Annotated in this window: 43 protein-coding genes, 1 tRNA gene and 3 pseudogenes; 18 read left to right on the forward strand and 29 right to left on the reverse strand. The window is 64.7% G+C overall.

Translation table 11 applies throughout. The features are described from left to right. The 3 genes and pseudogenes from AC5P99_RS20030 to AC5P99_RS20040 form a co-directional block, all read left to right on the forward strand. A pseudogene (locus AC5P99_RS20030) lies at positions 1-134 on the forward strand (IS3 family transposase); the annotation flags it as partial. A 639-nt stretch (positions 135-773) separates the two neighbouring features. Beyond that, positions 774-1,643, forward strand: coding sequence for a hypothetical protein (locus AC5P99_RS20035; RefSeq protein WP_495213488.1), 870 nt, complete (start codon positions 774-776; stop codon positions 1,641-1,643). 8 nt (positions 1,644-1,651) lie between these two features. Further along, a complete protein-coding gene (locus AC5P99_RS20040; RefSeq protein WP_149501081.1) occupies positions 1,652-1,978 on the forward strand; it encodes a hypothetical protein in 327 nt (108 codons plus the stop codon). A 285-nt stretch (positions 1,979-2,263) separates the two neighbouring features. Here AC5P99_RS20040 and AC5P99_RS20045 read toward each other — a convergent pair whose 3' ends face one another. Both AC5P99_RS20045 and AC5P99_RS20050 read right to left on the reverse strand, forming a co-directional pair. Then, on the reverse strand, positions 2,264-3,415 hold the full coding sequence (locus AC5P99_RS20045) for a DUF3800 domain-containing protein (protein WP_495213489.1): 1,152 nt from the start codon (positions 3,413-3,415) through the stop codon (positions 2,264-2,266). A gap of 832 nt (positions 3,416-4,247) precedes the next feature. After that, complete coding sequence (locus AC5P99_RS20050) at positions 4,248-4,535, reverse strand: hypothetical protein (RefSeq protein ID WP_050557885.1); 288 nt, start codon at positions 4,533-4,535, stop codon at positions 4,248-4,250. A 359-nt stretch (positions 4,536-4,894) separates the two neighbouring features. Between AC5P99_RS20050 and AC5P99_RS20055 the strand changes: the two genes are divergently transcribed. After that, positions 4,895-5,668, forward strand: coding sequence for a hypothetical protein (locus AC5P99_RS20055; RefSeq protein ID WP_155647121.1), 774 nt, complete (start codon positions 4,895-4,897; stop codon positions 5,666-5,668). A gap of 184 nt (positions 5,669-5,852) precedes the next feature. On the opposite strand, the gene AC5P99_RS20060 is transcribed toward AC5P99_RS20055, so the two are convergent. Together AC5P99_RS20060 and AC5P99_RS20065 are read right to left on the reverse strand one after the other, a co-directional pair. After that, positions 5,853-7,043: a beta-barrel domain-containing protein gene (locus AC5P99_RS20060; RefSeq protein ID WP_005414746.1), complete on the reverse strand. Its 1,191-nt coding sequence runs from the start codon at positions 7,041-7,043 to the stop codon at positions 5,853-5,855. After that, positions 7,036-7,377 (reverse strand): ATP-binding cassette domain-containing protein, encoded by a 342-nt coding sequence (locus tag AC5P99_RS20065; RefSeq protein WP_495213490.1) that lies wholly within the window; start codon positions 7,375-7,377, stop codon positions 7,036-7,038. Before AC5P99_RS20065 ends, AC5P99_RS20060 begins: the two co-directional genes overlap by 8 nt. 2 nt (positions 7,378-7,379) lie before the next feature. Between AC5P99_RS20065 and AC5P99_RS20070 the strand changes: the two are divergent. After that, positions 7,380-7,889, forward strand: a pseudogene (locus AC5P99_RS20070) (magnesium chelatase subunit ChlI family protein); the annotation flags it as partial. A 195-nt stretch (positions 7,890-8,084) separates the two neighbouring features. Here AC5P99_RS20070 and AC5P99_RS20075 read toward each other — a convergent pair. Then, positions 8,085-8,471 (reverse strand): hypothetical protein, encoded by a 387-nt coding sequence (locus tag AC5P99_RS20075; RefSeq protein ID WP_049396582.1) that lies wholly within the window; start codon positions 8,469-8,471, stop codon positions 8,085-8,087. Positions 8,472-8,592: 121 nt separating this feature from the next. Beyond that, positions 8,593-10,911 carry a TonB-dependent receptor gene (locus AC5P99_RS20080; RefSeq protein WP_088431818.1) on the reverse strand — a complete coding sequence of 773 codons (2,319 nt, stop codon included), beginning with the start codon at positions 10,909-10,911 and terminating at the stop codon, positions 8,593-8,595. A 300-nt stretch (positions 10,912-11,211) separates the two neighbouring features. On the opposite strand from AC5P99_RS20080, the gene AC5P99_RS20085 reads away from it, so the two are divergent. Next, positions 11,212-11,745 (forward strand): hypothetical protein, encoded by a 534-nt coding sequence (locus AC5P99_RS20085; RefSeq protein ID WP_133050235.1) that lies wholly within the window; start codon positions 11,212-11,214, stop codon positions 11,743-11,745. 15 nt (positions 11,746-11,760) lie between these two features. Here AC5P99_RS20085 and yidA read toward each other — a convergent pair whose 3' ends face one another. Continuing rightward, on the reverse strand, positions 11,761-12,594 hold the full coding sequence (gene yidA / locus AC5P99_RS20090) for a sugar-phosphatase (RefSeq protein WP_495213491.1): 834 nt from the start codon (positions 12,592-12,594) through the stop codon (positions 11,761-11,763). A gap of 149 nt (positions 12,595-12,743) precedes the next feature. On the opposite strand from yidA, the gene AC5P99_RS20095 reads away from it, so the two are divergent. After that, positions 12,744-13,394: an exopolysaccharide biosynthesis protein gene (locus AC5P99_RS20095; protein WP_495213492.1), complete on the forward strand. Its 651-nt coding sequence runs from the start codon at positions 12,744-12,746 to the stop codon at positions 13,392-13,394. Between the two features lie 147 nt (positions 13,395-13,541). Here the strand turns inward: AC5P99_RS20095 and AC5P99_RS20100 are convergent, their stop codons facing one another. The 3 genes from AC5P99_RS20100 to AC5P99_RS20110 all read right to left on the reverse strand — a co-directional run bounded on the left by AC5P99_RS20100 (position 13,542) and on the right by AC5P99_RS20110 (position 15,804). After that, entirely contained in the window at positions 13,542-14,852 is a 1,311-nt protein-coding gene (locus AC5P99_RS20100; protein WP_495213493.1) for a PQQ-dependent sugar dehydrogenase, read from the reverse strand. Further along, positions 14,845-15,285 (reverse strand): DUF2231 domain-containing protein, encoded by a 441-nt coding sequence (locus AC5P99_RS20105; protein WP_495213494.1) that lies wholly within the window; start codon positions 15,283-15,285, stop codon positions 14,845-14,847. The genes AC5P99_RS20100 and AC5P99_RS20105 overlap by 8 nt, the downstream gene beginning before the upstream one ends. 108 nt (positions 15,286-15,393) lie before the next feature. After that, positions 15,394-15,804 (reverse strand): hypothetical protein, encoded by a 411-nt coding sequence (locus AC5P99_RS20110; protein ID WP_495213495.1) that lies wholly within the window; start codon positions 15,802-15,804, stop codon positions 15,394-15,396. Positions 15,805-16,053: 249 nt separating this feature from the next. Here AC5P99_RS20110 and AC5P99_RS20115 point away from each other — a divergent pair, with 249 nt between their 5' ends. Together AC5P99_RS20115 and AC5P99_RS20120 are read left to right on the forward strand one after the other, a co-directional pair. Beyond that, complete coding sequence (locus tag AC5P99_RS20115) at positions 16,054-17,820, forward strand: S8 family serine peptidase (RefSeq protein WP_005411470.1); 1,767 nt, start codon at positions 16,054-16,056, stop codon at positions 17,818-17,820. Next, a complete protein-coding gene (locus AC5P99_RS20120) occupies positions 17,820-18,398 on the forward strand; it encodes a DNA breaking-rejoining protein (RefSeq protein ID WP_088431824.1) in 579 nt (192 codons plus the stop codon). The genes AC5P99_RS20115 and AC5P99_RS20120 overlap by 1 nt, the downstream gene beginning before the upstream one ends. Before the next feature lie 108 nt (positions 18,399-18,506). Here the strand turns inward: AC5P99_RS20120 and AC5P99_RS20125 are convergent, their stop codons facing one another. From AC5P99_RS20125 to cyoA, 5 genes are read right to left on the reverse strand one after another with little or no spacing between them, the layout of a single operon-like run. Beyond that, complete coding sequence (locus tag AC5P99_RS20125) at positions 18,507-19,187, reverse strand: SCO family protein (RefSeq protein WP_111687794.1); 681 nt, start codon at positions 19,185-19,187, stop codon at positions 18,507-18,509. An 11-nt stretch (positions 19,188-19,198) separates the two neighbouring features. Beyond that, the gene (cyoD, locus tag AC5P99_RS20130) at positions 19,199-19,531 is read right to left on the reverse strand and encodes a cytochrome o ubiquinol oxidase subunit IV (protein ID WP_005411473.1); all 333 of its coding nucleotides are present in this window, start codon (positions 19,529-19,531) and stop codon (positions 19,199-19,201) included. Position 19,532: 1 nt separating this feature from the next. Beyond that, complete coding sequence (cyoC, locus tag AC5P99_RS20135; RefSeq protein ID WP_012481498.1) at positions 19,533-20,168, reverse strand: cytochrome o ubiquinol oxidase subunit III; 636 nt, start codon at positions 20,166-20,168, stop codon at positions 19,533-19,535. Then, complete coding sequence (gene cyoB / locus AC5P99_RS20140; protein WP_495213496.1) at positions 20,165-22,141, reverse strand: cytochrome o ubiquinol oxidase subunit I; 1,977 nt, start codon at positions 22,139-22,141, stop codon at positions 20,165-20,167. Before cyoB ends, cyoC begins: the two co-directional genes overlap by 4 nt. Positions 22,142-22,146: 5 nt before the next feature. After that, positions 22,147-23,052: a ubiquinol oxidase subunit II gene (gene cyoA / locus AC5P99_RS20145; RefSeq protein ID WP_010482114.1), complete on the reverse strand. Its 906-nt coding sequence runs from the start codon at positions 23,050-23,052 to the stop codon at positions 22,147-22,149. A gap of 183 nt (positions 23,053-23,235) precedes the next feature. Between cyoA and AC5P99_RS20150 the strand changes: the two genes are divergently transcribed. From AC5P99_RS20150 to AC5P99_RS20165, 4 genes are read left to right on the forward strand one after another with little or no spacing between them, the layout of a single operon-like run. Beyond that, positions 23,236-24,651: an aminotransferase-like domain-containing protein gene (locus tag AC5P99_RS20150; protein WP_108270663.1), complete on the forward strand. Its 1,416-nt coding sequence runs from the start codon at positions 23,236-23,238 to the stop codon at positions 24,649-24,651. Positions 24,652-24,706: 55 nt separating this feature from the next. Beyond that, the gene (locus tag AC5P99_RS20155) at positions 24,707-24,985 is read left to right on the forward strand and encodes a hypothetical protein (protein ID WP_005414763.1); all 279 of its coding nucleotides are present in this window, start codon (positions 24,707-24,709) and stop codon (positions 24,983-24,985) included. Then, positions 24,985-25,584 (forward strand): DUF6436 domain-containing protein, encoded by a 600-nt coding sequence (locus AC5P99_RS20160; protein ID WP_088436439.1) that lies wholly within the window; start codon positions 24,985-24,987, stop codon positions 25,582-25,584. The genes AC5P99_RS20155 and AC5P99_RS20160 overlap by 1 nt, the downstream gene beginning before the upstream one ends. A gap of 9 nt (positions 25,585-25,593) precedes the next feature. After that, positions 25,594-27,108 carry an aminotransferase-like domain-containing protein gene (locus tag AC5P99_RS20165; protein WP_024957990.1) on the forward strand — a complete coding sequence of 505 codons (1,515 nt, stop codon included), beginning with the start codon at positions 25,594-25,596 and terminating at the stop codon, positions 27,106-27,108. A gap of 207 nt (positions 27,109-27,315) precedes the next feature. Here AC5P99_RS20165 and AC5P99_RS20170 read toward each other — a convergent pair whose 3' ends face one another. From AC5P99_RS20170 to AC5P99_RS20180, 3 genes are all read right to left on the reverse strand, one after another. Beyond that, entirely contained in the window at positions 27,316-28,617 is a 1,302-nt protein-coding gene (locus AC5P99_RS20170; protein ID WP_329756974.1) for an aminotransferase class V-fold PLP-dependent enzyme, read from the reverse strand. Next, positions 28,617-31,019, reverse strand: a complete 2,403-nt coding sequence (locus AC5P99_RS20175; RefSeq protein ID WP_329756973.1) for a TonB-dependent receptor plug domain-containing protein — start codon at positions 31,017-31,019, stop codon at positions 28,617-28,619. The genes AC5P99_RS20170 and AC5P99_RS20175 overlap by 1 nt, the downstream gene beginning before the upstream one ends. Before the next feature lie 218 nt (positions 31,020-31,237). After that, positions 31,238-31,855, reverse strand: a complete 618-nt coding sequence (locus AC5P99_RS20180) for a hypothetical protein (protein ID WP_237398821.1) — start codon at positions 31,853-31,855, stop codon at positions 31,238-31,240. Here AC5P99_RS20180 and AC5P99_RS20185 point away from each other — a divergent pair. From AC5P99_RS20185 to AC5P99_RS20195, 3 genes are read left to right on the forward strand one after another with little or no spacing between them, the layout of a single operon-like run. Then, positions 31,824-32,651 carry an AraC family transcriptional regulator gene (locus AC5P99_RS20185; RefSeq protein ID WP_049417720.1) on the forward strand — a complete coding sequence of 276 codons (828 nt, stop codon included), beginning with the start codon at positions 31,824-31,826 and terminating at the stop codon, positions 32,649-32,651. The genes AC5P99_RS20180 and AC5P99_RS20185 overlap by 32 nt on opposite strands. 13 nt (positions 32,652-32,664) lie before the next feature. Further along, complete coding sequence (locus AC5P99_RS20190; RefSeq protein ID WP_099481411.1) at positions 32,665-33,744, forward strand: alpha/beta hydrolase family protein; 1,080 nt, start codon at positions 32,665-32,667, stop codon at positions 33,742-33,744. A 54-nt stretch (positions 33,745-33,798) separates the two neighbouring features. Then, positions 33,799-34,470, forward strand: a complete 672-nt coding sequence (locus AC5P99_RS20195) for a VOC family protein (protein WP_049451179.1) — start codon at positions 33,799-33,801, stop codon at positions 34,468-34,470. Position 34,471: 1 nt separating this feature from the next. Here the strand turns inward: AC5P99_RS20195 and AC5P99_RS20200 are convergent, their stop codons facing one another. The 3 genes from AC5P99_RS20200 to AC5P99_RS20210 all read right to left on the reverse strand — a co-directional run bounded on the left by AC5P99_RS20200 (position 34,472) and on the right by AC5P99_RS20210 (position 38,218). After that, complete coding sequence (locus AC5P99_RS20200; protein ID WP_495213497.1) at positions 34,472-35,791, reverse strand: TPM domain-containing protein; 1,320 nt, start codon at positions 35,789-35,791, stop codon at positions 34,472-34,474. A 2-nt stretch (positions 35,792-35,793) separates the two neighbouring features. After that, the gene (locus AC5P99_RS20205) at positions 35,794-37,632 is read right to left on the reverse strand and encodes a M3 family metallopeptidase (protein ID WP_164221625.1); all 1,839 of its coding nucleotides are present in this window, start codon (positions 37,630-37,632) and stop codon (positions 35,794-35,796) included. A 73-nt stretch (positions 37,633-37,705) separates the two neighbouring features. Further along, positions 37,706-38,218, reverse strand: coding sequence for a hypothetical protein (locus tag AC5P99_RS20210; protein ID WP_149501366.1), 513 nt, complete (start codon positions 38,216-38,218; stop codon positions 37,706-37,708). Positions 38,219-38,300: 82 nt separating this feature from the next. Between AC5P99_RS20210 and AC5P99_RS20215 the strand changes: the two genes are divergently transcribed. Beyond that, a complete protein-coding gene (locus AC5P99_RS20215) occupies positions 38,301-38,927 on the forward strand; it encodes a YiiX/YebB-like N1pC/P60 family cysteine hydrolase (RefSeq protein WP_012481514.1) in 627 nt (208 codons plus the stop codon). Positions 38,928-38,978: 51 nt separating this feature from the next. Here the strand turns inward: AC5P99_RS20215 and AC5P99_RS20220 are convergent, their stop codons facing one another. From AC5P99_RS20220 to ubiA, 3 genes are all read right to left on the reverse strand, one after another. Beyond that, entirely contained in the window at positions 38,979-39,143 is a 165-nt protein-coding gene (locus tag AC5P99_RS20220) for a hypothetical protein (protein WP_005414774.1), read from the reverse strand. A 273-nt stretch (positions 39,144-39,416) separates the two neighbouring features. Continuing rightward, the gene (locus AC5P99_RS20225; RefSeq protein ID WP_005411492.1) at positions 39,417-40,841 is read right to left on the reverse strand and encodes a short-chain fatty acid transporter; all 1,425 of its coding nucleotides are present in this window, start codon (positions 40,839-40,841) and stop codon (positions 39,417-39,419) included. A 375-nt stretch (positions 40,842-41,216) separates the two neighbouring features. After that, complete coding sequence (gene ubiA, locus AC5P99_RS20230) at positions 41,217-42,110, reverse strand: 4-hydroxybenzoate octaprenyltransferase (protein WP_187757027.1); 894 nt, start codon at positions 42,108-42,110, stop codon at positions 41,217-41,219. A gap of 149 nt (positions 42,111-42,259) precedes the next feature. Between ubiA and AC5P99_RS20235 the strand changes: the two genes are divergently transcribed. Next, positions 42,260-42,336, forward strand: a tRNA-Arg gene (locus AC5P99_RS20235). Positions 42,337-42,418: 82 nt separating this feature from the next. Here AC5P99_RS20235 and AC5P99_RS20240 read toward each other — a convergent pair. The 5 genes and pseudogenes from AC5P99_RS20240 to AC5P99_RS20260 all read right to left on the reverse strand — a co-directional run. Beyond that, the gene (locus tag AC5P99_RS20240) at positions 42,419-42,868 is read right to left on the reverse strand and encodes an adhesin (protein ID WP_088436429.1); all 450 of its coding nucleotides are present in this window, start codon (positions 42,866-42,868) and stop codon (positions 42,419-42,421) included. Next, positions 42,865-43,365: a hypothetical protein gene (locus AC5P99_RS20245; RefSeq protein WP_227832755.1), complete on the reverse strand. Its 501-nt coding sequence runs from the start codon at positions 43,363-43,365 to the stop codon at positions 42,865-42,867. The genes AC5P99_RS20240 and AC5P99_RS20245 overlap by 4 nt, the downstream gene beginning before the upstream one ends. Positions 43,366-44,005: 640 nt before the next feature. Next, on the reverse strand, positions 44,006-44,473 hold the full coding sequence (locus tag AC5P99_RS20250) for a hypothetical protein (RefSeq protein WP_234411817.1): 468 nt from the start codon (positions 44,471-44,473) through the stop codon (positions 44,006-44,008). A 14-nt stretch (positions 44,474-44,487) separates the two neighbouring features. After that, on the reverse strand, positions 44,488-44,658 hold the full coding sequence (locus AC5P99_RS20255) for a hypothetical protein (protein WP_154329644.1): 171 nt from the start codon (positions 44,656-44,658) through the stop codon (positions 44,488-44,490). Between the two features lie 283 nt (positions 44,659-44,941). Further along, positions 44,942-45,499, reverse strand: a pseudogene (locus tag AC5P99_RS20260) (RHS repeat-associated core domain-containing protein); the annotation flags it as partial.

The raw sequence follows: 45,499 nt of genomic DNA on the forward strand, positions 1-45,499 counted from the left end.
CAACGCTCGATGCCGCGAGGGCGGATGTGTTCGAATACATCGAGCGGTTCCACAACCCGAGGATGCGACGAAGGGTCGCCAGGCAAGACCAGAAGTTCTCAGCCCTTTTACAACCGTCCGTGATTTCGGGGTAGAACCCCCGCCATCACCCCAGTGCAAAGTTCCTGGACGCCCTTACTGATCACTCTCAGGACGTGGTCCTAGGTCGCACGGACACTAATGGCCGAGTTTCGTTCTTCTTCGACGCGGGCGACACCGATGTCAGAGTGGAACGGGGCGAACTGAACGACCGCTCGTCGCCAGAGGCACAAGCCGCTGGATCCTCTGCGCCCGCTATCAACCCCGCTTCCTCATCTTTGCCTACTTCTCCGATGCCCCCGCCACAATCGGCCCCCACCCCAGCCATCGTTCCGGCGCCCTGGACCACGGGCGCGCCTGGCCCGGTTGAGATCCGGATACCTTACAACCCTGCTGCCGGTCTGAACATCTCGATCCAAATCAAGATTGAGCCGTCCCCCCCTGCACTGCAGGTCGATGGCTCGACGGTCCCGTTTCAGCTCGCCGGGGGCAGAACGCTGCCCTCGCTCCTTTTTCTGACGCACTCTGCAGCGCTCAGCCGTAATGTTGGCAAGTCATGTGTTGACCAAGTCCTCGCAGATATAGCCCGCAGAGGACATACGGTTCTGGACGTCAGCGGATCCTCTCTGTCGAACCCGGATGCCGCCGCAGCCCGGGCCAGAGAAGCCTTTAACGCCGACCCAGAGCTACAAGGAGTGGTGATCCTGGGCGGCTATGATGTCATTCCCGCGATACCAGTCGATGTTTACCCTACAGGTTATCCGGAAGAAGAGAAGCGCAAAGACCCCGATCACTTCATTGTCTGGACCGACAATTTCTATGGTGACGTTGATGATGATGGTATCCCGGAAAAGCCAGTAAGTCGTATCCCTGACGGGAGGTCGGCCTCGCTACTCATGGCTGCCCTGGCTGCATCCCCTGCGTCTAGGTCCGATCGGGGCCGGCGGCATGGCGTCTACAACCTCAAGCGCCCTTTCGCCAAGGAGGTCTTCAAACTGATCCCGGGCCAGGGGGCCTCTCATGCCTCCTCTCCATACTCAGTTGCAGATCGCTCCCCCTCCACGGGTGACTACCTGTACTTCATGCTCCACGGCCATCACGACGACGCCAGCCGGTTCTGGGGAGAGACCCACCACAGTAGGCCAATCGAGGCCCTTCAGATCAGTGACCTCCAGCTGAACCCTGGGGCGGTGGTCTTCACAGGGTGTTGCTGGGGGGCCTTACCGGTCCAAGAGACCGCAAGAGGCTATTTGGGGGGCCAAATCACCCCTAGAACGGCTAATGATTCCATTGCCCTGGCCTGCCTGAACCAGGGGGCACTTGCGTACGTTGGCTGTACAGGTGTTCACTATTCACCCACACTACCGCCCTATGATGTAGGCGGCGGCACAATTCACAGAAATTTCTGGGACAGTGTCAGCGACGGCTCGCCGCCCTCCAGAGCGCTCTTTGAAGCAAAAAAGGCAATGACCACTCAGATGCTGACTCACGCAGGTGAGATGCGGCTGCAAATCCTGGACATGAAGCACTTCCACCAATTTTGCTTGCTCGGCCTAGGATGGTAGGAGGAACCATGAGCGATATCGATCCCGTTGTGCAAGACATCATTAGAAGCAAGATCCCAAATGCACACATCGTTGATCCCGATGTCATTTCGAGTTCCCAGTCTGCCGGGGCTCGGAAGGCTGCTAAAGCCGAAGCCATGATTGCGAAGTGGAGCTCGCGTCAGTTCATCCAACAGGCCTTCGCTGAACCTGATGGCCTTTCGCAGAGTACGTCGGGTCATGTCATAGACTTTGCGGTGATTGAGGTAGAGGACGACTTTGATGCCGGCTCCAAGCGCCGCCAGACAGTAATCGTCGACAAGACTGCTGGCGAAATCATTGCTGTATCGGGCTGAGGCGCCCTGTCCAATTCGGTAATCAAGAACGGGCCCGATGGGCCCGTTCTTGCATCATAGGGTGTGTAAGTACATCCCCACCGCTCCCGCAGCGACTGCTTCCTTTGACGCAGCCCGGGCCTGTGATCTTTCCCCGCAACTCAAGCCACTGGCTCGGAGGCTATGAATAGCGCGTCCAAAGACGGGAGGCGCCCGCGTGCGGTCGATCGCTCCCTCTGAGCATCCTCGTCTCTTCTGACACCCTTGTCCTGGGCCAACGCCTAATTGGACATGCCGAATACACCATCAATCCAGTTGACCTCGGCTGCGCCTATACGCTAACGCTCGCAATTGCAGCCGCTGAACCGCTGCAGTTGGCAGAACGAATTGTATGCCCGTCCCATGATCTACGTCCTCTCCATCCCATATCTCGATGAACGCGTCCATGGCCATGTCGTGGATATTTCTCTCATCCATATGGTCACGAAGGACTCGACGAACGTGCCCGGCCAGGACGTCAGCGATCATCAATCCGGGCGATTCACAGGACCGCGCAAACGATAAATCTGCCCTCTCAGCAAATGAGTAATCCGCCCCCAAGCGGATGTACTCGCTAGGATCCTTGATGGTCTCAATGGCCGCCTTAGCTAATCGCAGGACCTCGTCATACTGCGCCTGATCGTCATGAACCAAAGTGACGCCGCTTAGCCGGCCACGAAGATTCCGATTGATGCGAGCGTAAAGACTTGTCAGCGATGAGTAGTTTGGCAGGACCCAGTACAAGGAACTACGCTTATCTGCGTCTGGAAGAGGAAGGAACTGCCGGTGACCAGCAGGGCTTCTGGTCATGGCCATTTCAAGGTCATTGATCGTTTCGCTCACACTTCTTGCAATTAGATCGAGCGTCCGACACTCATTACTGTCGCCTCGTGGCTCCTGAGCCCAGCAAAGCAAGGCCTCCAAGGAGACGCGCACTGCCTCAGAAGTGTCCCTCTTACAGGCGTCGATGAACGCGCCCAGTACCGAATCAGGCATGGCCTGGTAGAGGTAGTCCGCAAGGTGATTCCTCAGAAATCGATCTGTCTCGTCCAATCGAGTCTTCGCCGTCACCGGCAAGATGTGGTAGTTGATGATTGAGATGATGAGGTAGTACACCTTGTCCACCGCCTCGACAAAGACGGGGATTCCTCTCTCACGCAGCGCCATCGCGAGATCCCTGGCGACACCCGGCCTCTTACCCAGCGCATCCGATTTGATCTCCGATTGCTGGTGAAGGCGATGCTTCCGCACCACGTCGCCTAACAGTTCCTCGGCCAACTCCGGCAAAATGGGCCCAACTGCTGCGAGGGTGAAATGCGGCTGGCCGTTGAAATTGAACTCCTTGTTAGAGGTGATCAGATCTCCGGTATGACCGCTTTCGTCGATATAGATGAAACGCCCTCTCAGCAGTGCAGCCATCGTCAATCACCACTCTCGTATTTCGATGTGGACATCGCCTTCTTCGCAGACCGGCTAACCGAATACCCCTGCCCCGCCGATACGGGCGCCACTACTGAGCCTTAAGCCTTCAACTCTCGTGAGGCAGCTTGAGGAGGGCGATCCAAACGAATCAAGCCAGACGAGTCCATCGTGTAGACAGGCATGTCTCCAAAAGCATCGAATACATCGCTCAGAGTAACGCTCACTTCACCTATTGCTTGAACGCGAGGTGCGCCGGCCACCCCCGCGATATCGGTCATCTTCTTAACCCAGATATCGCGGATGTCATGTACAAAGATCCCCACGACCTCCGCGCCCCTAACGCGCCATTCGTTGTAGGCACCCACGACGCAGAAAGAACGTTCCAAGGCCTCTTTACTTAGGCGCCAGCCGCTAGACCTATCGCTACCATCCCCTCCTGAAGAGGAGCCGGCATCATCGTCATAGACCGATAGGACAGATTCGACAGTTGGCTTGAATATTACGCCCACGCTTCCACAGAGCTGCATAGCGTGCCCCGGCCACAGGGCTGAGCATGAAAGGCTCCACGCGTCCTTATTCTTGATCGCCTCCTGCAGATCGCTGGGAAAAACGACGTTCCGACCCATGTTTGCGATGTGAGAAAAATGAACTACGACAGCCCCACGTTGCCGAAGTGCTGAATTGAGACACTCGTCAGTCATCTCGGATTCTTGTAACAATTTCTGACTCCTTTCATTGCGATGCCTGCAAGCCCAGGTCATCTCACCCTCAAGAAAACAGCACTGAAGATCAAAGAGGCCTAGGACGCTCCTTAGCGTGCTCCTGCCACCTAAGGATTCCAGCTCTCGGATACCACCGTTCTGCCATCCGCGTCCCTCTGCACAACCGTATTGGTCTTCTGGAAACCCCTTACCGCGATGTGCTCGCGAAGCTCCACGGTCCCGACCACCTTGCCATCGGCGTCCAGGATCTCATAGTCAGTTACGTCGGTTTCGCCCATAAAGCCGATCTCCCGAGAACTCACCAGCCTCACGGTCTGTCCCTGTTCAAGCTTCAACCTATCAAGCATCGCCTCTCCATTGAAGTGAATCGAATTGAACTGTTTGATCAACTCCATCAGCCATTGATCTATGTGCCACTTGTCCCTTGCCGTCCAACACCTGCATCGCCAAACCGCAAGAACAGCGGAATTTTCGAACGATGCCCGCGTCAGCAGCATAGCGCTTATGCCACCTAATCAAAGTGCCTATCGGCAGACCCGGCCATAACTTTAGCGAGGATCTCGCAACTGAGTAGCCCAACCCAGTCGATCGCGCGCGGAGGTTCACACCATAGACTTCGCGCCCTCCAACTCGCCCCATTGCGAAGAACTAGATGTCCACGGCAGAAATCCGATCCAAGCGATTCGCTCGCGCTCTCGTCACGCTACAAATTGGATCCCAGATCCTGAGCGCTGTCCGACGATCAACGAGCTGCATGAAGATTGCTTATAGCTGGCTCTTCCGACAAGCACGGAGAATTGAAGGCCTGCTCAAGTTCAATCCAGTCACTGTGCTACTCCTGTTCCCGTTGGTAGCGACACCGGCACGCTTCGCAAAGTCCCAGCGCAAGGGCTTAGTAGCATCCTTGGTGGCTACCGGCGTACTGCTATGGACAGCGGCAGGCTTCTGGACCTCTGCACTGCAGGAACTTACCGCGAAGTCTCTGCGGATGATGGAGAAAATTCAGCCATCTCAAATGAATGAGATTTCCAAGCAACAGTTCGAACTTATGCTTAGCACGATCATGGGCAAACCCATGGGCTTGGTGATAGCTACGCTAGTTTTCTTGATGGCATGCTGTCGCGCAGCTTGGTACAAGGGCTTCATCGGCCTGTATTACCGGTCTCGACGTCATCGTCCTATCGTCGGACTCCACTACTTCCTCGTCCAATCCGCCTCCAATGCGCTCTACCTAGGGGTACTGGTGTATGCCGCATGCTTCGCTATCAACAACTGGGCATGGCTAGAGGAACCAGTCTATCGAATGGTACGTTCGGGCTATTTTCTGATACCGGTGCTTATCCTTGGGCTCATCCAGAACCGCTATTTTCGCCATAAGGCCAAGGTAGACAAACAACTCTACGGCTCTTGGCTGGCAGAGCTGATATCGACACTTGCTGCCCTGGTCGCACTGGTGCTGGGTGGTTGCGGCCTGATCTGGTTGTTGGGCCTAGGAATGAGGTACTTCGGCACAGCCAGTACAGGATAAGCCTGATCGAGAATGCCGAGAGACAGAATGTCAGGCTGGCAATAGCATTGGCGGTCCGCATCACCTCAGCTTTTCAAGCAGCCCATTCAGCCACCGCATCTTCCCGCTACCGACGTGGGAAGATGCTCAGGCAGCTAAGGCGTTGTAGCAATCAGCTTGAACTGAAAGCAACAAGATCACTGCTTCAGTTCAGCCGCGCCTTGATCAACGGTCGCAGCAGGTAGTTCAGGACGCTGCGTTTGCCGGTCAGGATGTCCACGTCCGCCACCATGCCGGGAATGATCGGTAGGGCCTCCCCGTGCCGCCGCAGCTGGCTACCATCGGTACGGATCAGCACCTGGTAGAACGATTCCTTGCCCCGCGGCGTATCCTCCTCGATGGTATCGGCGCTGATCTGCTCGACAGTGCCGCTGAGTTCGCCGTAGATGGTGTAGTCATAGGCGGTGATCTTGACCTTGGCCGGCATGCCCGGCACCAGGAACGCGACGTCGCGCGGCTTGACGCGGGCTTCCACCAGCAGCCGTTCCTCCACCGGAATCACCTCCATGATCGGCTCGCCGGGAGGAATCACGCCACCGCGGGTATTGATCAGCACCGTGTTGACCCGCCCACGCACGGGCGACAGGATTTCGGTGCGCCGCAGCTGGTCCTGCCGCTGGTGCACGATCGGCTCCAGTGCGGACAGCTCCGCCTTCAGCTTGGAGCGTTCGGTATAGGCTTCCTGGAAATAGGTGTTGCGCAGCTCGCTGAGCTTGCCGGTCAACGTGGCGATTTCCTGGGTCAGCTTCAACTCTTCCATCTGGCTGACGGCGTTGCGCGCGACCAGCGGCCGCACGATGCGCAGCTGGTCGCGTGCGATCGACAGCTGCTGGCCGATGGCTGCCGAACTCTGCTGCAATGTCGCACGGCGCGACTGGTACAGCTCCCGCTCCGAACGTGCCAGCGCGCTCCCGGCCGGAATGTCGTCCGGGAACTCGATGGCACCTTTGCCCAGCACCTCGGCATCCAGCCGCGCGATTGCGGCCCGCAGCACCTGCGACTGGTTGGCCGATTCTTCGTAGTTGGTACGGAAGTGGGTTTCCTCCAGCCGCACCAGCGGCTGGCCCACTTCGACCAGATCCCCCTCCTTCACCAGCAGGCGATCGAGGATGCCGCCTTCCAGGCTCTGGATCTTCTGCATGCGGCTGTACGGCACCACCCTGCCCTCGCCACGGGTCACCTGGTCCAGCTGCGCAAGCGCGGCCCAGCCCACGGCGATGGCCACCGTTGCCAGCAACACCCACAACAGCGGCCGGTACACGGGATGGGTGGACGCCAGCAGTGGATCCGCAAGCTCACGCCGCAGGCGCTGCGAACGCTTCTGTCGCTCAACCATGATGCCCACCTGCGACCGCGGCGATCGGCTGCACCTGGTTGCCCTGCACCTGGTTGCCCTGCACCACCTGCTCCAATGGACCGTCCATGATGATCCTGCCGTTGCGCATCACCACGGCACGCTCGACGAGGGCCAGCATGCTGCGCTTGTGGGTGGTCAGTACCAGCGTGCGCTGGCCGAGCCAACGCTGCAGGAACTGGATGACATGGGTCTCGCTCTGCTGGTCGAAGGCGGCGGTGGGCTCATCCAGCAGCACGACAGGCGGATCCTGCAGGATCTCCCGGGCTAGGCCGATGGCCTGGCGCTGGCCACCGGACAGGCTGCCATTGCCCATGCGTGCAGTACCCCGCGCGGTTCCAACTGGTGGCCGCGATGAATCCCTGCCCGTGCGGCTGGGCCGGTGACCGCAGCAACCGCTGCCTGTGCAGCGACGAGCGGATCAATCGCTACCGCGCGCGGGTGTCTGGCCCGTTGCTGGACCGCATCGATCTGCATATCGGCGTGACGCGGATGGACGCGGTGGAGCTGCGGGAGAGCACGCCGCTGGGTGAGCCCAGTGCTGCGGTACGCGCACGGGTGGAAGCCGCCCACGCCCGGCAGCAGGCGCGTGGCGCGCTCAATGCGCATCTGCCGCCAGCGGCGTTGCGGGCGTGCACGAAGCTGAGCGAGGCCGATCAGGATCTGTTGGAGCAGGCCATCGAGCGTCTGCAGCTTTCGGCACGTGCGATGCACCGGATTCTGCGGGTGGCGCGCACGATTGCTGATCTGGCGGGTTGCGAAGTGATCCAGACAGCGCATCTGGCTGAGGCGATCGGGTATCGGCAGCTGGATCGGGGAAAGCCCTAGAAACACCGTTCCGAGTGGTCGTTGGTAGAGTCGACTGTTAGTCGACTCGCGCGCGAAGCGCGGTCTCCTGGTGGGCCGACGCGAAGAGCAGTCGACTAGCAGTCGACTCTACCAGGAGCGGGTCATGGCGACGGATGGTGCGATGATGCCGGAGCGGGTCATGGCAGCTCGGCACGCCGGGGCCGCCCCCGCGCATCACGCCGCGGAATCCACCCGCCCACGCTTCGCCAGCAACGCCACCCGACGGCTGACCAGCGCGTGCAGCTCCGCCAGCTCCGACGCCCGGTCAGCCGTCATGTTCCCGCCAAACAGCACCCGCGACAACGCCGCCTCGTCGCTGTCCTCCGGGTGCTGCCACCGGTCCCGGTACACCTTCTGGCACACCAGCCAGGCCAGCCGCAGCCCCCCACCGGGCAACGGACGGACCACGCGCTCGTAGACGTGCCAGAACTGGTACTCGGCCTGCAGGTCGATCACAGGCGCCACGGACAGCGCCTTCCGGGGCCGTCCTGGGCCCCGGATGCCGAACAACGGGGTTCGCGGGTTGTACTGAGCCATGCCAACAGGATGACCCAGCAACATTGTGGGAACCTTGCGTCGCTGCCGGAAAATCCCTGTTGATTGCGCAAGGCGGGCTTCCGGGCGGGTTTTGGGGTCAGAGCCCTTTGCCGTGCAAAGGGATCTGACCCCGGCCTTCGTTGCCTCAGAACGCCATCGAGGTACTGAGCATCAGCTGCCGTGGCGCGCTGCGCTGCAGGGTCTGGTAATCCCCCGAGAACGACGAGCCGGCGATGGTGGCGGTGCCGATGTTGTGGCGGTTGAACAGGTTGCTCACGTCCAGCCGCAGCTCCAGGCCGGGCACGGCGCTGTCCGCACCGAAGCGGTAGGCGGCATAGGTATTGACCTGCCAGAACGTCGGCACGCGGATGTCGTTCTCGTAGGTGAAGGGCTGGCGCAGGTACGAGGTGCTGGTGGCACCGAAACGCCAATCGCCGAAATGCGCCGACAGGTCGCTGACCAGCGAGATCTGCGGGTAACCCGGCTGGGCGTTGCCCTTGATCGGGTACACCGTGTCACCCACCACGAAATCACTGTCGTAGTACGAACGGGCCACGGCCACGCCCTGGTAGAACTGCAGGTGGTCGCTCAGATCGGCGGTGATGCCGAGGTCGGCACCGATCACGTGCATCTTCGGCATCAGCCGCACGGTATTGATCTGTGCGAACTGGGTGCCGATGGCCGCCGACAGCAGGCGGTTGCGGATGTCGTTGTAGAACACGTCGCCGGTGATCGTCAGCCGGTCGAAACGATGCGAAGCGCCTACGGTGAGGTTCCAGTTCTTCTCCGGGCGCAGCGTGCCGGCCACGCGGTCGAACTCTTCCTGGTCGGTGATGGTCCATGCCGAGGCGGTGTAGCCGATGTTGCCGCGCTGGGCCACGCGGTAGCCGTTCATGGTGTTGGCCAGGTCGATGAAGGCATCGGTGGATTCGGTCGGGCTCCAGAACAGCGAGACATGCGGCAGGAAGTTGCTTTTCGCGCGCAGCGTGCCGTTCACCGGCCGGTCCTTGGCATCACCGAGGCCGCCACCACTGGTGCGGAAATCCACGGCCTTGAAGCCGACACCCAGCTTCAGCGTGTCGTTCAACACGATGTCGTCCTGCAGGTAGAACTGACGCGAGCGGGTCACCCAACTCGATGCGTTGTCGGTCTTGAACGCGGGGCCGTACACATCAAACGGACCGGTGGCCTTCAGCGGCGGGCCCTCGCCCAGCAGCGGCTGCTGGTACCACTCGGTCTTGGCGGCGGCCTTGCTCTTCTCCTGCCAGAAACCGGCGGTGAAGGTGTGCGCGCCCGCCTCGAACTGCAGGTTGAGCATGCCGCCCAGCCGGTTGAGGCGCGGTGTCTGCACCTGTTCGGAGAATGGCGCGCCGTTGGGCGACGGTACGGTCGGGTCGGTCAGCGTGGCCTGGGTGTGGCTGTTGGCGTTGTACAACTGCACGTTGCCGCTCAGCGCCGGACTGATCTGGAAACGATGGTTGATCGAGGACACGCGGTCGCGGGTGGTCTGGCCGGTGTCGTACGGAATCAGTTCGGACAGCTCACCACAGGTATAGGCGCCGCAGGATTTGTCTGCGTTCTCTGGCGAGGCCACGTAGTACGCCCAAGCGTAGTCAGGGTAGAAGATGTCGGCCTTCCAGCCCAGCTTGCGGATCATGTCGAAGGAGATGTTGTTGTAGCCCCAGACCTTGGCCTTGCTGTCAGAGAGAAACACAGTGAAATCGCCCCAGGCCACATCCTGCTGCAACTTCAGATCGCCGCGCAGAAAGTGTTGGGTGCCGCCACCCTGGTACTTGTCGGCGGACACGCGCTGCAGGTCGACCAGCACTTTCGGGCCATGCTCGCCGAGCTGGCCGCTCTGCCCGGATACAGTGGTGACCAGCGTGTTGTTGCTGCCCACGCCCTGCTTCACGCGCAGGCTGGGCGTGTCCTGCAGCTCGCGCAGGCGGTATTCCAGGCTGCCACCGTTGACGCTGCTGGAGAACACGCTGACCGGTGCGCCACCGGGGCTGACCGTGATCGCGCCGATGCCATCGGGCACGCCCACGTTCACCACGCTGGTGCCGGTCAGCGAGAGGAAGCCGTTGTCGTTCAGCGGCACGCCTTCGAAGGTGATGCCCATTTCGTTCATGCGGAAGCCGCGCACGAACAGGCTGGTGGCCGAGATATCCAGGCCCAGCCCGTCGGTGGCGGTATAGCTCGCGCCCGGCACCTGCTTCAGCATGGCCAGGCCGTTGTTGCCGGTGACCATCGCGTCGAGGTCTTCGGCCTTGATGATGTAGCGGTTGGGGCCGACCACCTGGGTCGGTGCCACGGCCGCACCGCGCGGCGTGGCGATCACCTGCAGGGCGTTGAGCGTGGTGGGCGAGTCGTGCGCGGCATCGTGCGTTTCTGCGGCGTACGCAGGTGCGGCGATGGCAGCAATGATGGCCAGGGCGAGGCGCGTCGTGGGTGGGGTGTTCATGGCAGTAGATCCAGGGTGCAGGGAGAGAGCGGCGCAGGCGCACGCCCAGCGCGTTGCAGCACCGGTGTCGGCGCCCTGGCTGGCGGTGCGATCGCGTTGAGGGAGTGACGGCGTAGTGCGCGCCGGTCAGCAGACGAAGACGATCATCTGCCGTGGGATTCGGTGGGGTGATTTCGACGTGCGGAATTCTTGCATCGCACTGCCGCATCCGCCATTGCACCGTGGTACAGCGCGGCTATACGCAGGTATCGTCCTGTCCGGTATCTTCAGATACCCGATTCCAGATTGGCAGGAGCCTTGATGACCCGCTGGACCACCTGGAAAGCAATAGCCAGCGTTGGCATGATGTTGCTTTCGTGCATGGAAACTGCGCTATCGCACGACAGAGTTGAAGTGCGTTCCCCACAGCGTCTGGATGCCCTGATCGACGCGCTCGTCACCACGCCGTCGCCGATCAGCCCGGCCCAGTTGCATGAGCTGGGCATCATCGCGCCGTTTTCATTTGAGAAGGATGCAGGACCGCGCATCTACCGGTCACAGCCGATGCTGACCGCCGATGGCTTTGCCATCGATAACGTGGAGTATCGCGTTATACGCGGCGAGGACGATGAAATCCGCCTTCTGTTCGTCACGTTCGTGGATACGCCATGCTTCCCACTGGAGCGGTTGGCTAAGCGTTACACCCTGCAGCCATTCATCTATCCACCCAGCCATGGTGCGCCATTGATCGCGCGGAACCACGAGCAGCACCATTCGCTCACCGTAGGAGCGCAGGAGATCATCGTCCGCAGCCAGCGCGATGCTCCGCACTGCGTGCTGGGCCTGAGGCGCTGAGCGCCGCTTGGCGCCTCAACGCAATACGTAGGCCTCAATGGCGTGCGCCACGCCGTCATCAGCATTGCTGCTGGTCTCAAACCGCGCCACCGCCTTCACCGCATCAATGGCATTGCCCATCGCCACGCTGGTACCGGCGTACTGCAGCATGGTCAGATCGTTTTCCTGGTCGCCGATGGCCATCACGTTGGCGCGGTCGATGCCCAGATGCTCGGCCAGCTTCTGCAGGCTCGGGCCCTTGCCTGCGCGGTGGTCGAACACTTCCAGGAAGTACGGCGCGCTCTTCAATACCGCGAAGCGCTCGGTCAGTTTGCTGGGCAGGCGCGCGATGGCGGCATCCAGTACCTCGGGCTCGTCGATCATCATCAGCTTGATGAAGGACATCGACGGGTCCATGTCCTCCACGCGGCGATACGACAGCGGCATCCGCGAGAGATGCGAGTCGGCCACGGTGTAGTAGCTGATGTCCTGGTTGGGCGTGTACATGCGCTGGCTGTCCAGCGCCTGGAAGTGCACGCCCAGGTCGCGGGCGACCTGCTCGCAGAACAGGAAATCGTCGAAGCTGAGCGGATACTCGACCACGGTTTTGCGGGTGCCGATGCGCTGCACCAGGCCGCCATTGCAGGCGATGCAGTAGTCGTCGTTGCCGTTGATGCCGAGCTCGTGCAGGTACGGCGCCAGGCCGGGGACCGGGCGGCCGCTGGTCAGCACGATGTGCACGCCCAGTGCGCGCGCCTGCGCGATGGCCTTCCTGGCGCGGGCGGTGAGCTGGTGCGACGGGTCCAGCAGGGTGCCATCCATGTCGATGGCGACCAGTTCGATGGTCGATTGCCTGCGGCCCATGTCCATTGCGTTCAACTCGTGCGGGGCACGCCAGTTTACCCCCTCATGCCCGGTTCACCTCTTTGCCCACATTGGCCGGGATACTTCAGGAGCCTGTGCGTCCCCCACCGCAGGACGGCCCGTTGACCGCCCTTCCCTGGAGAACCTTGCGACGCATGACCTATCATGCCCCCGAAACCGACGACAGCGCGCCCCTGGCCCAGCAGATCGAGCAGATGATCGACGAGCTGCCCGGCGACCAGGTGCGTGTCGGCACCCTGCTCAGTGCGCTGGGCGATGAAGGCCTGTTGCTGATCGTGATCCTGCTCTCGGCCATCTTCATCATCCCGGTGTCGATTCCGGGGCTGAGTACCGTGTTTGGCGCCTCGATCCTGCTGATCGGCCTGAGCCGGGTGCGCAACCGCCCGCTGTGGGTACCGCAGAAACTGGCGCGCCGCGAGATCGCCACCGACAAGCTGAAGGCCAACCTCGGCCGTGCGCTGAAGTGGGTGCACCGCATGGAGCGGTTGTCGCGGCCGATGCGGCTGGCGGTGATGGTGCGCTCGAAGAAGATGATGCGCCTGAACAACCTGATGCTGGTGTTCGCGACCCTGCTGCTGATGGCCCCGGCTGGGCCGATTCCCTTCAGCAATACGCTGCCGGCGTTGGCACTGATGTCGTTTGCGATTGGCTTCATCCAGCGCGATGGTGCGGCGGTGGCCGCCGGTTATGGTTTCGTGGTGGCCACGGTGGTGTATTTCGGCGTGCTGCTGGGTGGCGTGGGGTTTGCTGCCGAGTCGGTGTTCAGCGGGTTCCGGGCACGCTGAACCCGGTGGCAGAACCGGCAGGGCGGAGTCGACAGGGTAGTGTCGACTGCCCTTCGCTGCTTACCGGGGAAGCACGCGCTGCGCGCTCGAGTCGACTGACAGTCGACTCTACCGGATGTTCTTCGGCCATGGCTCGACGCTACACAGCTACTTGGCCGACACCCGCCACACCACGTCGCCCACGTCGTCGGCCACCAGCAGCGCGCCTTCGGCGTCCATCGCCATGCCCACCGGCGCACCCATCAGCTTCTTCTCGTCCTTCGAGGCGAAGCCGCTGACCACGGTCTGCGGCCGCCCGGTCGGCTTGCCGTCCTTGAACGGTACGTAGACCACTTCGTAGCCGCTCAGTGGCGAGCGGTCCCAGCTGCCGTGCTCGCCGATGAAGGCGCCGCCGTGGTACTGCGCCGGCAATGCCTGGCCGGTGTAGAACAACAGGCCCAGCGGTGCCACGTGCGAGCCGATGGCGTAGTCCGGTGTGATCGCCTTGGCCACCAGGTCCGGCCGCTGCGGCTGCACGCGCTCGTCCACGTGCTGGCCGTAGTAGCTGTAGGGCCAGCCGTAGAAGCCATCCTCCTTCACCGAAGTGAGGTAGTCCGGCACCAGGTCGGCACCGATCTCGTCGCGTTCGTTCGCCACCGCCCACAACGTGCCAGTGCTCGGCTCCCAGTCCAGGCCGGTCGGGTTGCGGATGCCCGACGCAAAGATACGGCTGCCACGGGTGGCTACGTCCACTTCCAGCACCACTGCGCGGCGGTACTCGACGGCCAGACCATTTTCGGTGATGTTGCTGTTGGAGCCCACGCCAACGTACAGCTTGCGGCCATCGCGGCTGGCCAGCAGTTCCTTGGTCCAGTGGTGGTTGATGGTGCTGGGCAGGTCGGTGAACTCGCGGCCCTTGTCGGACATGCGGGTTTCGCCGGGCACGTAGTGGTACTGCATGATGTTGCCGGTGTTGGCCACGTACAGCGTGTCGCCGATCAGCTGGATGCCGAACGGCGAATGCAGGCCTTCGATGTAGACATGCTGGACCCAGGTGTTCGTCCCCGGCGTGCGGCGCAGCAGGGTGACCCGGTTGCCGCCCTTGCCGGCCTTGCCCGAGCGCGCCTTCACCTTGCCGGCGATCCACTGCTTGGGCGTGGTGACCGGTTCTTCGCCGGGGCCGTTGCCTTCCACCACCAGTACATCGCCGTTGGGCAGGGTCAGCAGCCGCCGCGGATGCTGCAGGTTGGCGGCGATGCGCTCGATCTTCAGGCCCTCGGCCACCGTGGGGGTCTGTCCATCAGCCCAGCCAACGCCCTTGGGCACCTGCATCGGCGGCATCAGGAAGTTGGCCGGCTTGGGCAGCGGCGGCTGCGGGCCCGACTGGTCGGCCGGATGGTACTCGGCCTTGCCGGCGCAGGCCGACAGGGCGGCGGCCAATGCCAAGGCGGCGACGGTGGGCAGGATGTGCTTAGCCATGACGACCTCCCTGCAGCACCGGCGGCTGCAGTGACAGCAGGATCAGGCCCAAGGCGATCAGGGCCACGGTCAGCGCCGACAGGATCGTGCCCGGCACTGCAACGGCATACGCATCGCGGCTGTGCACGAAGGCGTTCCAGATGGCCAGCACCACCGCGACCAGGTTGAGGAAGAAGTCGATGCGGTCGATACGGGTGGCCGTGCCGTTGCGGCGCCAGACCGCGAACAGGTTGATCAGGCGCGGAAGGATGGCGATCAGCAGGCCGAAGGTGATCAGCCAGGCGGCGGCCTTTCCCCACATCACCTCGGCGCTGCTGAGGTAGATCGCGTCGAAGATCAGTGCACCGACGAAGAAGCCGAAGGGTATCGGGTTCAACAGGCTGAACAGCGTGGTGCCGAAGCCGCGATGGGCCTGGGCCAGAGGGTTGACCATCATCGTGCTCCGATGCGGAAGGGTGCACGGGCTGTAGTAACACAGCGCGATGTGAGGGCGCGCGATGATACCCGGCGGGGCTGCCACACCCACCGCGCAGGCACCCCGCTACGCGGATTCGTCCTCGCGCACCTCGTGGAAGGGCAGCATCGTCTCGAAGCCGAATTCGTGTTCCATGCTGGTGCGGACCAGGCCGCCGATGGCGTAGCGGCTGGTGTTGGCATGCACGTCTATGCCACCGAGCCGCCACTCGGTGCGCAGATGCAGCGTCTCTGCGCGGCGCATGACGATCCGTTCCTCCTGCAGCAGCGCGCGTCGGTGCCTCTTCATCAACAGCCGCAGCGGTTTCACCGTGGTGATGCCGAATGCGGCCAGCTCGGGCAGCAACTCGACGATATCGGCATCGTCGCCATAGTCGTGGCTGCGCGTATGCACGGACAGCACCACCTTGCGGATGGCGGCAACCGAGAGCGGGGTCTGGTCTGCGCGCGCACGTGCACGCTGGCGTCCATTCTTCATGCGTGTCTTCATCTGCATGTGATTACCACGTTTCCGGCCCTCGAAGCAGACGCGCGAAGATGGCGTGAAGGCATTCGAATGCCCTGTCATAACCTGACGTACTAAGCGTTTGTGACGCAATTGGCACATTCGCAGATTGTTTGTGTGAAGAGGTAGGGGGTTGTTCGTTGTGTCGCGTTTGGCTCGTTGCGATGGGGCAGTTCCGCCCCGCCGTCCTGCCATGCCGATTCACAACAGAAGGATTCGTGTATGAAGCGACACACGCAACGCTCCGCGCCACCGCGCTCTGCGCGCCTGGCCCTCGCCACTGCCCTGGTGCTGGGCAGCCTGGCCGCCACCGCCCAGGCCCAACAGGCTGATCCGCTGGCGGGTATCCAGTGGCACCTGCTCAACACCGGTCAGACGGTCCCGGCCGACACACTGCCGGTGGCCGGCAACGATCTGAACGTGGATGGCCTGTTCCGCAATGGCATCCGTGGCCAGGGCGTCACCATCGCCATCGTCGACGATGGCCTGCAGATCGCGCATCCGGACCTGGCGGCCAACGTGGCCGCGGTGGCCGGCAAGAACTTCACCAATGGCTCGAACAACCCCACCCCGACCAACCCGGATGTCGACAACCACGGCACCATGGTCGGTGGCATCGCCGGTGCGGTGGGCGCCAACAACCTGGGCGTGCGCGGTGTGGCCCCGGCGGCGACGCTGAAAGGCTTCAACCCGATTTCGCGCTCAGCCCTGGGCAACCAGCAGAGCAACATCGAGTACGCCTGGTGGGACGGCGCGGAGTCTGCCGACGTGCAGGTGTTCAACAACAGCTGGGGCGCCGGCCCGGGCAATCCGAACCTGCCGTTGGCGTACAGCGAGAACACGATTCGTTCGTACGAGCAGGCGCTGTCGGGGACGCGCGGTGGCCGCGGCGGCATCTACGTGAAGTCGGCCGGCAACAACTTCAACAATGCCTCGATCAGCCAGACCCAGGATGTCTGCACCACCGACACCAAGAACCGCAACACCGGCTGCGTGCCGGCTGGCCGCGACCCGCGCAACAACCTGTTCAACGTCATCACCGTAGGCGCGGTGCGCGCCGATGGCGTGCGCTCGTCGTATTCCTCCACCGGCTCGGCGCTGTGGGTGTCGGCCTTTGGCGGCGAGTACGGCCTGCAGGCGCAGTACGCCCCGGGCCTGGTGGCACGCGCCTACGACCCGGCCATCGTCACCACCGACGTGACCGGGTGCGCGCAGGGCAGCAACAAGAACACCAACCGCCAGAACACGCTGGACAGCAACCTGTCGGCCATCGACAGCACCTGCAACTACACCGCCAAGATGAACGGCACGTCCGCGTCGGCACCGATGGTGTCGGGCGTGGCCGCACTGGTGCTGGAAGCCAATCCGAACCTGTCCTATCGCGATGTGAAGTACATCCTGGCCACCACCGCCACCCGCAACCACCCGAACCAGCCGGCGGTGACACTGGCCGACGGGCGCACGCTGGTGCCGGGCTGGACGGTGAATGCTGCCGGCCGTGCCTACAGCAACTGGTATGGCTTCGGCGTAGTCAACGCTGCACGTGCAGTGCAGGTCGCCGAGAACTTCCAGTCGCTCGGTGCGCTGGTCGACAGCGGCTGGCGCAACACCACGCGTACCGTGGCCATCGGCAACACCTCGGCTGCCGCCGCACGCCTGACCTTCCAGTTGGCCAACGGCGCGCGCAACATCGAAAGCGTGCAGCTGGGCTTCCGGGTCAACCACCGCAACACGCGCCAGCTGCAGTTCGTGCTGGTGTCGCCCAGCGGCACCCGCAGCGTGGTGCAACCGGCGTTCACCGCGATCGGTTCGGGCACGGGTGGCGCGCAGAGCAACTTCACCAGCTGGGACCTGCTGTCCAGCAATGCCTTCCTGGATGAAAATGCCAGCGGCACCTGGACGCTGGAAGTGACCGACATGGGGCAGGCCGCGACCGCAGCTTCGCGCGGCAACCTCGAATTCTTCAAGATCCGCGTTCTGGGGCACTGATGATGAAGACCACCATTCTGTTGAGCACGCTCGCCTTCGCGGCGATGACCTCCCCTGCCTGGGCACAGAGCTCGGGGCAGACCCCTCCAGCCAGGACCCTGTCGACCGTGGATGCGCAGGAACTGAAGGCGTCCGCTACCGGCCGCTCGTTCGATGTGGGCGGCACGCGCTTCCAGCTGTCTCCCTCGACCACCGTGAAGCAGGCCAGCGGCGGCCAGTTCACGATCACCCCGCAGGCGGCGGCGACCACCAGCGCGCGTACTAAGCGTTCGCTGGATGGCGCAGCGGCCGCGCCTGCTGATGCCGGTGCCGGCAAGTTCGCGGCGGCGGTCTCCCGCGACGGAGCGCCGGTGGTGGCGACCTCGCGGGTCAAGGTGTTCTTCACCGATGCGGCATCGGCCCAGCGCGCGGCTACGGCCACCGGCGGCACCGTGGTGAAGGTGTCGAAAGCTTCGGGCCAGGCCATCGTGGAGTATCCGTCGGTGAACGCGGCACTGGATGCGACCACCAGGCTGCTGTCCACCGCCGGTATCCGCGCCACCGAGCCGGACGTGGTGCAGTGGGAAGAGACCAAGTAAGGCGTTGAGTGGTGCCCCCGGCCGGTTGGCTCTCCTGGCCGGCCGGGGGATTGGTGTGGGGGGGGGCGTGCCGACCAACGGTCGGCACCCACCGCGGTAGAGGTGGCGTCAGCGGGCGGCGAGTGTGTCGCTGTGCTTGCGGCTGCAGCTGGCCAGTGCGTCGTTGCCGGCGGCGGGATGAGCGGGCTCCAGCAGCAGGCGCTGCACGTCGGAAAACAGCTTGTCCACCGGCATGCCATAGGGCGCGAACAGGCGCAGTCGACCCTGGCGGTCGAACACGTAGCCACCGGCAATGTGGCTCATCGTGTAGGTATCCGGTACCTGGCCGGGTTCCTTTTCGTAGAACGCCTTGAAGTCGCTGGCCATCGCCGCCAGCTGCGCTTCGTTGCCGACCAGTGCGATTGCCTTGGGGTCGAACGCTTCCACGTAGGTCCGCGCAACCTCCGGGGTGTCGCGGGCCGGGTCAACGCTGACGAACACCACCTGCAGCTGGTCGGCATCCTTGCCCATCAGGTGCTTGACCTGGCTCAGCTCGACCATGGTGGTCGGGCACACGTCCGGGCAACTGGTGAAACCGAAGAACAGATAGGTCACCTGCCCCTGCAGGTCCTTCGGGCCGCGCACGGTGCCGTGGCTGTCGGGCATCGACCACTGCTGGCCGAGCTCTTCGCAGGCGATGTCCTTGGAGTAGAAGTCCATGCGCGACTGCGCACTGCAGCCGGCCAGCAGGCCGAGCAGCAGGCCTGCGGCCAGCCGCAGGCCACGTTGGGGGAACGCAATGCCTTTCACGGTTCGCAGGCTCAGTTGATCATCATGTGGTAGTGCATGCTCCAGATGATCCAGACCGACAACGCGACGATGATGAACAGGATCACCAGGGTGAACACGAAGCTGGCCAGGTTCCAGCCACCTTCGGACTTGCGGTCCATGTGCAGGAAATAGACCAGCTGCACCAGGATCTGCGCCACCGCGAAGCCAACCAGCAGGAACAGCGTGAGCGGCCGCGACAGCACGGGGTTCATCACCAGTGCGAACGGCACCACGGTCAGCAGCGCGCACAGCACGAAGCCGATCAGGTAGGACTTGGTGGAGCCGTGCGCATTGCCGGCGCGCGAAGTTTCGACGTGGGCCATGTCAGAAGGCTCCAATCAGATAGACGAAGGTGAAGACGCAGATCCACACCAGGTCCAGGAAGTGCCAGAACAGGCTCAGGCACGACACACGGGTGATGTTGGTCGGGGTCAGGCCACGGCGGTAGACCTGGTGCATGACCACCGCCATCCAGATCAGGCCGCTGGCCACGTGCAGGCCGTGGGTGGCGACCAGCGCGAAGAACGCCGACAGGTAGGCACTGGTGCTGGGGCCTGCGCCTTCGTGGATCAGGTGCGAGAACTCGTAGATCTCCATGCCGATGAACGAGGCACCGAGCACGAAGGTCACGCCCAGCCAGCGCAGCACCGCCGAGGTGTCGTGGCGATGCATCGCCAGTACGGCCTGGCCGTAGGTGATGCTGGAGACCAGCAGCAGGAAGGTCTCGGCCATCACGAACGGCAGCGAGAACAGCTCCTTGCCGGTGGGGCCGCCGGCGTAGGCGGTGCTGAGCACCGCGTACGAGGCGAACAGCGAACCGAACAGCACCAGGTCGGACATGAGGTAGACCCACATGCCGAACACCTTCATGCCGCCCTGTTCGTGGCCGTGGTCGTGCTCGTGGTGGTCCTCGCGCGCCTGCGTGTCGCTGGCCAGTTCGGGGCGGGTCAACAGGTTCATGCGCGTACCTCCTTCAGCTTGGCAAGGTTGGCCGCTTCGGTGCGCGCCACCTCTTCGGAACTGACGTAGTAGTCCACGTCCTCGTCGTAGGACCGGACGATCAGGGTGACGATCATCGCGATGAAGCTGGCCGCGGCCATCCACCAGATGTGCCAGACCAGGGCGAAGCACAGCACCAGGATCCAGATGTTGAGGATCAGCGGCACGCCGGTGTTCTTCGGCATGTGGATCGGTGCGTACTTCTTCGGCGGCGGCGGCAGGCCGCGCTTCTTCGCTTCGTGGAAAGCGTCCAGCTCATCGGCCTTGGGCACCACGGCGAAGTTGTAGAACGGCGGCGGCGACGGCGTAGCCCATTCCAGCGTGCGTGCGTTCCACGGGTCGCCGGTCAGGTCCAGGTTGCGCTTGCGATCGCGCACGCTCACGTAGATCTGCACCAGCATCAGGATGATGCCCGCGAACACGAACAGCGCGCCGATGAAGGCGGCGATCAGGTACGGCATCCACGCCGGGTTGTCGTACTGGTTCATGCGGCGGGTCATGCCCATGAAACCCAGCATGTACAGCGGCATGAAGGCCAGGTAGAAGCCGATCACCCAGCAGGCGAACGACCACTTGCCCAGGCGCTCGTTGAGGGTGAAGCCGAACACCTTCGGGAACCAGTAGGCGAAGCCGGCCAGGTAGCCGAACAGCGCGCCGCCGATGATGGTGTTGTGGAAGTGCGCGACCAGGAACAGGCTGTTGTGCAGCAGGAAGTCCGCGCCCGGAATGGCCAGCAGCACGCCGGTCATGCCACCGATGGTGAAGGTGACCAGGAAGGCGATGGTCCACAGCATCGGCACGCTGAACTCGACGCGGCCGCCGTACATGGTGAACAGCCAGGTGAAGATCTTCACGCCGGTGGGGATGGCGATGATCATCGTCATGATGCCGAAGAAGGCATTGACGCTGGCACCGGAGCCCATGGTGAAGAAGTGGTGCAGCCAGACGATGAACGACAGGATGCCGATCGCCAGCGTGGCACCGACCATCGACTTGTAGCCGAACAGCTTCTTGCGCGCGAACGTGGCGGTCACTTCGGAGAAGATGCCGAACGCCGGCAGCACCAGGATGTACACCTCCGGATGGCCCCAGGCCCACACCAGGTTCACGTACATCATCGGGTTGCCACCCAATGTGTTGGTGTAGAAGTTGAAGTCCAGGTAGCGGTCCAGGGTGAGCGCACCCAGCGCCACGGTCAGGATCGGGAAGGCGGCGATGATGATCACGCTGGTGACCAGCACGGTCCAGGTGAACACCGGCATCTTCATCAGGGTCATGCCCGGCGCACGCATGCGCAGGATGGTGATGAACAGGTTGACGCCGGTCAGCAATGTGCCGATGCCCGAAGCCTGCAACGCCCAGATGTAGTAGTCGACACCGACCCCTGGACTGAACTCGATGCCCGACAGCGGCGGATAGGCGACCCAACCGGTCATGGCGAATTCGCCAACGCCCAGCGAGATCATCATCAGAGCAGCGCCGACCACGAAGATCCAGAAGCTGAAGGCGTTGAGGAACGGGAACGCCATGTCGCGCGCACCGATCTGCAGCGGCACGATGATGTTCATCAGGCCGACCACGAACGGGGTGGCCACGAAGAAGATCATGATCACGCCGTGCGCGGTGAAGATCTGGTCGTAGTGCTCCGGTGGCAGGAAGCCGTCACTGCCCGGCCCGGCCGCCGCCAGCTGCGCGCGCATCATCAGCGCATCGGCAAAGCCACGCACCAGCATGACCAGCGCCACCACCACGTACATGATGCCGATCTTCTTGTGGTCCACGGTGGTGAACCAGTCACGCCAGAGCGGACCCCACAGCTTGAAGTACGTCACCGCGCCGAGCAGCGCGAGGCCGCCCAGCACCATGGCCGCCAATGTGACCACGACGATCGGCTCGTGCAGTGGCACGGCCTCCCACGTCAATCTACCCAACATGTTCGTTACTCCTGGGAAACCTGGGCACCGCCGGCAGCGCCCGCCGGGGTAGCAGCAGCGGTGTTCTCACCGACGCCGATGAACTGGTCGATGACCTTCTTGAACAGCAGCGGTTCAACACTGGAGAAGTGCTGCACCGGTGCGTTCTTCGACGGCGCGGCCAGCGCCTTGAACTGCGTGAAGCTGAGCGCGTCGGGCGCGCTGCGCACCTCGGCCACCCAGCGCTCGAAGTCTTCGTTGCTGCTGGCAGTGGCGATGAACTTCATGTTCGAGAAGCCATGCCCGCTGTAGTTGCCGGACATGCCACGGAACTGGCCGGGCTCGTTGGCGATCAGGTGCAGCTGCGTGCGCATGCCGGCCATCGCGTAGATCTGCCCACCCAGCTGCGGGATGAAGAAGGTATTCATCGTCGAGTTGGAGGTGATGTTGAACGCCAGCGGGCGGTTGGCCGGGAAGTTGAGCTGGTTGACCGTGGCGATGCCCAGGTCCGGGTACACGAACACCCACTTCCAGTCGGTGGCGATCACGTCCACGTGCAGCGGCTCACCGGCCACGTCCAGCGGCTTGTACGGGTCCAGCTCGTGGGTCGACTTCCACACGATCACCGCCAGCACCGCGATGATGATCAGCGGCACGCCCCAGACCACGATCTCCACCTTGGTGGAGTGCGACCAGTCCGGCGTGTATTTCGCTTTGGTGTTACCAGCGCGGTAGCGCCAGGCGAATACGAAGGTCAGCACGATGGCCGGTATCACCACGATCAGCATCAGGCCGATGCAGATCAGGATCAGGTCGCGCTGGGCGAGCCCGACCATGCCCTTCGAATCCAGCAGCACCCAGTCACAGCCCGACAGGCCGACGCAGGCCAGGGCGACCAGCGCCAGGCGGATGCGGTTCCAGCAGATATTCATTGGAGGTCAACCCTGTTGAAGAAGCGCGCTTGACCGGCTCGCCTGCGCGCAGCGCCCGGGCGTGGAGCGGCTACACTGTGGGTACGAGGTCGCCTACAAGCAGGCGAACCACTCCAATCAAGCCCATACAAGATACATCATTGTATGGACTTGTGCATCTGCACGTATGGAAAAAACTGACCGATGACGCCACCTGCCGCCGGCCGCCGCCTGAAACACCCCAATCGCACCTGGGTTCGCCCCTTCCGCGAGGGCGCCGGCCCGCTGTACCTGCAGATTGCCCAGCAGGTACGCGAGGCGGTGGATGACGGCGTGCTGCGCCCGGGCGACCGGCTGCCGCCGCAGCGCGACCTGGCCCAGCAGGTGGGCGTGGACCTGACCACCGTCACCCGTGCCTTCGCTGAGCTGCGCCAGGCCGGCCTGCTCGATGCGCAGGGCGCCGGTGGCACTTTCATCGCGCTGTCGGCCGGCAACCGCAGCACCTCGGTGGACCTGAGCATGAACATCCCGCCGCTGCTGGGCAGCGCGCCGTTCGCACAGGGCATGGAGGCCGGTTTCCAGCACGTGGGCCAGCAGCTGGGCCAGGGCGAGCTGATGAGCTATCACGTCGGCGCCGGCACCCGCGAGGACCGCGCCGCCGCCGTGCAGTGGCTGGCGCCGATGCTGGGCACGGTGGGTGCCGACCAGGTGGTGATCTGTCCCGGCGCGCAGACCGCGCTGTGTGCGCTGATCCTGGCCCGCACCCAGCCGGGCGAGCTGATCGCCGCCGAGCAGCTGACCTACCCGGGCCTGCTGGCCGCCGCGCGCGTGCTGCAGCGGGGCGTGGTGCCGGTGGCGATGGACGCCGAGGGCATGCTGCCGGACGCGCTGGAGGAGGCCTGCCAGCTACGCCGCCCGCGCCTGCTGTACCTGGTGCCGACCATCCAGAACCCGACCACGGCAACGATGTCGGCACAGCGCCGGCAGGCCCTGCTGGCGGTGGCCAAGCGCCACGATCTGACCGTGATCGAAGACGATCCCTACTGGTTGCTGGCCGGTGACGCCGCGCCACCGCTGGCCGCCCACCGCGACGCCGGCTGCCCGGTGTATTACATCTCCACCCTGTCCAAGTGCCTGGCGCCAGGCCTGCGCACCGCCTATCTGTTGGTGCCGGCCGGCGAGCCGATGGAACCGGTGCTGGACGCCCTGCGTGCGATCGCACTGATGCCGACTCAGTCGATGGTGGCGGTGGCGTCGCAGTGGATCCGCAGCGGCCAGGCCCAGGACATGGTGCAGCGCTTCCAGCAGGAACTGCGCGAGCGCCAGGCGATTGCCGCGCAGTACCTGCCGTCCCGTGCCCAGGCGCATCCGGCCGGCCTGCATGTGTGGCTGCCGCTGCCGCCACGGCTGGACCAGTACCGGTTGATCCAGGCCGCACAGGAACAGGGCCTGGGCATCGCCAGCTCGGATGCCTTCAGCGTGGAAGAGCCGCCGCCGGGCAACGCGATCCGCCTGTCGCTGGGCGGCGCGGTCGACCAGGGCGCGCTGGCCGGGGCGCTGGCCAAGCTGAACGAGATTCTGTCCGAAGCCCCCGAGGCCCGGCACAACGCCATCGTCTGAACCGGGTGCATGGCACTTTATCCATACAAGATGATATTTTGTATGCAATGTATGGATGAAGGGACGTGCATCGATGCGCGCCGAGAAACTGAAGTTCCACCTGGTGATGGCCGGCTGCGGTGGCTTTGTGGTGTTGATGCTGGCCGCGCTGGCCTGGGTCTGCCTGCAGCCGCAGACCGTGGACGTGCAGGCCGCCGAACGCCACGCCATCGAGCAGTGCGTGCAGCGCAGCGAGGATCCGTCGCGTAGCGAGATCCAGCGCCGCGCGCAGGCCGATTCCTGCCGCGAGATGCGCAAGCAGTACGTGCACAAGTTCGGCCGGGAAGATTCCTGATGGGCGCAGCCGCGCCGCGTCGCCGCTGGCTGCTGCCGACGATGATCGCCCTCGCCTGCCTGTTCATGGCCGGCGTCGCCGCTGCGCTGTGGCAGTACTTCGGCTACAGCGCGCAGTCCACATTCACCGAACAGGCCATCGTCTTCGACGACTCGCAACTGCGCTTGCCGGCCAATCTGGCCGGTGATACCGGCCGCATCCGCGTGGTGCATTTCTGGGACCCGGCCTGCGGCGTGTGCAACCGCGAGACCGGTGCGCACCTGAGCTACCTGATCAGCATGTACCGCCGCGCCGGCATCGACTTCTATGCGATCCGCCGCCCGGGTACGCAGGGCGAGCTGCCCGAGCCGCTGCGCAACAAGGTGATCAACCTGCCGACCATTGATGGCATCGAACACATCCCGGCCAGCCCCGCCGTAGCCATCTGGGATCGCCAGGGCCACCTCGCCTATGCGGGGCCGTACAGCATCGGCATGGTCTGCAACTCGGCCAACAGCTTTGTCGAACCGCTGCTGGACAGACTGGTGCGCGGCGAAACCGTGCGCCCGAAAGGACTGCTTGCCGTGGGCTGCTACTGCCCCTGGCAGGCCAAGCGCTGAGGACGCGCAATGACATCACTGACGCTGGCCGGTGCGGCCGCCGCAAACAACAACGGCGGTCACCTGTCCGAACCGACCGATGGTTATGGACAGGCTCCCGCCGTTGGAAGCAACGATACGCCCCGACATGCTCCGTACATGCCGCGACCGGATGTCGCAGCGCGCGAATGGGTGCAGGACGTGCTCGCGCACAACGGGCCGATCTACCTGCGCATCGTCAATTCGCTGGAACGCACGGTGCGTCGTGGCGGCCTCGCACCCGGACAGCGCCTGCCCTCGCAGCGCGCGTTGGCGCAGCAGCTCGGCATCGACCTGACCACGGTCACCCGCGCCTTCGATGAAGCACGCAAGCGCGGCCTGATCGAGGCGCGCGGGCCACAAGGCAGTTTCATCGCACCGCCCAAGGCCGGCTTCGACCAGGTCGTGGACCTGAGCATGAACGTGCCGCCGGTGCCCGACGCCGATGCGCTGGCTGAGACGCTGCGCCGTGGCGCCGCCGCCGTGCTTGCACGCAGCAACGCGCCCAACCTGATGACCTATCACCTGGGCGGTGGCAACCCGACCGACCGCCACGCAGCGGCGCGCTGGCTGCAACCGATGCTGGGAAAGGTGGACGACGCCTGCCTTTTGCTGACCGAAGGCGCCCAGGTGGCGCTGGCCGCGATCCTGGTCAGCCAGGGCCGCGACGATGATGCGATCCTCTGCGATGCGCTGGTCTATCCGGGCCTGCTGCAGGCCGCCGCCGCACTGGGCCGGCGGCTACTGCCGGTGGACAGCGACGAACACGGCATGTGCCCCGATGCGCTGGCCCGGCTGGCACGCGAAAGCGGCGCGCGGTTGGTCTATCTCAATCCGACCTGCCAGAACCCGACCGCGCTGACCCTGCCGCTGCAGCGGCGCGAAGCGCTGGCACGCGTGCTGGAGCGCGAAGGCCTGCTGGCGATCGAAGACGATCCTTACTGGCACCTCGCCGAGGATGCACCTACACCACTGGCGGCACTGGCACCGCGTCATGTGTTCTACGTGGCGACGCTGTCGAAGGTGATCAGCCCCGGCCTGCGCACTGCGTTCGTGCAGTGCCCAAGCGCTGCGCACGCCGAGGCGATGACGGCTGCATTGCGGGCGACGCGGCTGATGGGTCATCCGCTGGTCTCGGCGTTGGCCAGCCAGCTGCTGCTGGATGGTTCGGCGCAGTCACTGCTGGCCCAGGTGCGCACCGAGGCACGCGAGCGCATGCGCATGGCGCGCTACCTGCTGGCACCGTCGCTGCTGCAGCGCGCGGAAGGCCTGCACGCCTGGTGCCGGGTGCCGGCGCCGTGGACCGACGCCACGCTGGTGCGTACCGCACAGCTGCAGGGGCTGGCGATTGCGCCATCTTCGGCGTTCTGTCCGCCAGGGGTTTCGCACCAGAGCGGCGTGCGTTTGTCGCTGGGGCTGGCGGCGGACCGCCGACAGCTGGAGAGTGCGCTGCGACGGATTGATCGGTTGTTGTTGTCGGACGCGTTGCCGGCGATCGAGCGGTAGGTGTGGAATGGGATGTGCCGACCAACGGTCGGCACCCACCCGATCGGTAGTGCCGGCCGCTGGCCGGCGGAAGATTCCCCGGCACGGTTGGAATGTGCCAACCAAGGTTGGCACCCACTCGATCGGTAGCGCCGGCCGCTGGCCGGCGGAAGATTCCCCGGCACGGTCGGAATGTGCCAACCAAGGTTGGCACCTACCAAAGCAGGGTCAGGCCAAGGCGGAGAGGGCCTTCACCAGCGCATCCACCTGCTCCGGCCGGGTGAACACCGACGGCGTCACCCGCACGCAGGCGCCGGAGTCCAATCCGTCGCGATGCGTGGTGAACACGCGATGCTCGTCCAGCAGGCGCTTCTGCAGCGCAATGTTGTCAGCCACGCTGGTGCGCCCGCGCAGGCGGAAGCTGGCCAGCGCACTGGCCAGCGCCGGGTCCGGCGAGGACAGCACTTCGATGTGCGCCATCTGCCGTGCCGGCAGCGTCCAGCGCTCACGCAGGTAGCGCAGGCGCGCCTGCTTGTTGGCGGCACCTATGCGCTGGTGCAGGGCGATTGCTTCCGGCAGCGCCAGGTAGGCGGCAAAGTTGACCGTGCCGGTGTGCACGCGGCTGCCCACGCGGCCGTCGTCGGTCTCGCCCATGTACGGGTCGAGGTCGGCCACACGGCCCTTGCGCACGTACATCGCGCCGACGCCGACCGGCGCGCCGATCCATTTGTGCAGATTGATGCCCACGAAGTCAGCCTCCAGGTCCGGCACGGCATAGGCGATCTGACCGAAACCATGGGCAGCATCAACGATCACATCGATACCGCGTGCGCGCGCACGCTCGGCGATCTCCGCCACCGGCAGCACCAGCCCGTGGCGATGGCTGACCTGGGTCAGCAGCACCAGCTTCAGGCGCGGCAACCGCGCGAATGCGTCCTCATACGCCTGCAGGATCTGCGCGTGGTCCGGCACCGCCGGCAGCGCGATACGCTCGACCTGCACGCCGCGACGCTGCTGCAGCCAGCGCATCGCGCCAATCATGCTGTCGTAGTCGATGTCGGCATACAGCACCTGGTCGCCAGGCTGCAGGCGGTTGTAGCCGCCGATCAGCGCCAGCATCGCCTCGGTGGCGCCCCGCGTCAGTGCGATCTCGTCGGCGCCCACGCCCAGCAGTTCGGCCACCTGCCGCTGCACCGCCATGTACTGCGCCGGGAATTCACGGCGACCGTACCAGGCGTTGCCACGGTTCACCTCGGCCGTTTGGCGCTGGTAGCTGGCCAGCGTCTCGCGGCCCATCGCACCCCAATAGCCGTTTTCCAGGTGGTTCACTTCATCGGTGATGTCGAAGTGGCTGGCCACGGCGGCCCAGTAGCCTTCATCGCGGGCCAGCACGTCCGGCGCCACGGTCGTTGCGGGTATCTGCATGGGCGCAGCGTAACGCGCGGCGGCCATGGCAGGCAGTGAAGATAGCGCAGCTGCGGCCGGCAGCAGGGTGCCGGCGCGCAGCAGGTTACGGCGGCGGCTGTCCATCAGAAGGCCAGCCGGTACTGCGCGTACAGGTTGGCACCGTCGGTGTCGTACGGCGCGTTGCGCGAGTAGACCAGGCCACGGCTGGCCTGGAACGTGGCCTCATCCGGGTAGCGATCGAACACATTGTCGGCGCCCACGCGCAGGCTGTGGTGCTCGTTGATGCGATAGCCCACGGCCAGGTCGAGGAAGCTCATCGCACCGAAGCGCTGGTAGATGTCGCCCACCGCGTTGCCGCTGGAATCGGTCCAGGCGCCGTAGTAGCGCATGCGCGCCATCAGCGACCAGGCACCGATGTCCCAGCTGCCGGTCAGACTGCCCTTGTGCTCGGGCAGCCGGTCTTCGAACAGCACGCGCTGGGTTTCGTTGGTGGCCACCGAGGTGCTGCCGTTGTCCACGCGGGTGCGGTTGTAGTTGTAGGCCAGGGTCAACGTCATGCGGCCGGCGCCGAGATCACGCAGGTAGTTGCCGACCACGTCCACGCCGGTGGTGGTGGTATCGAAGTCGTTGGTGAAGTAGTTCACCGAGGTGTAGCCCAGTGGATTGGGCGTACCGGCCGGAATGGCGAAGCTGGCCGACTGGCTGAAGCGGTCGGTGAGCTTGATCTGGTAGACATCCACCGAGCCGGACAGGCCCAGGTCGGTGCGCCAGGTCAGGCCCAGCGAGGCGGTGCGCGATTCTTCCGGCTTCAACGGCTTGGCTCCAAGCAGCTGCGCCAGCGGATCGTTCGGCGACAGGCGGCCACTGGTGAAGATCTGCAGCGTGCGCGTGTCCAGGCCCTGGGTGGTGCTGGTGGTGTTGAGCTGCGCCGGCGTCGGTGCGCGGAAGCCGCTGGACACGGTGCCGCGCAGGGCCACGTCCGGGGTGATCGCAAAGCGCGCCGACAGCTTGCCATCCAGTGTGCTGCCGAAGCTGGAGAAGTCCTCGTAACGGCTGGCCGCACCGATGCTCCAGCGCTCACCCAGCGGCACCTCCATGTCCACGTAGGCGGCCTTGCTGCGCTGGCTCCACTGCCCGGCCTGGCTGGCCGAGAAGCCCGGTGCACCGTTGGAGTTGGCTTCCAGCCCAGCGGCAGCGCCCGGGCCCACGGCGTACGAAGCCGGATCACCGGCACGCACCTGGTAGGTCTCCTGGCGGAACTCGCCACCAAAGGCAACGTTGATCGGCTTGGACAGCGCGGCGACGTCCCATTCGTAGTTGAAGTCGGCGTTGGCGTTCTTCTCGGTCTGGGTCAGGCGGCCGAGATCGAACGCGGTCGGGCTGGCGGGACCCAGCGAGGCGTTGATCGAATTCTTTAGGCTGTAGTCGATGGCATTGCGGCCATACGAGGCGCTTACATCCCAGCGCAGCTTCGGTGTGATCTCACCGCGCAGGCCACCGACCAGCTGCAGGTCGTTCTGGACGTTGCCGTACTGCGGGCTGAAGCCCACCGGGTACAACGAACGCAGGTTCCAGCCCGGGAAGATGGCGGTGGTGCGATACGCGCCGGTGGTGGTGTCCGGGTTGCGCCAGTTGAAATCGCTGACACCGTCGCTGTGGCTGTACAGACCGAACGCATACAGTTCCAGTGTCTCGCTGGCGTTGGCCTTCACGTTGAAGCCGACGCGGCGGCTTTCCAGCTCCGGCTGGCCCCAGCGCTGCACCGGGTTGGGAACCTCCAGCGCGGGATGCGCGGCCTGGAAGGCGATGGCATCGGGGCGCTGGCGGGTGCGCGAGGTGGCATCGGAATTGGAGGATTCAGCGAACAGCACCAGGCTGCCATAGTCGCCCAGCGACCAGCCGGTGCGCGCACTGAAATCGCGGGAGGCACCGTCGCCCTGCGCGTACTGCGAATAGCCGGCGGTGATCTCGGTGCCCGGACCATCCTCGAGGATGATGTTGATGACACCGGCGATGGCGTCCGAGCCGTACTGCGCCGATGCGCCGTCGCGCAGCACTTCGATGCGCTTGATCGCGCTGGTCGGAATCTGTGCAAGGTCGGCCGCCTGTGCACCACGGTTGCCGAGCAGCGCGCTGCGGTGGAAGCGGCGGCCGTTGACCAGCACCAGGGTCTGGTCCGGCGACAGGCCACGCAGGGTGGCCGGGCGCACGAACACCTGGCCGTCGGCCATCGGCAGGCGCTGCACCACGAACGACGGCACCAGCTGGGCCAGCACGTCCTTCAGGTCGGTGGATTCGACGGACGTGATGTCTTCCTTGGTGAACACGTCCACCGGCGCCAGTGTTTCGAACTGGGTGCGGTTGGACGCGCGGGTACCGGTGACCAGCATCGCGTCGAGCTGGGTGGGTGCGGCGCGGTTGCCGCCTGCGGCATCGACCGCATCGGCCTCCGCTGCGATCGCGCCTCCTGCGCTGGCCATGGAAAGGGCAAGGAGGATGGAACGCGAAAGCTTCGAACGATACACGGCAGGGCTCCGGGAGGACGCGACAGGGCCAGCACCTGTTCGGAAACAACAGGGCTGGACAAGGCGCGCAGTCTCGGCGCGATGTGTGAAGGGGGCATGACGTCAGTACGACAGCTTGATGCGCCAACCAAGATTGGCCCCTGCCAGGGCTCATCCGTAGATCCACGCCATGCATGGATGGGCAATGCAGACCCACGCCCCATCCCCGCACACAGCGGCTAGCCGTTGCCGTCGTCGCCAAAGCCGAAACGGGCCGGCCGTGCCGTTCGCAGCGGAACGAACATCATGGCGGCGAACACCACCAAGGCGGGGGTGGACATGATCCAGATGCCCCTGTTGCGAATCCCGATCCCCATGAAGTCGACCTGCAGATCGCCGATCCATTGCAGCTGCGTCAGTATCATCACCAGCCCGCCGATAGTCGCGCACGGCAACCCACCGTGACCGGCCCCCAACAACGTCGGTGTCAGAAACCCGCCCAGCAACGCGAAGCCGACACGGTACACCCAGGGATTGCCGCGCCACCGTGGCGCGCCGAACAACATCAGCAGCATCAGCGCCAGGGTCAACAGACTGGGAAGTACCCAGAGGGCAAGCAGCATTTCGATCATCTCGATCATCGGCCGGGCTCCGCTGGCCTGGCATCCCACGTCGTCGATCGCATTTTCCTGCCCCATAACGTCCATGAAGCGCGCATTGTTGCCGGTACGCAGGCAGAGGCAAAGCCCCGGCAGCGCAAGAACTGCTAAACGCCGCGCCTGCCGATCCGCTACTGTGCCGGCATCGGATCCGGGGAACGGCAGGATGAGCGCGGCAGGCAAGGCGTTGTGGTACATCGAAACCCATGCGGACCAGCCCTTGGCGCTGGCCGATATCGCCGCTGCAGCGGGGCTGTCGCCGTTCCATCTGTCACGCCTGTTCCAGGCCCGCACTGGCACCTCGGTGGTGCGCTACCTGCGGGGACGGCGCCTGACCGCTGCGGCGCAGCGGTTGGCCGACGGGGCGGGGGATATCCTGCAGGTCGCGCTGGGAGCCGGCTATACCACCCATGCCGCGTTCACCCGCGCCTTCAACGAACAGTTCGGGCAGACGCCGGAACGGGTACGCGAACAGGGCACCGATGGCCTGGCGCTGGTACAGGCGATCCGCGTGGACGATGCGCCGGCGCCCTGCGGTGAGGCGCCGCGACTGCTCGACACGCCCGCTTTCCAGGTGGCGGGCATCGGCATGCGGCATACCCGCGACAGTGGCGGTGCAATTCCCGGCCAATGGGCGCAGCTCAACCGCGAATGGCCGACGCCCGCTCCGATCAGCTTCGGTGTGTGCTGCAACAGCGACGACGATGGCGGCTTCGATTACATTGCCGCACTGCCCGCCAGCGCGCTGCCGACCGTGCCGGCGCACTGGCAACGGGTGGACGTGCCGGCGCGCCGCTATCTTGTGGCCTGGCACGGCGGGCACATCTCGGCCATCCGCTCGACCTGGTTCTGGCTGCTGGATCATTACCTGCCCGGCTCTGGCCTCAGCCTGGCCAATGCACCCGATCTGGAGCGCTACGACACCCGCTTCGACGAGCACACCGGCAACGGCGGCGTGGAGATCTGGTTGCCAGTCGACGAACGTCCCAACTGACAAGGAACTGAAGATGCGCATGATGGCCGCTGTGCTGGGAATGATGCTGATGGTCTCCACTGCCATTGCCGAGGGCAGCGAGACGCAGGCGGCCGGCGAGCGCCACGGCGCCACCACGGTGGCCAGCGCGGCTGTACGCGATGCGCAGCACCACGACGCGCTGCGCTACACGGTCTGGTACCCCGCACAGGCCGGCAGCCGGGAAACCGCGCTGACCCTCGGACCACCCGATGCGCCGCTGTTCGACGTCGGGCGTGCCGCAATGGATGCGCCGGTGGTGGGTGATCGCCTGCCGACGCTGCTGCTGTCGCACGGTAACGGCGGCAGCGCACGCATGATGGGCTGGTTGGGCACGGCGCTGGCGCGGGACGGTTATCTGGTGATCGCGGTCGATCATCCCGGCAACAACGGTGCCGACGAGATGACGCTGGCCGGCAGCATGCTGAGCTGGCTGCGCGCGGATGATCTGCGCGCTGCGTTGGCCGCCGTGCAGGCCGATCCGATCCTGGGCCCGCATGTCGATCCAGAGCGGCTGGGCGTGGTCGGCTTCTCGGCCGGTGGCTACACCGCGCTGCTGGCAGCCGGTGCACGGCCCAGCCTGCAGCGACTGCTGGCCTTCTGCACCGCGCACCCGGATGACGGCGTCTGCCAACCGCAACAGGAGGCGGCCACGCACACGATGCAGGCGCGCCGGGCCGCTGCGGCTTCGCCCGCGCTTGCCCCCTGGATCGCCGAGGCTGACGCACAGCGCGCGATTCCCGGCGTGCGTGCCGTGTTCCTGCTGGCACCCGCCATCGTGCAGGCGTTCGCGCCCGCGCAGCTGTCCGCGTTGCGGCAGCCGGTATCGATCATGTTGGGGGCCGCAGACACCGTCGCGCCACCGGAGACCAATGGTGAGGCCGCACAGGCGCAGATTCCGCGCGCAACGCTGCAACGCCTGCCGGACGTGGGTCACTACGACTTCCTGGCGGCCTGTACCGCTGTCGGCGGGCAGAGGCTGCCCGGGCTGTGCAACACGTCGGTTCCGAGGGCGAAAACCCACCGGCAGGCGGTGGATGCAGCCACGCGATTCTTCGCCGACGCACTGCGCTAGTGGCCGCCGGGTGCGGCCCGGCGCTACAGTGGTCGCGTCCACGGAGGAACGATCATGCGTCTGCTGCACCTCACCCTGCCGGTCTCCGATGTCGGTGCCGTGGCCAGCTACTTCCACGATGTGCTGCAGCAGCGCGTGGTCGGCCCCCATGTGCACATCGGCTGGAGCACGATCGAACTGCAGCCCGCTGAAGGACGTGCGCTCGGAGGCGTGCACCTGGCCTTCAACGTACCGGACAACCGCTTCGGCGAGGCAATGACCTGGCTGCGCGAACGCACGCCACTGCAGCGCAATCCAGCAGGGCTGGATTACTTCGCGCTGGAAAGCAGCTGGCAATCGCAGTCGGTGTACTTCACTGGCCCCGATGGCTTGATCCTGGAACTGATCGGCCGCCGCCGCTTGCCCGACAGTACGCATCAGGGCGCCTTCCACGGCAGCGAACTGACCTGCCTGAGCGAGGTCGGCCTGCCCAGCCACGATGTCGATGCCGTGCGCGAACAGTCCAGCATGCGATTCGGCCTGCAACCGATCAGTCCGCCTTCGGCGCAGTTCGCGCCGATGGGCGACGACGAAGGCCTGCTGATCGTGGTTGCTGCGGACCGGCGCTGGTTCCCCGAGCAGAAGGACCTGCCCAATGCGCAGGGGCTGTTGCTGCAGGTCGGCGACGTGGCCGGCCCGGGCGTTGTGGAGGACGCTGCACTCGGCTGGCGTGTGCAGGCGACCTGATCTACCAGCTGCCCGACGCGCCGCCTCCGCCGCTGCGGCCGCCGCCTCCGGACCAACTGCTGGAGCTGCTCGACGACGAACTGCTGGATGACGAACTGGACGCGCTGCGGTGGCCGCCGGATGATCTGCGGCTGCCGCGTGCCTTCTCACCTGGCAGCATGGTGAAGATCCAGGTGAAGTACAGCACGAGCGTGCCGGCACTCCACCCGATCGTCGTGGCGAGGCGCGCAACCGGGCCGGCGCGATCGATGGCCAGCAGTGCGAAGAGCACGTAGCCCGCAGTCAGCAGCAACAGCACTGCGCACCTCACCCCGAAGCTGCTGCGGTCCTTGTGCCAGCGCGCGCGGCACGCCTGTACGAAGAAGAACACCAGCATGGCCACGATGCCTACCGCCAGGTCCAGCAACGTGTGCAGGGCCAGACTGGGTGGCAACTGGCCACGCACCACCATCACCACGAAGAACCCCGAACTGACCCCGAGCATGCCGAGCAGCACCACGCGCACACCGCGACTGCGGTGCCAGCACCAGCCAAGCAGGCTCGCCACCGGTACGCACAACGCCAACACGATGCAGAGCGCTGCCAGTGCCTGGCGTGGCGCCCACATGGCCGCCGCCAGCAGGCCCGCGGCCACCACGGCCGTCACCAGCAGCGGGCGGGCCCAGGCCGGCAATCGCTCCGGGTGCGCCTGCGCCGAGGGCGGCGAGCGCCACAGACCCGCAAGGAAGCCGGCCAGCAGCGTCAGTGCAACCACCGAGTCTGCGCTGCGCCAATCGGCCGGCAGCACGTTGCGCATCGATGGTTCTTCCCATGCCGGTAGGTCCTCGCCATCGATCAGCGCCACTATGATCTTCGTTCCGTCCAGCACTCCCTGGTCAAGGTCGCCATCGCGGAAGCGCGGCACGATCGCCTTGTCGATGATGCGGGCGGCATAGGCATCGGGTATCGCGCCCTCCACGCCGTAACCGGTCTGGATGCGTACACGGCGGTCCTGCACGGCCACAAGCAGCAGCACGCCATCGTCAACGCCTTCGCGGCCCAGCTGCCACTGGTCGAACACCCGCTGTGCGTAAGCTTCGATGCCCTCGTCGCCAACATGGTTGACTACCAGCACCTGCAGCTGCGCGCCGGTGCGCGCCTGCAACTGGGATGCCTGCGTGCGCAGTTTTTCGCGGGTATCCGCCGAAAGTGCGTTGGCGGCGTCCACCACCGGATCATCCAGCGCAGGGACTGCAGCACCGGCCATCACCACCATCGGCAACAGGCACAACAGCATCAACAGCCATTTCGTGGCCCAGGTGCACGTCATCCTGCGCAGCATCTTCACGTGCCCTGCCCCACCTCGATCTGCGCATGCAGCGCCTGCAGCTGTGCCGCCGTCTGGTTGAACACCTGGAGATCGGCGTCCACCAGGGCCGCCCAGTCAGGCGCGTGCCCCAGCAGTTGCGCCACCTGCTCGTTCGGCGCGCGATCGAAGCCCTCGCCAAGCACGGCAAGATAGCGCGCACGGAACCCCTCGGGATCGCGCTGGTCCTGCACATACAACTGCACGGCCAGCAGACCCGCATACAGGTAGTTCACCAGATAGTTCGGGTCTTCATACATCAGGCGCTTGCCGATCCAGGTGTTGCGCAGCTGCGGGTAGCGCTCCGGTTGCTGGCCGAAGCGTGCGAGCACCCGCCCGGTCAGCGCGTCCAGGTCATCGGCGGTGCCCAGCGTGCCGGCGGCAACGCCCTGGTAGATCGACTGCTCCAGCTGCGCTTCCTCGGATGAGGTGAACAGCTGCAGCACCATGTCGTCCAGCAGCGATTTCAGGTAGTAGGCCTTGGCACGCGGGTCCTGTGCCTGCTGGTACAGCTGGTCGCGGAAGCGCAGCTCGTTGTAGATCGCGAACGCCTCGGTCAGCCACTGGCTGCCATTGCGCTGCAGCGGCGACGCATGACCCCGCTGCATCCACTCGCCGTGCAGGGCATGGCCAGCTTCATGGGCGATCTCGACATCGCTTTCCAGGTCCCCGCTGCGGACACCAACGAACAGCATTGCCGGCACACCGGGAGCGCTCACGGAGAACGCGTCCTGGCTGCGGTCACCGCGTTCGGTGGCCAGATCCATGCGGTGGCTGGCCGGATCGAGCAGCGCGCGCAGTTCAGCGACGTACGCCGGGCCCAGGTGCTTCATGGCATCGGCGGCGTTGTCGCGCAGCTGCGCCAGCGTCAGCACCGGTGGCGTGTAGCCGGCATCGGGCACCGTGGTATCCCAGATCTGCGGCGCGTCGATGCCCGATCGCGCAGCGTGGTGCAGCAGCATCTCCTGGTAGGCGCGGCGGTCTCCCGCATGCTGTTCGATCGCCACCAGCGTTGCATCCACTGCGGCAGTATCCAGGCCCATGCGCTGATAGCCATGTGCCGGCGCCGAGCCGTCACCCTGCAGGCGTGCCGCGGCGTCATTCACCTGCACCAGCCCCAGCAGCACCGACGCCATCGGCTCACGGCGCGATTGCAGGCCTCGCCAGTAGCCCTTCCAGCCCGCCTCGCGCAGGGCGCGGTCGGGCTGCCGGGCCAGTGCCTGCCTGTCGCGCCCCGTGTCCCAGTGCCGGCCGCCGTGCTCGATCTGCGGGTACTCGGCGCTGCGCAGGATCTGCCCACGCAGGCGCGCGAAGCTGTCCAGCGCCGGATCGGCCAGTGCCTCCACGGCCTCATCCAGCGCGGCGTTGGCCGGGGCGGCGGCCTCCTTCAACGCGCGTGCGCGCAGGAAGCCATAGGGTGCTGCCCATGGCGCATCCGCGGGCGCCTCGCGCAGAGCGGCGCGGCCGCTGCGGGCAATGCGGCTGCACAGCCCCATCACCTGGTCCAGCGCCTGGGCCGGACGCTGATCACGCGCATTGCGGGCGGCCTGCAGGTGCAGGTAGCTGTGATGGCGCAGGCACTGCGCCTCCAGTACCTCGGCCTGCCGGAAGTGTTCCGCGGGTGCAACGGTGGACGCCTGCTGCAGAGCCTCGACGCGCTTGCCCAGTGCGTCACGCGCGGCCTGTTCGGCGGTGGCATTGGCGAAGTAGGCGCGGTCATCGGCATGCACCGACTGTGCCTGGGCGCCGCTGAGGGAGGCTATCGCCAGCACAGCTGCGATGGCGGTGGTGGTGGCGTGCTTCCTGAAAGCCTGCATCGGCGTCTCCCTGCCTGGACCAGGGATCGAGCCTAGCAGTCACTGGCCCGCCGCGCCTGTGCCGGATCAGGTTTCAGATCGACTCGTCCTCACGCTTGACCAGTGTCCAACACGGCGTCTGCGCAAAGGTGTAGGTCTGCTGGTCGCTGCTGTCCGGCATACGGATCTGCACCTGCCGCTGCCCGTCGGCCAGGAGGCTGACCTGCATTTCGCGGCCCTGCCCGGCCAACGCGGCAGGATCGGGCATCACCGGCCACTCCACATCGGCCAGCGCCAACCGGCTTTCCACCTTGCGCGGTTCCGGCTCGGCCTCTGCATCGATGTAACTGTCCAGCAGCGGATCGGCAGTAGCCTTTTCCTGCAGCGCGATCTCATTGCCGAAATGCTTCAGGAATGTATCGAATTCCGGGTGGGGGCATTCACTGCGTGCAGCCACAGGTGTGGGCTCGGCGGCAGTGATCGCCGGCGCCGCTGCGGCAGGCCCGGCTTCGCCCGCTGTCTGCAGCGGCTGCGGCGCTGGCGCGCAGGCAATCAGCACCACGCCACAGGCGAGCATCAGCAGTGCGGCAGAACGGTATCGACACATGGGCTCATCCTGAATCCGGTCCGGTCGCTCCATGCTACCGCGCGCCCTACAATTCCGGCATTCCGCCTGTCCGAGAGTCCTCATGCATCGCCTCCTGCTCCTGATCGGCCTGCTGCTGCCCGCCCTGTGGCCAGCGGTGGCGATGGCCGTCGATGTCCACGAAGGCGATCTGCTGTTTGTCACCGCCGGCCGCAGCGGCCTCAGTGCCGCCATCGACGATGCCACCGGCAAGCAGGGCGCGCCCAGCTTCGATCACGTCGCCCTGGTCGCTTCCACGCCGAAGGGCTGGGAGGTATTGCATGCGGACGAGAAAGGATCGCGCCGGCAATCGCTGGTCGAGTTCCGCCAGGAGGCGCGCGCCAAGCAGCGGCAGATCGTGGTCTATCGCCTGCATGCGCCGCAGCAGGCGGCCATCAAGGATGCGGTCGCCACCGCGCGCACGATGCTGGGCAAGCCGTACAACACGTCGTATGTGTTGAACGAGGACAGCTACTACTGCTCGGACTTCATCGAACGCGCCTTCCGTGCGCACCACGTGTTCGCATTGCAGCCGATGAACTTCCGCAACCCGCAGACCGGGGAGATCGCCCAGCACTGGGTGGATCTGTACCGCGGCATGGGCATGGACGTGCCGCAGGATCAGCCCGGCACCAATCCGAACGACATGTCGGCAGCGCCGGTGCTGCAGCGTGTCGGCGTGCTGGAATAAGCAAAGCCCCGCACGGGGCGGGGCTTCGCATCACCGGAGCTGGTGGCGAGGTCACTCTTCCTCGTCCTGCCCACCCTGCTGCTGGTTGCGCTGGTTGCGCTGCTGCTGTTCCTGCTGCTGTTGCTGCTGCTGGTCGCGGCCACGACCCTGCTGCTGATCCTGCTGGTTCTGCTGGCCCTGCTGCTTCTGGTTCGGGTTCTGGTTCTGCTGTGCCATGTCCGATCTCCAAAGCCACTCGCGGAATGCGGTGGACGTGGCCATCGTCTGCAGCGAATGGTTAATCACGCGTGGGTGCGCGGCTACATCTGCGTGTACGCCTGTGAATGAACGCGCAGAAGCCCTTGTGGCACAAGCGGCTGAAGAATTCATGCGGGTTCGGCATGTGCTCATGCAGTGGTCAGCATGGCGCGCATTCATGGCGTTCTCAGCCGGAAACACGCGCGGAAGGAGGCTGGCTTCCCAACTCACGCAGGCAAGCAAGCCCAGCATTCAGGGCATCACCGGCGGCACATACGCCAGGGTCATCCCCAGCAGCCACAGCAGGCCCAGCACCAGCGGGATGTGCACCAGCAGCTGGATGAAGGTGAAGCCCACGATGTCGCGTGCCTTCAGGCCCAGTACGCCCAGCAGCGGCAGCATCCAGAACGGATTGATCAGGTTCGGCAGCGCTTCGGCCGCGTTGTAGACCTGCACCGCCCAGCCCAGGTGTGCCTTCAGTTCGTTGGCGGCCTGCATCACGTACGGCGCCTCGATGATCCACTTGCCACCACCGGAGGGCACGAAGAAGCCGAGCACCGCCGAGTAAACGCCCATCACCAGCGCGAAGGTATCGGTGCTGGCCACGTGCACGAACAGGCTCGACAGCCGGTGCGCCAGTGTCTGCCCGTCGCCACCGGCAGCGTGGGTGAGGATCATCGCGATGCCACCGTACAGCGGGAACTGGATCAGCACGCCGGTGGTGCTGGGCACCGCCTTGGCCACCGCGTTGAGGAAGCTGCGCGGCCGCCAGTGCAGCAGCAGGCCCAGCGAAATGAACAGGAAGTTGTAGGTGTTGAGGTTGGCGATGGCGGTGACCACCGGCTTGTTGGCGAACTCGTTGAACAGCCAGCCGAACGCCAGCAGCGAGAGCAGCACGGTCAGCAGCGGGCTGTACTCCAGCCATTCGCCCGGGCGCGTGCGGCGCTGCAACGGCTCCGGCTCGGCCTGCGCGGCGCCGGGGAAGTCTTCAGCGGTGCGGGCACTGCCGGCGGCCGGTGCGGTCAACCAGGCGATCAGCAGCGAGACCAGGATCAGCACCGCGGTCAGTGCGATCGACTGCCACAGGAAGATGGTTTCGGTGAACGGCAGGACGCCGGTGATCTCGACCAGGCCCGGCGGCATGCTGGCCGGGTTGGCCTGCAGCTGTGCGGCCGACGAGCTCAATCCCATGGCCCACACCGCACCCAGGCCGAGGTACGCCGAAGCACCCGCGGCGCGGTAGTCCATGCGCAGTTCGGTACGACGGGCCAGCGCACGCACCAGCAGGCCACCGAACACCAGCGAGAAGCCCCAGCTGAGCAGCGAAGCGAGCATGCTGACCAGGCCCACGTACACCACCGCACCGCGGCCGGTACGCGGCACCCGGGCGAGGAAATCGATGAAGCGTGCGACCACCGGCGCGGTGGCCACGGCGTAGCCACCGATGACCACGAAGGCCATCTGCATGGTGAAGGGGATCAGGCTCCAGAAACCGTCACCGAAGGCGCTGGCGGTGGCCTGCGGGGTCGAGCCGAAGCCCATCGCGGCCAGCGCGACGATGACCACGCCCAGCACCGCGAACACGTACGCATCGGGGAACCACTTTTCCGCCCAGGCGGCCGAGCGCAGCGCTGCGCGCGCCATCCAGCCGTCCTGTACTGCTGCCGTCGAGGCCATCGCCTACCCTCCCAGGTTCGATGGATCGATTCTGGGCGGTGGGGTGCGGCCTGTCAGCCACCTATTGGTCGTAGGTCGCGGAGGAGGGTAGTGCCGGCCGCTGGCCGGCAACCTCGGGATCGTGCACGGGTGCAGCCGGCCAGCGGCCGGCTCTACCAGACCTGGGGACGGTCGCAGGTAGTGGGTGGCGGTAGTGCCGGCCGCTGGCCGGCAACCTCGAGATCGCACACGGGTGCAGCCGGCCAGCGGCCGGCTCTACCAGATCCAAGCATCATCGCAGGTGGTGGAAGGCGGTAACGCCGGCCGCTGGCCGGCAATTTCCCAATTGGGATGGTCGTGCAGCCGGCCAGCGGCCGGCTCTACCTCACCTTGGGCTCAACGCAGTGCCAGATCCACGGCGATGCCGGCAAACAGCGCGGCACCCACCCAGTTGTTGTGCAGGAACGCCTTGAAGCAGGGGCCGCGCTCGCGGTTGCGGCAGATCCAGAATTCGTACACCACCAGCGCGGTGGCCACGGCCACGCCGGCCAGGTAGTACCCACCCAGCACGCCACGCACGCCGACCAGCGCCATGGTGGCCAGGAACAGCGCGTACAGCACGCCCTGGATGACCAGGTCGAGGTCGCCGAACAGGATCGCGGTGGAGTGCGAGCCCATCTTCAGGTCGTCCTCGCGGTCGACCATGGCGTACCAGGTGTCGTAGGCGGTGGACCACAGGATGTTGCCGGCGTACAGCAGCCAACCCAGCATCGGCACCTCGCCCTGCACGGCGGCGAAGGCCATCGGGATGCCCCAGCCGAACGACATGCCCAAGTAGACCTGCGGCAGGTGGGTGTAGCGCTTCAGGTACGGATAGCTGGCGGCCAGGAACACGCCGATGAAGCTCAAGCCGATGGTCAGGCCGTTCAGGGTCAGCACCAGGCCGAAGGCCACCAGCATCAGCACGGCGAACAACGCCAGCGCGGCGCGGCCGCTGATCGCGCCGGTGGCCAGCGGACGCGCCTTGGTCCGCTCCACGTGCGGGTCGAGCCAGCGGTCGGCGTAGTCGTTGATGACGCAACCGGCCGAGCGGGTCAACCACACGCCGGCGGTGAACACGAACAGCGTCCACAGCGGCGGCAGGCCGCCGGCAGCCAGCCACAACGCCCACCAGGTGGGCCACAGCAGCAGCAACGTGCCGATCGGGCGATCAGCGCGCATCAGACTCCAGTAATGCCGCCAACGCGGCGTCGCCGGCGACTGCGGCGAAGTGAGGGGGGTATCAGCCATGGCGATAGGATACTCCTGCCCCTCCGGCAGGGCTTTGCCGGTGGGGGGAGATTTGTTCGACGAAACTGGATAGAATGCCGGTCCCGCACCGCTTCATGGCGCTGCGATGCCCGCCCCGGCACTGGCCGACGGCGCGGCGGTTCTACAACGCGCCCGTAGCTCAGCCGGATAGAGTAGTGGCTTCCGAAGCCATTGGTCGGGGGTTCGAATCCCTCCGGGCGCGCCATTTTTCCTTCATTGCCTGTACGCAGCGTCCCAACCGGGCGATGCTGCGAAGTCGCAAGGAATCCGGCTCGCCGCCAGGAATGTCAGGGAATGAACGTTGCCGAGCGATGTTCGCAACCGGCAGCGTCCTGTACCACGATGGAGTAATTCGCGCCCGCGCTGGATGCGCCGGGCAGGAACAGGCCATCACCATCGAACAGAACGCTCTGCTGTTCATCCTGCCCGACCGACAGCCCGATCGCTCCCGGTGTGATTTCCTCAAGGATCACGTTGTAAGGCCGCCAGGCATCTTCGCCTGTGCGCCTCATCTCTGCGCGAGCGGTCCTTGAGTTCAACCTGCGTCTCTCATCCACCCACAGCTGAAGCGGCTGACCAGCGTTGTGGCTGACCTGGAAGCGCCCATAGGTCAGCCCGTCGATGCTCTCGGTGCCGATGTAAGTGAATTGGGCCGGCTGACACTTCGTCGTGCGGTTCGGATGCGCCGCACAGGATGTCAGTGCGGCCGCGAGGCAAAAGGCAGTCAGGCGCTTCATGGGTTCGAGGCCTGATGTGGGTGGTTGTCGCGGCGGAATGCGGCGGTGAGGGCAACCAGCACCACGCCCCAGAGCGGCGTGAGCAGCACGACGCTGATCACCGTCAGCGAAACCGGTACCTGCCAGAGCAGCGATGGCCTGAATCCGCTGAATCTGTAGGCTTCCAGTACAAGTACCACGACCTGGGCCAGAAGGCCCGCGAGCAGCCCCAAGCCAGCCCCCTTGGCAAGCCGCCTGAACGTCAGGCGGCCAGCGGCGGGAACCCGTGCGCCCATTCCCAGCAACAGAAGGCTGACGGCATACAGCCAGAAGAAAACCTGATGTGAGTCGAAGGCGTAAAGCGCCCTGCCCACAAAGTGCAGGAACAGCCAGAGTGCTCCACACGACACCGCGTAGGCCAGCCCGTACCGAAGAATCTGCCTCGCTTCATCTTGTACCTCTCCGAGGCGTGCAGGCCGATCGCGTTCTGTTGTGGAGGAGCGCGGGAGCTCATGCACCTTGCCTCCTGCTTGGCGGCCTACTCACGCAGCCCATCGCGCAGCGCTCGAGAGTACCTGCCTGCCCGAGTCACTGCCGACACCGAACCGGGAACGCAGTTCGCTGAGTACAGGATCCATGATGTTCATCGAGCTGCACGCACGGTAGAGCCCATTGCGTTGGCCCGATGGTGATCCGTCCTGTAATCCATCCCTGCGTCAGCTCCCTGCCGGCCTACATGCCCCGCAACCTGCCCCAGCTCAAGCCAAGCGGTGCGTGCGCCGTGGGGTGATGCCCTCAATCGATCAATGCGCCACAACGGCCAATCGCTCCGCACCCACCATGGATTCGCATGAAAAAGAACAGCCCGTCCCCATCTGGCCTAGCGGTCTACTGTTACGCCTGTGATCGATAGCTCGATCGTCCCGGGAAGCTCTGCTCAAGAATCATGATTTGACAGGAATCAACCGGCCTTCCCAAGCGCCCTCTACTAGAAGTGCAATCTTCTGCGCCGACAGAGGCCTCAATGAAGACCACGGTGTCGCCAAGCCGCTCAACAGCTGCAATCTATGCCCCCGCCCGCAAACACACCAACAGAGCGCTCGCAAATGAAATTCCCACTTCCCTATTCCCACCTCAGACCCACACACATAAGAATCTTCAAAGCGCTCCTGAACACCCTCCGAAGACCTTGGCAGGCCTCTTACTCAGGCTCACAGCAACCACTCGATGCACTTGCTCCCCACAACTTCCCATTACCCCGTACAAGATGAGAATTCCATTGTCATTTATGTAGCCGACAAAACTCCCGCCTCCTGCACCCGAGGCCGCTCTGACGAGATAAACAGTCTCCCCCTCTGCCGGCACTAACCCATTCAACTGTAGTGGCGCGAATTTCTCAGCAGCATCCGATGCTTGGATGATGCTCAAGTTCTGATCGAGCATCCACTGAGCAATCGATTTTTCGCTCTGCGGATTCAAGGTGGCCAAGCGGTCACTTCGAAGTGTCGTCGAGTTCCCAGGAATGATCTCATCCGATGAAAAGTCCACCCAATCTGAGTTCCATTCAATGTGTTTGATCTGGCTAGTGCCACAGCCTCCGAGCAATGGAAGAAGGAGCGCAGCCACGCGTAGACTCACCATCATTTGCACCCCAACCGCTTCTTGATAGCGTCCCGAACCCTATCGTCTGGAACGCCAAGATGCTCTGCCATGATGTTTCCCTCCCACCCCGGAACGGGCTTGGTAGAACGAGATGGCGCCTGCGACACCACATCGTACATATCAAAACGACCATCGTACTTGAATTTCATCAAATGCCCTGCTTCGTGCGCAGCCGTCCACTCAGTGTTTCCTGCATACCATTTACCGACACTGCCTCCAGTTACGGTCGCCCCCCCTCCCCAGCGGAACCTCAACACGGTTTAACCGACCTTTCTCCGGCTGGCTAACAGTCACTGTAAATCCGGGCGCAGACCAGGTCGATTCAATTGCATTTATCATTTTACTCAAAGTCTCAGGAGTAGCTCCCTCAGCACTGAAGCGAATAGGGATGTCGATATGAACTCCACCATCCACGCAAATGCAATTGGCCAGCAGTCCGAGCGGATCAACCGCCTGCACTGGATCAGCTGATACATAGGAGAAGGTAGATACCCCCCGTCGAATCCCATCGGATCACTCTGCGAATAGCGCCCCGCTGCCGGGTCATACTCCCGCTGGTAGTTGTAGAACAACCCACTCGCATCCGTGGCCTGCTGGCCCGGGAATCGTAGCGCCAGCTCGAACGCCCCACCATCCCCATCCGGATCAGCGTTCGGAATCTGGTTGCCGAACACCTCGCTCTTGTTGTTCCACTCCCAGATCGCCGCATCGCGCATCGGATCGATCACCACGCGCGGCGTACTCAGATGATCCGGCTGCACGTAGGCCAGCTGCGGAACACCGGTACTCGGCACATTGATCAGCGCCACCGGATAGTTGTCCAACCAGATGGCCTGCAACTGCGCCTGGCCCGTGGCCGAGTAGTTGCCCAGCCACTGCCCGGCCTCATCGTACAGCGTGATCTGAGCTGCGCCACCGGCTGGAGTACGCAGCACGCGCTCGCCGCGATGGTTGTAACCGTAGCTTTCCAGCACGGCATCGCCCTGCTTC

Source organism: Stenotrophomonas sp. YJH_SMC_80, from assembly GCF_059372495.1.

What these genes read in the sequence shown, in the direction of transcription:
- AC5P99_RS20115 (WP_005411470.1), top strand. Translation starts at nt 16,054, where the DNA reads ATGAAGCGACACACGCAACGCTCCGCGCCACCGCGCTCTGCGCGCCTG.
- AC5P99_RS20215 (WP_012481514.1), top strand. Translation starts at nt 38,301, where the DNA reads ATGCATCGCCTCCTGCTCCTGATCGGCCTGCTGCTGCCCGCCCTGTGG.
- AC5P99_RS20040 (WP_149501081.1), top strand. Translation starts at nt 1,652, where the DNA reads ATGAGCGATATCGATCCCGTTGTGCAAGACATCATTAGAAGCAAGATC.
- AC5P99_RS20110 (WP_495213495.1), bottom strand. Translation starts at nt 15,804, where the DNA reads ATGAAGAATGGACGCCAGCGTGCACGTGCGCGCGCAGACCAGACCCCG.
- AC5P99_RS20225 (WP_005411492.1), bottom strand. Translation starts at nt 40,841, where the DNA reads ATGGCCTCGACGGCAGCAGTACAGGACGGCTGGATGGCGCGCGCAGCG.
- AC5P99_RS20165 (WP_024957990.1), top strand. Translation starts at nt 25,594, where the DNA reads ATGACATCACTGACGCTGGCCGGTGCGGCCGCCGCAAACAACAACGGC.
- AC5P99_RS20155 (WP_005414763.1), top strand. Translation starts at nt 24,707, where the DNA reads ATGAAGGGACGTGCATCGATGCGCGCCGAGAAACTGAAGTTCCACCTG.
- AC5P99_RS20095 (WP_495213492.1), top strand. Translation starts at nt 12,744, where the DNA reads ATGACCTATCATGCCCCCGAAACCGACGACAGCGCGCCCCTGGCCCAG.
- AC5P99_RS20170 (WP_329756974.1), bottom strand. Translation starts at nt 28,617, where the DNA reads ATGGACAGCCGCCGCCGTAACCTGCTGCGCGCCGGCACCCTGCTGCCG.
- cyoB (WP_495213496.1), bottom strand. Translation starts at nt 22,141, where the DNA reads ATGTTGGGTAGATTGACGTGGGAGGCCGTGCCACTGCACGAGCCGATC.
- AC5P99_RS20100 (WP_495213493.1), bottom strand. Translation starts at nt 14,852, where the DNA reads ATGGCTAAGCACATCCTGCCCACCGTCGCCGCCTTGGCATTGGCCGCC.
- yidA (WP_495213491.1), bottom strand. Translation starts at nt 12,594, where the DNA reads ATGGACATGGGCCGCAGGCAATCGACCATCGAACTGGTCGCCATCGAC.
- AC5P99_RS20180 (WP_237398821.1), bottom strand. Translation starts at nt 31,855, where the DNA reads ATGTACCACAACGCCTTGCCTGCCGCGCTCATCCTGCCGTTCCCCGGA.
- ubiA (WP_187757027.1), bottom strand. Translation starts at nt 42,110, where the DNA reads ATGGCTGATACCCCCCTCACTTCGCCGCAGTCGCCGGCGACGCCGCGT.
- cyoA (WP_010482114.1), bottom strand. Translation starts at nt 23,052, where the DNA reads ATGAATATCTGCTGGAACCGCATCCGCCTGGCGCTGGTCGCCCTGGCC.
- AC5P99_RS20080 (WP_088431818.1), bottom strand. Translation starts at nt 10,911, where the DNA reads ATGAACACCCCACCCACGACGCGCCTCGCCCTGGCCATCATTGCTGCC.
- AC5P99_RS20150 (WP_108270663.1), top strand. Translation starts at nt 23,236, where the DNA reads ATGACGCCACCTGCCGCCGGCCGCCGCCTGAAACACCCCAATCGCACC.
- AC5P99_RS20060 (WP_005414746.1), bottom strand. Translation starts at nt 7,043, where the DNA reads ATGGTTGAGCGACAGAAGCGTTCGCAGCGCCTGCGGCGTGAGCTTGCG.
- AC5P99_RS20120 (WP_088431824.1), top strand. Translation starts at nt 17,820, where the DNA reads ATGATGAAGACCACCATTCTGTTGAGCACGCTCGCCTTCGCGGCGATG.
- AC5P99_RS20075 (WP_049396582.1), bottom strand. Translation starts at nt 8,471, where the DNA reads ATGTTGCTGGGTCATCCTGTTGGCATGGCTCAGTACAACCCGCGAACC.
- AC5P99_RS20195 (WP_049451179.1), top strand. Translation starts at nt 33,799, where the DNA reads ATGCGTCTGCTGCACCTCACCCTGCCGGTCTCCGATGTCGGTGCCGTG.
- AC5P99_RS20050 (WP_050557885.1), bottom strand. Translation starts at nt 4,535, where the DNA reads ATGGAGTTGATCAAACAGTTCAATTCGATTCACTTCAATGGAGAGGCG.
- AC5P99_RS20160 (WP_088436439.1), top strand. Translation starts at nt 24,985, where the DNA reads ATGGGCGCAGCCGCGCCGCGTCGCCGCTGGCTGCTGCCGACGATGATC.
- cyoD (WP_005411473.1), bottom strand. Translation starts at nt 19,531, where the DNA reads ATGGCCCACGTCGAAACTTCGCGCGCCGGCAATGCGCACGGCTCCACC.
- AC5P99_RS20200 (WP_495213497.1), bottom strand. Translation starts at nt 35,791, where the DNA reads ATGCTGCGCAGGATGACGTGCACCTGGGCCACGAAATGGCTGTTGATG.
- AC5P99_RS20055 (WP_155647121.1), top strand. Translation starts at nt 4,895, where the DNA reads ATGAAGATTGCTTATAGCTGGCTCTTCCGACAAGCACGGAGAATTGAA.
- AC5P99_RS20105 (WP_495213494.1), bottom strand. Translation starts at nt 15,285, where the DNA reads ATGGTCAACCCTCTGGCCCAGGCCCATCGCGGCTTCGGCACCACGCTG.
- AC5P99_RS20240 (WP_088436429.1), bottom strand. Translation starts at nt 42,868, where the DNA reads ATGAAGCGCCTGACTGCCTTTTGCCTCGCGGCCGCACTGACATCCTGT.
- AC5P99_RS20210 (WP_149501366.1), bottom strand. Translation starts at nt 38,218, where the DNA reads ATGTGTCGATACCGTTCTGCCGCACTGCTGATGCTCGCCTGTGGCGTG.
- AC5P99_RS20220 (WP_005414774.1), bottom strand. Translation starts at nt 39,143, where the DNA reads ATGGCACAGCAGAACCAGAACCCGAACCAGAAGCAGCAGGGCCAGCAG.
- AC5P99_RS20205 (WP_164221625.1), bottom strand. Translation starts at nt 37,632, where the DNA reads ATGCAGGCTTTCAGGAAGCACGCCACCACCACCGCCATCGCAGCTGTG.
- AC5P99_RS20085 (WP_133050235.1), top strand. Translation starts at nt 11,212, where the DNA reads ATGACCCGCTGGACCACCTGGAAAGCAATAGCCAGCGTTGGCATGATG.
- cyoC (WP_012481498.1), bottom strand. Translation starts at nt 20,168, where the DNA reads ATGAACCTGTTGACCCGCCCCGAACTGGCCAGCGACACGCAGGCGCGC.
- AC5P99_RS20255 (WP_154329644.1), bottom strand. Translation starts at nt 44,658, where the DNA reads ATGAAATTCAAGTACGATGGTCGTTTTGATATGTACGATGTGGTGTCG.
- AC5P99_RS20045 (WP_495213489.1), bottom strand. Translation starts at nt 3,415, where the DNA reads ATGGCTGCACTGCTGAGAGGGCGTTTCATCTATATCGACGAAAGCGGT.
- AC5P99_RS20065 (WP_495213490.1), bottom strand. Translation starts at nt 7,377, where the DNA reads ATGGGCAATGGCAGCCTGTCCGGTGGCCAGCGCCAGGCCATCGGCCTA.
- AC5P99_RS20185 (WP_049417720.1), top strand. Translation starts at nt 31,824, where the DNA reads ATGAGCGCGGCAGGCAAGGCGTTGTGGTACATCGAAACCCATGCGGAC.
- AC5P99_RS20190 (WP_099481411.1), top strand. Translation starts at nt 32,665, where the DNA reads ATGCGCATGATGGCCGCTGTGCTGGGAATGATGCTGATGGTCTCCACT.